The sequence below is a fragment of the Microbulbifer maximicatervae (SeqCode) genome (assembly GCF_052467825.1).
In genome coordinates this window covers 5,093,919-5,151,195 of record NZ_CP174327.1, presented here as the reverse complement: position 1 = coordinate 5,151,195, position 57,277 = coordinate 5,093,919, and the positions used below count along the sequence as shown (strand labels likewise).

The window sequence follows — 57,277 nt, the reverse complement described above, 5'->3', positions numbered from 1 at the left end:
GTGTTGCGGACCCCTACCTGGCCTTTGCTCGAGCAACAGCCCTGTTCGATACAACTCCTGAAGCACCTATTGGTATTCACCCCTCTGCTGTGGTTCACCCCACGGCAGAGATTGGTGCTGGTGTCAGTGTGGGGCCCGGCTCTGTGGTCGAGGCCTATGCAAAATTGGAGCCTGGAGCGATTGTTGGTGCTAACTGCTATGTTGGCGAGGGCAGTTTAGTCGGTGCAGGGACACGCCTGTATGCCGGCGTTGTTTTTCATCATAACTGCTCTATCGGTGCACACGGTATTATTCACAGCCAGACGGTTATTGGAGCCGATGGCTTCGGGTTTGCGCCTAATAAAGGCAGCTGGGTGAAAATTCACCAGCTTGGTGGAGTGCAAATTGGCGAAGATGTGGAAATTGGAGCCAATACCTGTATAGACCGTGGAGCTTTGGGCGATACGGTGATTGGGCGAGGAGTCAAGATCGACAATCTGGTCCAAATCGCGCACAATGTGAAGATTGGTGACTACACGGCCATAGCCGGGTGTGCCGTAATTGCCGGTAGTGCTGAGATAGGGAAGCATTGTCTTCTCGGTGGCTGTAGCCGTATTAACGGGCACATAACGATTGCAGATGGCAGTCAGGTGTCGGGTAACACGTTTGTTACTAAGTCGATAAAGGATACTGGTAGCTACTCTGGAGCGCTATCCTTTGCCGATAGTTCTACCTGGCGTCGTAATGCTGTGCGTTTTGGTCAGTTGGATCAAATGGCGCGCAGATTGAAAGATTTGGAAAAACAGGTTCAGGCACTGTCCCAAAAGAGTGGGACAGACCATTGAACTTTAGTTATTAATTAATTTGGCTTTGTTGTTTTCGGGGCGTTTTACGCCCCGAAGTGGTTTCTGGGGGCATTTGGAATGATGGATGTACGTGAAATTCGCGAGTATCTGCCGCACCGTTATCCTTTTTTGTTGGTGGATCGTGTAGTAGAACTCGAAGAAGGGAAGTATATAAAAGGCTATAAAAACATTTCTGGAAATGAAGAAGTTTTTAATGGCCACTTTCCGGAAATGCCTATTTTCCCGGGAGTGATGATTGTTGAAGCCCTGGCTCAGGTCTCGGGAATCCTCGGCTTTAAAACGTTTGGCAAAAAACCGGAAGATGGATATCTGTATCTGTTCGGTGGGGTTGATAAGGCGCGTTTTAAGCGTCAGGTGATCCCAGGTGATCGTCTTGAGCTCGAGTCTGAAGCGGTATCTGTTCGCAGAAATATCTGGAAATTCGCTTGTAAAGCCAGTGTTGATGGCGAGCTGGCAGCTTCTGTTGATATCCTATGTGCCGTCAAAAAGGTTCAGTAATTCTGTAAAGCTCTCTGGAGAGTTAGATTCAGGATTTTCCGGGTAGCCTTTGTTTTTAAGGGTACAGGTTACCCAGTACGATTAATGCCGAGGAGTAGATCCCAGAATGCAGACAAGTATCCACCCTACAGCTATTGTCGACTCTACGGCAGTAATTGGTTCCGGGGTGAGTATTGGTGCTTACACCATTGTTGGAGCCGGCGTAGAGATAGGTGATGGCTGTGATATTGCCTCTCATGTGGTGCTTAGTGGGCCGACCAAACTGGGGAAGAACAACCGAATCTACCAGTTTGCTTCCGTAGGGCAGGATACCCCGGACAAAAAGTATCGTGGTGAAGAGACGACACTCGTTATTGGCGACAATAACGTGATTCGCGAGGGGGTTACGATCCACCGTGGTACCGTTCAGGACCGAGGTGAGACCACTATTGGTGACGAAAACCTGATCATGGCCTATGCCCATATTGGCCACGATAGTGTTGTTGGCAATCACACTATTATGGTGAATAACTGTGGTTTGGCCGGTCATGTTGTTGTTAAGGACTGGGCGATTCTGAGTGGTTATAGTTTGGTTCACCAGAACTGTACTGTGGGAGAGCATGCTTTCCTGGGAATGGGCGCTGCTATCGGTAAAGACGTTCCTGCTTATGTTATGGTTGCCGGAAACCCTGCCGAAGCAAAGACCATTAACTCAGAAGGGCTGCGCAGACGGGGCTTTTCTAGAGAAGATATTGCCCTGATCAATAAAGCTTACAAGACCGTTTATCGTCGCGGTCTTACTATGCAAGAGGCGCTGCAGGCCTTGATGGAGTTGCGCGAACAATCTCCAGTTATTCAGCCGTGGATAGAGTCTTTGCAGTCTTCCACTCGCGGCATTGTTCGCTAATTCACTTCTCTTTGGAGCTGTTTCGTGCGGCTCCGATTGCACTTTATGCAACTCCCATTTAATTCCAACGTAAACAGCTCCCCAAGAGGAGGGATTTAGGCGTGTCAGAAAAAAATAAGCCGATACGAATTGGTATCGTTGTCGGTGAGGCGTCAGGAGATATCCTCGGTTCTGGTTTGATGGCCGCATTAAAAACTCGGATTCCCAATGTAGAATTTGAGGGGATTGCCGGACCGCGCATGCTGGAACTGGGTACTAAAAGTTTATTTCCTATGGAGCGGCTGTCGGTAATGGGGCTGGTAGAGCCTTTGAAGCGCCTTCCGGAACTGTTGAAAATCCGCAGATCTCTCCGTCGCCACTTTACTGATAACCCTCCCGATCTATTTATTGGTATAGATTCCCCGGACTTTACATTGACTCTTGAGGCTGCACTCAAGGCTGAGGGTATCCCCACCGTCCATTATGTCAGTCCTTCGGTTTGGGCCTGGCGGCAGGGTCGAATTAAAAAGATTGCGCGGGCTGTCGACCACATGTTGACCCTGCTTCCATTTGAAGCGAATTTCTACCGAGATAACCAAGTACCGGTGACCTTTGTTGGCCACCCTTTGGCTGATGAAATTCCCCTGCAAGTGGATATCGCCGGCGAACGCAAAGCATTGGGCTTTGAGAAAGGCGACCGGGTAATTGCCCTTTTGCCTGGCAGCCGTGGAGGTGAGGTTCGCATGCTGGGGCCGTTGTTTCTGCAGACGGCCCGATGGTGCCACCAGCGTCACTCGGATATTAAATTTGTTATTCCCGCTGCTAACAAGCAGCGTATGGATGAGATTCAAGAGCAGCTAAAAGATTATCCAGAACTCCCTATTACTTTACTTGAGGGGCAATCGAGACGAGCCGTTTCTGCGGCAGACTGTGTGCTCATTGCATCGGGTACAGCAACCCTAGAGACAATGTTGCTTAAAAAGCCCATGGTCGTTACTTACAAGCTGGGTAGATTGACATCTATGATCGTCTCGCGGATGTTGCATACCCCATGGGTTTCGCTGCCAAATTTACTAGCCCAAAAAGAACTGGTACCGGAAATTTTGCAGAATGATGCTATTCCAGAGAATCTTGGTGCGGCGGTGATGCAGTACTTTGAAGATCCGCTTCTTGGGGATCATTTAGAGCGCGAGTTTTTCGAAATGCATCAACAGTTGAGACGCAATGCTTCTGAGCGGGCTGCCGATGCCGTGGTGGGGCTACTGGAAGCTAAGCCTGAATCTGCCGAGTAGTTAGTTATGAGTAGTAAAACAGAATTGCCCCCCTATGTTTGCCCTTTCAAGGGTGATTTGATTGCAGGTGTCGATGAGGTTGGGCGCGGCCCCTTAGCTGGTGATGTAGTTGCCGCAGCTGTGATTCTTGACCCTAACAAGCCAATTGCCGGGCTTGCCGACTCCAAAACGCTGACTGAAAAAAAGCGCGAGCAGTTATTTGATGAGATTTGTGAGAGAGCACTCAGTTACTCCATAGCTCGTGCAACAGTAGAGGAAATTGACCAGCTAAATATTTTGCAGGCAAGTTTACTGGCGATGCATCGTGCAGTTGCACAGCTATCCGTGCAGCCTGAATTTGTGTTGGTGGATGGCAATAAAAAACCGAACTGGGATTACCCTTGCGATACCGTTGTAAAGGGCGATGGTCGTGTCGCTGCAATTGGGGCGGCATCTATTTTGGCTAAGGTGACCCGTGATAGGGAAATGGTAGTGCTGGACTCTGAATATCCCGGTTACGGCCTTGCAGATCATAAAGGGTATCCCACCAAGGCGCATATGGAAGCTTTACAGTTGCGGGGTCCCACTCCAATACACCGCACCAGCTTTGCACCGGTAAGGCGCTTGCTAGAAGAAGTTGAGTGATTAACGGCTGTAGCGTTACTTGTCGATTCGCTTGATTCTGGCCCGGGTAATCATCTTGTCTGAGACCTCCTCAATTTCCACCAGGTAATTGAGGATGTACAGGCTGATATTGCCGTCGGGGATACTCTCCAGGTGTTCCATTGCCAGGCCGTTAAAGGTTTTCGGCCCGTCGGTGGGCAGTTCCCAGCCAAGGGTGCGATTAATATCGCGAATAGAAGTGCCGCCCTCGATCATGTACCAGCCATCTTCTATAGCGACTATCTCCTCGTCATCGCTGGGTACTGGACTTGCGGTGAAGTCGCCGACAATTTCCTCCAGCAGATCTTCCAGGGTAACGATACCCATTACCTCTCCGTACTCATCAACTACCAGCCCCATGCGGCGCTTGGTTTTCTGGAAGTTCATCAGCAGTGTGGGGAGTGGTGTTGCCTCGGGTACGAAGTAAGGCTCATCGGTGAAGGAGTTGAGCCGCTCTGCCGTTAAATTTTCCGGTCCGTCGCGCAGTATTTGCGCCGCTTTTCGCAGGTGAAGTATGCCTACTACTCGATTGATGTCACCGCGATATACCGGGAGGCGAGTGTAGGAACTTTCCGCTAGCTGCTGCAGGATCTCTTCGGCGCTGTTTTCCAGGTCAACGCCCATGACTTCATTGCGCGGAATCATGATGTCTTCAACGGTTGCCTGGTCCAGGTCCAGCACGTTGAGCAACATGCCTTTGTGCTTGCTGGGAAGCAGGGCGCCTGATTCGAATACAACGGTTCGGAGTTCTTCGGGGGCCAGGTGTTCCGCTTCGCTATTCGCTTTTGTTTCGACTCCCAGCATACGCGCCAGGCCGTTGGATATGCCACCAATCAACAGCACCAGGGGAGTGAGCAGCCACTGCAGTGGGCGCAAAATAAATGAGGCGGGGAAAGCAATTTTTTCCGGGTGTAGAGCGGCAATAGTCTTTGGTGTGACCTCAGCAAAAATCAGCAGGGCAAGAGTTAAGACTATGGTGGTGAGTATTTCTCCGTATATCTGCGCGAATACCGAGCCGGCGATTACAGATACAAGAACGTTAACGAGATTGTTGCCGATTAGAATTGAGCCGATCAGCTTGTCCGGGCGTGCGAGCAGCTCTGTGGCGCGCTTTGCCCCGCGGTGCCCGCTTTTGGCTTGGTGCCGCAGGCGATAGCGGTTAAGCGCCATCATGCTGGTTTCGGAGCTGGAGAAGAAGGCGGATATCAGTATCAATAGGGCCAGCAAACCGAATAGCAGGCCCGTGGGCATCTCGTTCAAGGGAGAACTCTTTTTATTTCCAAGCGGAGATATTGGAACATATTGCCGACCTCCGCAAGCTTTGCAGTCGTATATTCGATTACCCGCGCTGGAGAATGACTTCCATAACCAGCTTACTACCAAAATAGGCAAGTAGTAGGGCGGCGAAAGCGCTTAAGGTCCAGCGCACAGCGGTATTGCCTCTCCAGCCCAACCTCCAGTGTCCCCATAGGAGTATGGTGTAAAGAACCCAGGCGACCATAGAGAGGATGGTTTTGTGTATTGGCCCCTCTTCAAACAAATTGCCAACAAAGACGAAACCGGTCAGCAGGGAGGCGGTGAGCAGTAGTTGCCCGAAAGTGATCAGACCGAACAGCAGTGATTCCATGCTCTGCAATGGTGGCAGAAGGCGGGTGGCGCCTACCGGCCTGTGGTTGTGCAGTTGCTGGTTAAGGTAATAGAGATAGATCGCCTGAAGGGTAGCCAGGGTCAGCAGCGAATAGGCAGAAATAGACAGTAGAGCGTGTACCGCAATGCCGGCAGAGATCTGTTGATGTGGCGTTACGGTGCCCCAAATATGGGATGCGGCAAATTCAGTGGCGGCTCCCACTGGTGCGAAAATAAGAATAAGTAGCGTAAGTGGCCGGCCAACGGCCAGGATCAATAATAGAAAGTTAACTACCCAGGCAATCAGCGAGAGCATTGCCAGCAGGTCAAAGCGATAGCCTTCGGGTGAAAAGAGAACGTGTCCCAGGGATATTCCGTGGGTGACAAGTGCACCCGCCAAAAGGCTGAGAAGCAGTTTGGAATTCGGCTGTTGTTTTCGGGCCAGAGCCGCACCTGCAACTATGGTTGTGGCCAGGTAGAGAGCGATAGCTGTCCAGTGGGCGAAAGCCGCCATGGGTAAATCCGTGTCTTCATTATTGCGTTAGGGCAGGAGTGTGTCATAGCCAGTTGAAACAAGGAAGACTTGCGATATTTCGGCTGTGGCGAGACCTGGGCTATACTGCCGCGCCTCAGAGAGGGAGTTGCAGTTTGCTCCCCCCTAATTTCGCGCCCCTCCGCACTGGGGTTGAGTCCGTAAACGGAGAGATCGAGACGAATTTATGTTCGATAACCTGAGTGACCGCTTATCGGCGGCCTTAAAGAAAGTTACCGGTAAAGCGCGCCTTACGGATGACAATATCCGCGATACTTTGCGCGAAGTGCGCAAGGCGCTGTTGGAGGCGGATGTCGCTCTGCCAGTGGTTAAGGCATTTGTTCAGCAAGTGCGCACCGCTGCGGTAGGACAGAAGGTTAGCAAGGCTCTCAACCCGGGCCAGCAGTTCGTCAAGATTGTTCAGGATGAGCTGGTTAAGGTGATGGGTGCGGCTGCAGAGCCTCTCAACCTCGCCGTGCAACCTCCGGCGGTAATCCTGATGGCGGGCCTCCAGGGTGCTGGTAAAACCACCAGTGTGGCCAAGCTGGCCAAATACCTGCAGGAGCGTGAAAAGAAAAAAGTCATGGTGGTGAGTGCGGACGTCTACCGCCCTGCCGCTATTAAACAGCTGGAGACCTTGGCCGGTGAAGTGGGGGCACAGTTTTACCCCTCTACAGCTGAGCAGAAACCGCTGGATATTGCCAAGGGTGCTGTGGACGCTGCCCGCAAACAATTTGCCGATGTGCTGATTGTGGATACTGCTGGTCGACTGCATGTGGACTCCGAGTTGATGGATGAAATCCGTGAGCTGCACAGCGAGTTGGACCCGGCGGAAACCCTGTTCGTGATCGACGCAATGATCGGTCAGGATGCGGTAAATACCGCAAGTGCCTTTAATGATGCGCTGCCGCTGACCGGTGTGATTCTCACCAAGGCCGATGGCGATGCCCGTGGTGGTGCCGCTCTCTCCGTGCGTCACGTCACCGGTAAGCCAATCAAGTTTATCGGTGTTGGTGAAAAGACCGACGCCCTGGAAACCTTCCACCCGGATCGTATCGCCTCCCGTATCCTGGGTATGGGTGACATTCTGTCTCTGATTGAAGAAGCAGAGCAGAAGATTGATAAAGAGAAAGCCGAAAAGCTGGTTAAGAAGGTCCAGAAGGGTAAAGGCTTTGACCTGGAAGACCTGCGCGATCAGTTGCAGCAAATGCAAAACATGGGTGGCTTTGGCTCCCTGTTGGAGAAAATGCCCGGCATGGGCGGTGTAGCGCAGGCTGCACAACAGGCCGATATGGGCAAAGAATTTAAGCGTATGGACGCATTGATTTCCTCCATGACGCCGGCGGAACGCCGCAATCCTGACCTTCTTAACGGTTCGCGCAAGCGCCGCATCGTTGCCGGTTCAGGCACCCAGCTGCAGGACTTGAATCGCCTGCTCAAGCAGCACAAGCAGATGGGCAAGATGATGAAGAAGCTCAAAGGCGGCGGCATGGGTAAAATGATGCGCGGCCTCGGCGGCCTGCCCGGTATGGGCGGTGGTATGCCTGGCGGTATGGGCGGTATGCCCGGAGGCCTGCCACCGGGCCTCAAAAAGAAGTAGAGAACCGCGGTTCTCCGGGCGGCTTGGCGACCCTATACAAATCTGGGGTGGTACATTAGAATACGCCGCCTTTCTGCCGGCCCTACTGCCGGTACAAAGTTGTTGTGGTGACTGCTTAGTGCGGTTGCCTAGTGTTGAACCTATAGGAAAGTTACATGGTAACCATTCGTTTGGCCCGTGGTGGTGCTAAAAAGCGCCCGTTTTATCATCTGACCGTTACCGACAGCCGCAAATCTCGCGACGGTCGTTTTATTGAGCGTGTTGGTTTCTTCAACCCGGTTGCCCGTGGTCAGGAAGAGCGTCTGCGTGTTGATCGCGAGCGTGTTGATTTCTGGCTGGGTCGTGGCGCGCAGGTTTCTGACCGCGTCGGCAAGCTTCTGAAAGAATCTGCTTAATTTGCGCGTAAGTGGTGCTCCTGTGACAGATAACGGAAAACCTTCCGAAGAGTTGGTCACGGTTGGGCGCGTTACTACCGTTTATGGTGTGCGCGGCTGGGTCAAGGTTCACTCCTATACCGAGCCGATGGACAACATCCTGCAGTTCCCTAATTGGCGCTTGCAGGGGCCGAAAGGTTGGGAAGCTCTCGAAATTGACGCTGGTAAACGTCACGGCAAGGGCTTGATTGTACATGTGAAAGGCATTGATGACCGCGATTTGGCGGCTCGACTTTGCCAGCGCGATATTGCTGTAGCTCGTGAACTGATGCCTGAGCTTGAGCACGGTGAGTATTACTGGCACCAGCTCGAGGGGTTAAAGGTTGTCAGCCATTTCGATGGCGAAGATCACGACTTTGGTACCGTCGCTCGCATGATGGAAACTGGCGCCAACGATGTAATGGTGGTGCGCGGTGGAGCGGATAAGCGCGAGCGCTTGATTCCCTATCTACCTGATCAGTTTATTACCAATATTGACCTGGAAGTCGGTGTAATAACCGTCGACTGGGACCCGGCTTTTTAAGGCGTAGGAGCGATGACAAAACGAATCGCTCTGGTAAGCATTTTTCCGGAGATGTTTGCCGCATTGACCGAGTATGGCGTCAGTGGACGGGCTGTGAAAGATGGCCTTTTAGAAGTTCGCTGTTGGAATCCTCGGGACTTTACCAGTGACAGGCACCGGACTGTGGACGATCGCCCATACGGCGGCGGACCGGGAATGGTGATGTTAGCTGAGCCCCTTTACCAGGCTCTCGAGGCTGCTCGAGCTTGGGCTGGTGAAGATGGTGAATCTGTACGCAGTATCTACATGTCTCCCCAGGGTCGACAGCTCGATCAGGGTGGAGTGGAGCAGCTGTCTGCAGCTGGCAACCTGGTGTTGTTGGCGGGGCGCTACGAAGGTGTGGATGAGCGTATCGTCGAATCTATGATCGACGAGGAGTGGTCCATTGGTGACTATGTCCTCAGCGGTGGCGAACTGGCTGCTATGGTGATGGTGGATGCTATTACCCGCTTGATTCCCGGCGCACTTGGACACAACCAATCGGCGGTTGAGGACTCTTTCTCCTCTGGCCTGCTGGACTGCCCACACTACACCCGACCGGAGCAATATCGGGGAGTAGCGGTACCGGAAGTTTTGCTTTCCGGCAACCATGAAAGAATACGCCGCTGGCGCCTGAAGCAGGCATTGGCGCGCACGCAACAGCGACGCCCGGACTTATTGCAAGGGTTGGAGTTGAGCGATGAGCAGAAGTTGTTGCTGGATGAGATCCAGCGGGAACAGAAGCTCGAAGAAAATTGAGGCCGAATTCGCCGGGAGGCGCGAGTAGTTCGGTGAACTAGCTGAGAAGCTACACAATCTGTATTTGGGAGCGATCCAAATGACTAACAAAATTATCCAGCAGCTGGAGCAGGAACAGCTGAAGAGCGAAGTACCTCCCTTCGCACCGGGCGACACTGTAATCGTTCAGGTAAAAGTAAAAGAGGGCAACCGTGAGCGTCTGCAGGCGTTCGAAGGCGTGGTTATCGGTAAGCGCAACCGTGGTCTGAATTCCTCCTTCACCGTGCGTAAAATTTCCCACGGTGTTGGCGTTGAGCGTACTTTCCAGACTCACAGCCCGATGGTTGACAGCCTCAAGGTTAAGCGTCGCGGTGACGTGCGTCAGGCCAAGCTGTACTACCTCCGCAGCCTGACTGGTAAAGCTGCACGTATCAAAGAGAAGCTCAACTAAGCCCTCCTTGATCGCAGAAAAAGGCCGAAGCGTACGCTTCGGCCTTTTTTGTATGTGGGTTACGAGCAGCTTATTTGGTGTCCCAGATGGGGTCTGCTTGCCTTAACTGACATAAATGGACACGGGCTTTCCCTGGCGTGGGGATACAGTCAATTTCGCTAAAGCGCTCACGTCTTGCGGTGTTTTGCGTAGTCCAAGGTGACTGGATATGTTAAAACGCGCCAATTAGGTTCGCAGCGGCAAAGAGCTGCCATACTGGCTGGAACTGAAGGCCGATGATTAAGTCGAAGCCCAATGAGAATTTAAGGAGCAATTGGTAATGACGCTTATCAAGAAGCCGCTGGCAATCGCTGGCGCGCTACTCAGTCTGGTGGGCTCTGCAGCGTTGGCAGAAGTCGATACCAACGTTGTAAAAACCATCAAGACACGCCTTGAGGCGAGTAATCCCAAAGCAACCTATGGAGAGGTACGGGAGAGTCCAATTGAAGGGCTTTACGAAGTGGATGTCGATGACGGCAACACGACCCTGTTCGTCTCTGCTGATGGCAATCACTTTGTTTATGGCGATCTCTACCAGGTGAAGGCTGGCGGTGTTGCCAACCTTTCCGAGCAGCGTAGAGCGACGCGCCGTGCTGCGGTCATGGGCGCCCTTGATACAGAAGATATGATTGTCTTCTCTCCGAAAGGTGAAACCAAGGCAAGCGTTTATGTATTTACCGATGTGGACTGCGGTTACTGCCGCAAGCTGCACCAGGATGTGCCTGAGTTGAACAAGCGCGGTATCGAAGTGCGCTACCTGGCGTTCCCGCGCGGTGGTCTTAACTCCCTGGGATATCGCAAACTGGCAACTGCATGGTGTGCGGAAGACAGCAACAAGACGCTGACTGCACTTAAGAACCGTGAAAACGTGCCTTTGGATGTCTGTAAGACAAACCCGGTGGCAGCTCAATACAAGTTGGGCAACGAGGCTATCGATGTGCGCGGTACGCCGACTATCGTGATGGAAGATGGTCGGGTTGTTCCCGGTTACTTACCACCGGATCGCCTGCTTAAAGAGCTGGGAATCTAAGCCCGGCTGATAGCTAAAAAAACCGGCAGCCGAGAGGCCGCCGGTTTTTGTTTTTAAGCAGGATTTTTAATTTCTACTTTTCTCGGCTGAGTCATATTCTCCGGCGCGAGGATATCGTTCAGTTCCTCCTCACTCAGTAATCCCTCATCAAGAATTAACTGCTTCACACTGGTTCCGGTAATTAGTGCCTGCTTGGCGATGCGGGTGGCATTTTCATAGCCAATAAACGGGTTGACCGCAGTAATCAGGCCGATGCTGTTCTCAACCAGTTGCAGGCAGTGCTCTTCGTTGGCAGTGATGCCGCTCACACAGCGATCCGCAAGCGTGGTCATGGCTTGGGTCATCAGGCGCATGGACTGTAGCAGATTAAAGGCGATCACTGGCTCCATTACATTGAGCTGCAACTGACCGGATTCAGCAGCCAGGGTAATCGTGAGGTCGTTGCCGATCACCTGGTAGGCGACCTGGTTAACTACTTCAGGAATAACCGGGTTGACCTTGCCGGGCATAATGGATGAGCCGGGTTGCATCGGCGGCAGGTTAATTTCATTGAGGCCAGCGCGAGGGCCGCTGGAAATCAGGCGTAAATCGCTGCAAATTTTCGAGATCTTAACGGCGATGCGTTTCATGACGCCGGAGAACATCACGAAGGCGCCCATGTCGGAAGTGGCTTCCACCAGGTTTTCTGCGCAGATAAAATCGATGCCGGAAATTTTTGACAGCGCGTTAACAACCAGCTGGCGATATTCCGGGTCGGTATTAATGCCGGTGCCGATCGCGGTACCACCCATATTGATCTCTTTGAATAGGGCGACCAGCTCCTTAACTCTGTCGACATCTTCGCGCACAGTGGCGGCGAAGGCGGCAAACTCCTGGCCCAGGGTCATAGGTACCGCATCTTGCAGCTGGGTGCGACCCATTTTAATTACTGAGGCAAACTCTTTGGCCTTCTTGTCGAACTCAACGCACAAGCTCTCCATGGACTGAACCAGGTCGCTGTAGCTGAGCAGAATGGCCAGGTTTATCGAGGTTGGATAAACATCATTGGTAGATTGCGACAGGTTTACATGATTGTTGGGGTGGACTTTTTTGTACTCGGCTTTGTTGTGACCGAGTAATTCCAGTGCACGGTTGGCAATCACCTCATTGGCATTCATATTGGTAGAAGTGCCGGCGCCGCCCTGAATCATATCTACCAAAAATTGATCGTGCAGTTTGCCATCGATAATCTCGTCACAGGCCGTGGCAATGGCACCTTGCAGTTTGGGCTCCAGGTAGCCGAGCTGTCCATTGGCGCTGGCTGCAGCTTTTTTTACCATCGCCAGCGCTTTTACCAGGTTGGGGAAGTGATTCAGGGTAATTCCGGTAATCTGGAAATTTTCCAAAGCGCGCAAAGTTTGAATGCCAAAATAGACATCGGCCGGTACTTCGCGCTCACCCAATAAATCTTTCTCCAAGCGGGTTTCTGCACCTGCACTAAAAACCGGCATTGGTTTGAGTGTGTGGAAATCGTTGGTCATCAGTTTCTCTTCTCTTCATCGTATGGGCCTGTGTGGGATGGGGTAATATCCCCACCTCCCGCAAGCCTCGTGTTGGGGTAATTTAGTAATTAATTGGGAAGTATTTTTAGAGTGGTGTCGCAAAGAAGCTCTGCGGCCCCTCTGTAGAGGTTGCGCGAATATTCTCGCGGATGTTTTTGTTGATCTCTTCGGACTCAGGACCAAAAACGCCACATAATTTCAGTGCGTTTTTAATGCTGATGTTGCGACCGAGAGATTCGAGAACTACTTTTGTGCAGACTGGCTCACGCCTGTCACTGGCGGATGCTCCCAGTTTTAATCCAGATAAATAGCTGACTCGGCTTTTATAGGTAGGGTATAAAATAGTTTGTGCGATTTCATTGTGAGTCAACGACTCATAGCCGACCAAAAAAATACGATCGGCAAGAAAGAGCAGCATGCCTTTATAGCGGGATTTATACCACTCATCCCTGTCTGGGTAGCGCATTCGTTCGAAGCGCTGAAAATAATATCCATCACCATCCGACTCAATATGCAGCAGGCTGCGAATAATATGGTCGGAGAAGGTCATGGAGTAGTGGTACTCGAAATAGAAGCCTAAATATTTATCGGCCCGCCCCTGGGACTCCCGCATCAGAATATCAATATCGCGATTGTAGGGCCTGGCGGGGAGGCTGTCGGAGACGGGTGCGTTGCGCACGCGAACAATTTGGCTGAATTGCTCGTGGGGCATCACGATTTCATGGGGCTCTACGCCAAAAAAATGACATATCTTTCCCAGGGTATACTGGGAGGGTTGAGTGTTACCGTTGAGATATTTATTGAACTGGGCACGGTTCACCCCAATTCGCCGGCACACCTCGGCTATGGATGGGTAGAAGCTGCACAGAAGGCGGAGGTTTTGCGAAAAATCGTTGCTCATCGGTATTTTGCTTCTGGATAGAGGTTATCCCTTCAATCCCTGTTAATCACTCGGTCCTTTTTTAAAGGCGAAGCCATATGGCTTCGCCAATAGTTTCAGTTTTTATCAGTTGGGGTGATTGCACTCACCGCACAACGGGCGCTGTAATAGGGTTTTAATTTCCATATCGGAATAGCCCATTGCCAACAGGTGGTTGAGTTTTACAAAACAGGCTTCGCTGGTCATATCCAGACCACCTATAACACCGGCATCAAGCAGTGCGGAGCCCGCAGCGTATTTACCCAGATCCACCTGGTGCTCCAAACACTGGGACACTGCTACACAAATAGTGCCGAGCTTTGAGGCCTTCTCAAGCTGCTCGGTAAATGCGCTGTCGTCAGTCGGTGCATTGCCGGTGCCGTATGTTTCAATAATCAGACCCTTGGGGCGGCTCTCTAAAATTTTTTCAATCAGTGAGGGAGATATACCGGGAAATAGTTTCAGTAAAATCACTCCGCCATTGGCATCGGCGGGAATCTGAAACTGCGGTTCACCGGTGGGCACCAGCAGGGCGTTGTGGTCGATATTGACCTGGATACCCACTTCCCCGAGGCAGGGGTAATTGGGGCTGCTAAAAGCATCCAGTGAGCCAGAGCTGACCTTTACTGCACGGTTGCCGCGTAGAAGTTTGCCGTTGAAGTAGAGGCAGACCTCCCTGATATCGTCGGACCCGCTTAATAATAGCGCCGCAATTAAGTTGTTATAGGCGTCGCTACGCATCTCCCGCAAGGGAATTTGGGAACCGGTGACGACCACGGGCTTTTCTATGCCTTGCAGGGCAAAGGACAGTGCTGAGGCGGTGTAGGCCATGGTGTCGGTGCCGTGCAACACCAAAAAGCCTGAGTACTGGCTATAGTTGTCGCGTATCAGGCTGGCAATGTGATACCAGTCCTTTGGTCGCATATTGGCGCTATCCAGCAGTGGGTCGAGTGCCTGGAAATCGTATTGTGGAAGCTGGCCGATAACATCTTGTAAGAGGCGGCCCAGAGCGCCTTCCAGGTCGGCGTCAGGCACATAGCCCGATTCGCTTCGGCGCATTCCCAGGGTTCCGCCTGTATAAAGGATTAGGGTTTTCTTCATTACTCGACCACTATCTGAGTCCGGATTCAGTACGCCCCTATTTTGTGCAAAGGCGCGGTGGATGCAATTTCGCAGGTTGCTGTTACCTGATGCTAGTAGATGCTTCTATAGCATCTACTGAGGACGCTGTTGGTTTCAAGAGGTGATTTTGGGTGACAGAAGTTTCGACTCTACTCTAGCTGGAAGCGGTGCCTTTGTGGCGCAATTATATTGACTTTTTTACGTTCCGCTCGGTAAGGTTGATGATCTTTTGTCAATTTTATTTGCATTTATTGCGCGGCTTCCTGTGGTGGCACTTTCTATGTAATCGGGGTAGATCCCGATCTGGTTCGCTGCCCTTATAGTTGCGCGGAGGAACATTGTGAGCGCAACAGTGGAAGAGACTGCGGAGGCGGAGGCTCAGGTGGTTGTAAAAAAGGCACCCCGTGCCGTGCGGATCGGTATCTGTGGCTTGGGTACTGTCGGCAGTGGAACGGTGAATGTATTGGCGCGCAATGGGCGGGAAATTGCAGCCCGTTGTGGTCGCGCCCTGGTCATTGAGCAAATAGGTGCGCGCCGCGATAACGCACACTGTGATACCGGCCAGATAAACGTTACCCGGGAAATTTTCGATGTCGCCAATAATCCCAACGTGGATATTTTGGTGGAGCTTATCGGTGGTACTACGGTAGCCAAGGAGCTGGTGCGCACAGCGATTGAAAATGGCAAGCATATTGTCACCGCCAACAAGGCGTTGATTGCCGAACACGGCAACGAGCTGTTTGAGCTGGCCACAAAGCACAACGTCACCATTGCCTATGAGGCGGCAGTAGCCGGCGGTATTCCTATTATTAAGTCCCTGCGCGAAGGATTGGTGGGCAACCAGGTGCAGTGGCTCGCCGGAATCATTAATGGCACCGGCAATTACATCCTCACTGAGATGCGGGAGAAAGGGCGCAGTTTCGATGAAGCTCTGGCCCAAGCCCAAGCTTTAGGATATGCGGAAGCGGACCCCACTTTTGATGTGGAAGGTATCGATGCTGCTCACAAGCTGGTGATTATGGCTTCCCTGGCATTTGCTATGCCGCTCGCTTTTGACAAGGTGTACACCGAAGGCATCAGCCGGATCTGTAGTGAAGATATTCGCTACGCCGATGAGCTGGGATACCGTATCAAGCATCTGGGGATTGCGCGTCGCACTGACAAGGGCGTGGAGTTGCGGGTGCACCCGACTTTAATCCCCCAGCGCCGCCTGATCGCCAACGTAAACGGCGTTATGAATGCGGTGCTGGTCAGCGGCGATGCTGTGGGACCAACCCTGTATTACGGCGCTGGTGCGGGCGATGAAGCCACGGCATCGGCAGTGATCGCCGATCTTGTTGATGTGGCCCGCACTCTTGAGGCCAAGCCGGAGCACAGAGTGCCGGCAGCGGGTGTCGCCCTTGCGAACCAAGGGGGAACCCAGGTTCTGCCGGAAGAAGATGTTATTACCAGTTATTACCTGCGTATCGCCGCCCACGACAAGCCCGGTGTTATGTCTCAGGTGGCCACCATTTGCAGTGATCAGGGCATCAGCATAGAGGCTCTGATCCAGCACGAACCGGTTGAAGGTGAGGCACTTGTCCCGGTGGTGATTTTGACCAGCCGAGCCGATGAAGCCAGCCTCCGCCAAGCGGTTGCACAAATAGAGGCGTTGGAAACGGTCGAAGGTGAAGTCGTCAGGATTCGTGTTGAGAGCCTCGGATAAACCCCGCGGGCGCCGAGTGACATAATCCGGGCTCGGTGCCCCAATCAATAAACTCCCCAGCCAGCGATAAGAGCCAAGAAATACTGTGAAATTTGTCAGCACACGCGGCAGCGCGCCGTCTCTCTCCTTCGCCGATACCGTACTAACAGGTCTTGCCAGCGATGGAGGCCTCTATGTTCCCGAGACTTTGCCGAAGTTTTCTCGCGAGGAAATTGCCTCTATGGCGGGGCTCGATTACGAGCAGCTGGCCTTTCGCATTATCCAGCCGTTTGTGGGGGATGATCTCAGTGATGAAGAGCTGAGCGGTATTATCGGACGTTCCTACAAGCACTTCCGCCACAAGGCTATTGCCCCGCTGGTGCAGACAGACACCAATGAGTGGGTGCTCGAGTTGTTTCATGGGCCCACCCTGGCATTTAAAGATTTTGCCTTGCAGTTCCTCGGTCAACTCTTTGATCACCTGCTGAAAAAGCGCGGTGAAAGAGTGGTGGTAATGGGAGCAACTTCTGGTGATACCGGTTCGGCTGCGATCGAAGGTTGCCGTCATTGCGACAATATCGATATTTTTATTCTGCACCCCCATAACCGTGTATCTGAAGTCCAGCGACGCCAGATGACCACAGTGCAGTCGGACAACGTATTTAATATCGCTCTCGAAGGTAATTTTGACGATTGCCAGAATATGGTGAAAGCGAGTTTTGCCGATCAATCATTCCTGCCCGATGGGCGCCGTTTGGTGGCGGTGAACTCCATTAACTGGGCGCGGATTATGGCGCAGATCGTCTATTACTTTTATGCCGCCCTGCGCCTGGGGGCGCCGGATAAAACCGTTAATTTCTCGGTGCCCACCGGTAATTTTGGCGATATTTTTGCCGGTTACCTGGCGAGGCAGATGGGATTGCCCATCGACCAATTGGTAATTGCGACCAATGCCAACGATATTCTGCATCGTTGCATCAGCGGCAATGACCACACACCCAAACCACTGGTTCACAGCTTATCTCCCAGCATGGATATTATGGTGTCGAGCAACTTTGAGCGATTGCTGTTTGATCTCTACGGTCGCGATGGTGCGACGGTTGCTGAATTGCTCGCGGATCGCAGTCAGCCCATGCATTTGAGTGAATTGGCCCTGGGCAAAGCGAGAGAAGTTTTCTCCTCCAGTCGGGTGGATGACAAGCGCACGGTTGAAGTGATTGGTGAGACCTTCAGCTCCTGCGAATATCTACTTGATCCGCATACAGCTATCGGGGTTGAAGCCGCACGACAGGTACGTCACTCTACCGAACAGCCCATGGTTTGCTTATCTACCGCACACCCGGCAAAATTCCCCGATGCCGTGGCCCAGGCCCTGCCAGAAAAAGAGATTCCCCTGCCGAGTCATATGCAGGATCTCTGGCAGCGGGAGGAGCGCTTCAAGGTATTGCCCAATAACTTGTCCCAAGTACACGACTATATGGCGACGATGCTGTCAGAAGGCAGTTAATCGGCACACTGTCGTGCAATAAGCGGCAACCGATTAGCTATTAGTTTGCTGAGAAATACATTGAGTACAAAAATTCAGCGACGGCCAGTGGATTTGTCTACTGGCCGTTTTGCTTCTGAAACACCAAAAATATTGCAGCGTGTCCTGTTGGGGCGGGGGATTGTCAGCGAAGAAGCGTTGGATCACAGCCTCTCTCAATTACAGAGCCCGCAGAGTATGCGAGGGCTGGAGGCTGCCGTTTCCTTGCTGGTGGATGCTATCCACGGGCAAAAGAAAATCCTTATCGTGGGGGATTTCGATGCGGATGGAGCCACCAGTAGCACCTTGGGGGTGTTGGCCCTGGGTGCAATGGGCGCGCCGGGAGTGGAGTACCTGGTGCCGAATCGCTTTGACTTCGGCTACGGGCTGACTCCAGAAATTGTCGAGGTAGCCAAAGATTATCAGCCCGATCTGCTGATCACCGTAGATAACGGTATTAGCAGTATCGAGGGCGTGGCAGCGGCAAAAGCTGCTGGTATGAAAGTGATTGTGACAGATCACCACCTGCCCGGCAGTGAGCTGCCGCAGGCGGATGCCATCGTAAACCCGAACCAGCCGGACTGTGACTTTCCCAGCAAGAACCTCGCTGGGGTGGGGGTGATCTTTTATCTGCTCAGCCGTTTGCGCACGGCCCTACAGCAGAGTGGGTGGTTTGAGCAGAGCGGTATCGCCCCGCCCAATATGGCCGAATACCTGGATTTGGTCGCCTTGGGTACTGTGGCCGACCTGGTCCCGCTGGATCACAACAACCGGATTCTGGTTCATCAGGGCATCGCCCGTATCCGTGCCGGCCGCTGCCGGCCCGGTATTGCCGCCCTGATGGAGGTTGCCGGGCGCGACCAGCGCAGGCTCTCTACCACAGATATTGGTTTTATTTTGGGGCCGCGAATTAATGCGGCTGGTCGTCTCGACGATATCGGCACCGGTATCCGCTGCCTGCTCACCCGCGATCCCAGTGAAGCGCGGGAGCTGGCCGGCGAGCTGGACGCCCTGAACCGGGATCGCAAAGCGATCGAGCAGGGGATGCAGCGGGAGGCAATGGCGGCCCTGGATGAGTTGCGCCTGGAGGGCGAAATTCCCTGGAGTTTGTGTCTGTACGATGCCAACTGGCATCAAGGTGTGGTGGGTATTTTGGCCAGCCGCATCAAAGAGAAATTCCACCGCCCGGTGATCGCATTTGCTGAGGGTGATAACGGCCTGGTGAAGGGCTCTGCGCGTTCGATTCCCGGGCTGCATATTCGCGATGCCCTGAGTGACGTAGCCGCCTCTCACCCGGACCTGATCAGCAAGTTCGGTGGCCACGCCATGGCGGCGGGGCTGAGCTTACCCCAGGAAAACCTGAAGGCTTTCCGCAAGGCTTTTGAGCAGGTGGTGCGCAACCGCCTGAATGAAAACCAGCTGCACGCGGTTATCGACTCTGACGGTGAGTTGGAATCTGGGGATTACACTTTGCACACGGCAGCCATGTTGCGCGCTTGCGCGCCCTGGGGACAGGCGTTTCCAGAGCCGGTATTTGACGGTGAATTCCTGTTGCTGCAACAGCGCATTGTCGGCGAGCGCCATTTAAAAATGGTGGTGGCGCCGCCCCAGGCGCCGCAATTAGCGCTGGATGCTATTGCTTTTAATGTGGACACCGAGCAGTGGCCGCAGCCCACGGAAAGAGTGCGCTTGGCTTTTAAGCTTGATGTTAATGAATTTCGCGGGCGGGAATCCCTGCAATTAATGGTGAGCCTGTTAGAAGCGGTATAGGGCGCACTTTGTATCTGGCTGTTGGGAAAAACACGGAGTTTTTTGCAACAGCTCCCAAGTTGTTTGGAAGTAAAAAGTAGTGAAACGTAAACAAGTCCAGGCCGAAGTCCTACTGTTATTAGCCGCTCTCTTCTGGGGCGTTGCCTTTGTGCCGCAAAAGATTGCCATGGCGGATATTGAGCCGCTGGCATTTAACGCATGGCGTTTTATTCTCGGTGGTTTAATCCTGATTCCCATCGTTTACTGGTTGTCCTCCCGTCGCGATGCCCAGCCCGGTGAAGCCGAGGGGCAATTGGTGAATCACACCTGGCGCGCCTGCCTGCCCGGTGGCGCACTGTTGGGTTTTTGGCTGTTTCTCGGCGCGGCACTTCAACAGGTGAGCTTGCTGTATACCACTGCCGGCCGCGCTGGGTTTATTACCGGTTTTTATTTATTGCTGGTGCCGGTGATCGGTTTGTCCCTGGGGCATAAAACCAATCGCTGGACCTGGATGGGAATTGGTCTCGCTTTGTTCGGCCTCTATTGGTTGGCGGACTTCAGTGAAGAGTCCCAGTTGGTGGGCGACTTAATGGTATTTGCCAGTGCCTTTGTTTTTGCCATCCAGGTATTGACGGCAGATCGACTGGTAAAACGCTATGACGCTTTGCGACTCGCCTGTATCCAGTTCCTGGTGTGTGGCCTTTTGTCCGCCGTAGCTTCGCTATTTACCGAGGAGGCGACACTGCAATCGGCGATCGATGCGGCTTGGCCTATCGCCTACATGATGATTTTCTCCACGGCACTGGCATTTACTTTCCAGCTCCTGGCCCAACGCTACGCCGCGCCTTCCCACGCCACTGTAATTATGAGCCTGGAGGCAGTTTTCGCCCTGGCGGCGGGCTGGCTATTCCTCAATGAAATGCTCAATACCACGGAGTTAATTGGCTGTGGTTTGATGCTGGCGGGGATGCTGGTCAGTCATTACGGCAACCACAGCGGTACTCACCACTAGGAATATCAATGGAATTATCGACACTGGTACTCTTTGTTCCCGCAAGCTTCTTTGCCTCGGTCACACCGGGGCTCTGCATGATGCTATCGCTCAGTCTGGGAATTACCCTGGGCGTGCGTCAGACTCTGTGGATGATGGTGGGTGAGTTGATCGGTGTTGCGTCGGTGGCGATTACCTCTGCACTCGGTGCTGCGGTATTGATGGTTCAGTATCCGACTTTATTTCAGCTGTTCAAATACTGCGGGGCCGCCTATTTGGCCTGGATAGGCGTGCAGATGTGGCGCTCCCGGGGGCAGCTGGCCCTTATGGATCAGAGTGATACGGTCGACGCTAGCCGACCATCGCGAAGAGCGCTGGCACTACAGGGTTTTGTCACAGCTGTGGCCAATCCCAAGGGCTGGGCGTTTTTTATTGCGTTATTACCGCCATTTATTAACGATACCAAACCCCTGGTACCGCAGCTCTCAGTCTTGCTGGCGATATTGCTGCTTTTGGAGGCGTTGTGCCTGCTGATCTATGCCAGTGGCGGCCAGGCCCTGAGTCGATTGTTGGAGCGGTCTGAAAATGTGCGTTTGGTTAATCGGATTTCTGGTACTTTGATGCTATCGGTGGGAGCCTGGTTGGCGTTATTCTGACACGGCTATTTATCGCTTTATGGAGGATGTTCTGTGTTGAAAAAACGGTTGTCATTCTTATGGGTATGGGCCCTGATTATCTCAGTGGCGGCTTGCGGGCAGTCGAGGGAGGAGAAAGCGATGGAGAACGAGGTTGAGAACACACCCGGCGCGGCGGAGCCCGAAGTCGCACCCACGCCTCCTGCAGCGACTATGAGGCCAGGAGAAATGGTGTGGATTTACCGCGGCAGTGGCAGCAAGCAGTGTGAAGGGGGTGGTATGACTCTTCAGCAGAGCCAGGCCAAGTTGAGTGACAATGGGGTGAAGGTGCAGGAGTCCCGCTGTGGAGTCCGCACCGACAGGATGTTCCCCGCCGTATGTGGCGCACCCACAGGAGATATCCTGATGCACTTGGTCGGTATGGATGCCCTGGATGCCTCAATTGAGCTGGGATATAGCCCCGCGGAGAAAGTGCAGTATCAGTTTGCTGCTTGTCGGGACAACAGTGCCTGAGTTGAAACCTTAAGTGGGGTAATCGTGAATATTTCCCAGGCCGCAGACAATTCGGGGCTCAGTGCAAAAGCCCTGCGCCACTACGAAAATATTGGCCTGGTGGTGCCCGGCCGCTCTGCTAATGGCTATCGGGATTACTCCACTGCCGATGTTGAAACCCTCTGCTTCGTGCGCCGCGCGCGGGCCTGTGGCTTTACCACTGAGGAGGTCCGAGCGCTGCTGGGGTTGCGGGATAACCCGGAGCGCCATAGCCGCGAGACCAAAGACCTGGTCAATCACAAGCTCGGGCAGCTCGAAGAGCAGTTGCAGACCCTGCTGGGGATGCGCGCAACCTTGCGGGCCTTTGCCGATAGCTGCGCCGGCAATGAGTCCCCAGACTGCGCAATTCTGGAAAAGCTCTCGGGACAGACCGCCTAGTAGAGGATTTGCCGCCATATCAGCCCCTATCTGACTGGAAGGACCCCCGCGCGCTGCGGTAGAATGCGCGCCGCTTTTTATTTTGTCCGGACACCGAAAGTTCATGGAAATCAATCCCCTCATCAATCAATTAAAAGACCTCGAAGAGCGCACCGACGTTCTTAGGGGGTATCTTTGACTACGCCAGCAAGAAAGAACGCCTTACCGAAGTAGAGCTGGAGCTGGCTGAGCCGAGTGTTTGGGACGACCCCAACCGCGCACAGGAACTGGGGCGCGAGCGCTCTTCCCTGGAAACGGTGGTTAATACCATCGAAAACCTCGACTCCGGCATTGCCGATTGCCGCGAACTGTTGGAAATGGCAGTCGAGGAAAATGATGAGGACTCTGTAGGGGAGGTCTCCACTGAGATCGAAGGCCTCCAGCAGCAGCTGGGGATTCTGGAATTTCGCCGTATGTTCTCTGGCGAGAATGACGAGAACAACGCCTATCTGGATATCCAGGCCGGCTCCGGTGGTACCGAGGCCCAAGACTGGGCGGAAATGATCCTGCGTATGTACCTGCGCTGGGGTGAAGCCCACGGCTTCAAGACCACCCTGGAAGAGGTCTCCGCGGGGGAAGTGGCCGGTATCAAGAGTGCCACCGTGCATTTCGCCGGCGACCACGCGTTCGGCTGGTTGCGCACGGAAACCGGCGTACACCGCCTGGTGCGCAAATCGCCGTTTGATTCTGGCAACCGTCGTCACACTTCTTTCAGCTCGGTATTTGTGTCACCGGAAATCGATGACAATATCGAGATTGAAATCGACAAATCCCAGGTGCGTGAAGACACCTACCGCGCGTCCGGCGCCGGTGGTCAGCACGTGAACAAAACCGATTCTGCGGTGCGTTTGACCCACACAGAATCCGGTATCGTCGTGCAGTGCCAGAGCGAGCGCTCCCAGCACCAGAACCGCGATAAAGCCTGGAAAATGCTGCGCGCAAAAATGTACGAGCAGGAAATGCTCAAGCGCAACGCAGAGAAGCAGGCCATGGAAGACAGCAAGGCCGACATCGGTTGGGGCAGCCAGATCCGCTCTTACGTGTTGGACGACCAGCGTATCAAGGACCTGCGCACCAATGTCCAGACCAGCAACTGCCAGGCAGTATTGGACGGAGACCTGGACCAATTTATCGAAGCCAGCCTAAAAGCCGGCCTCTGATTTAAAGTCTCCACTCTCACCGCGCCCCTCGTCGATGAGGGGCAATATCAATCACAAAACTGATAGATCACCATGACTGATATCCAGCAAGACGAAAACAAACTGATCGCCGAGCGCCGCACCAAGCTTTCCGCTCTGCGCGAGAAGGGCAATGCTTTCCCCAACAGTTTTCGCCGCGAGAACCTCGCTGCCGACCTGCAAGCTGAGTTCGGCGATAAACAGAAAGAGGAGCTGGAAGAACTGGGTAAACGGGCGTGCGTAGCAGGGCGAATCCTGGCTAAACGCGGACCCTTTATGGTGATCCAGGATGTGTCTGACCGCATCCAGCTCTACGCCGATAAAACGGCACAGAAAGATATTAAAGAGCGCTTCGGTGCCTGGGATATCGGCGATATCGTCGGCGTAAAAGGCACTCTGCACAAATCCGGCAAGGGCGACCTCTACGTCAACTGTGAAGAGTACAGCCTGCTGACCAAAGCGCTGCGCCCGCTGCCGGAAAAATTCCACGGCATCGCCGATCAGGAAATGCGTTATCGCCAGCGCTACGTGGACTTGATCGCCACGCCGGAAGCCCGTGAAGTGTTCCGCGTGCGCTCCAAAGTGATCGAGTACATCCGCGACTTCCTCAACGGCCAGCAGTTTATGGAAGTGGAAACGCCCATGCTGCAAGTTATTCCCGGCGGTGCCAGCGCGCGTCCGTTCGTTACCCACCACAATGCGCTGGATATCGATATGTACCTGCGTATTGCCCCGGAGCTGTACCTGAAGCGTCTGGTCGTGGGTGGTTTTGAGCGGGTTTACGAGATCAACCGCAATTTCCGCAACGAAGGTCTGTCCACGCGCCACAACCCCGAATTCACCATGCTTGAGTTCTACCAGGCGTACGCGGACTACAACGACCTGATGGATCTCACCGAGAAGATGCTGCGCGGTATCTGTGAAGATGTACTGGGCTCCACCACTGTGGAATACCAGGACAGCAGCTACGACTTCTCCAAGCCGTTCGCGCGTTTGTCTGTGTTCGACTCCATCCTGCACTACAACCCGGAACTCACTGCGGCCGATATCGACAATATCGAATCCGCCCGCGCGGTAGCCGAGAAGCTGGAAATCCCGCTGAAAGATAGCTGGGGTCTGGGTAAGGTACAGATCGAGATCTTCGAGAAGACTGTAGAGCACCGTCTCGACCAGCCGACCTTTATCACTGAGTACCCAACCGAAGTGTCTCCGTTGGCTCGCCGTAACGATGACAATCCGTTTGTCACCGACCGCTTTGAGTTCTTCGTTGGCGGCCGCGAGATTGCCAATGGTTTCTCCGAGTTGAACGACGCGGAAGATCAGGCTGAACGCTTCAAAGCCCAGGTTGCGGAAAAAGATGCCGGTGACGACGAAGCCATGCACTACGACGCCGACTATATCCGCGCGCTGGAATACGGCCTGCCGCCCACCGCTGGTGAGGGCATCGGTATCGACCGTCTGGTAATGCTGTTTACCAACTCCCCGTCGATTCGCGACGTACTGCTGTTCCCGCATATGCGCCCTGAAGCGAACGACTAATCGCTTCTCACTGCCGGGTAGTTTTACCTGCCCGGCAGTATTTCCTCCCCCTATGCCGCAGATTTCCTCACTCTGAAACTTCCCTCAGCTCTATCTATCCTTATTCATTGGTGCTCTATGGAGCCTCGAATGATTTGGAGCGGTTGCTGCTATGAAACAGGGACAGGCGAAAGAGAAAAGCGCAAGGCAAATAATGGCGCTGACGCTCTGTAGCTTTATCTCCTGTACCGCAGCTGCGCAAAGTTCGGAGCCTGCACCGGCTACCAGCCTAACTTCCAAAGAGCCCGATGACTGGCGCTTCCTTGCCACTCCCTATCTTTTCCTCCCGCTTCGCACTAAAGGGACTTCTACTGTCGCGGACACCAGTGTCGATATTGATCTGGATTTAAGTAAAACCCTGGAGCTCCTCAACGCTGCATTTTCTGTGCGCTTGGAAGCCTGGAAAGGGCGCTTTGGGGTAGTGGCGGATCTCTACTATGTGCATCTCAGATTGGATAAGGGAGCAACCATAACCCCGCCACGAAACCCACAGCTGGATATCGATGTAGATATTGATGTTGAGGTGGATGCTCGCCAGGGCTGGATAAATGCCCTAGCCGGTTACCGGATTTTAGAAGGGAATCTGGCTAATAGTGGGCGAAAGTACTTTGTAGATGTGGGAGCGGGTTTGCGCTGGAACCGATTAAAGCAGGAAGTGAAAGCACGAGCGGGAATTAATATAGGCCCCAGACCCGAATTCAGGAATCGCCTTGGAGGCAAACAGAGTTGGTGGGAACCTACGCTATCTGCGCGAGGTGCAATCGGAATTACTGAATGCCTAACCATTGCTGTACGCACGGAACTGGGAGGCTTTGGCGCTGGGGGTGATGACTTACAGTGGAATCTACTAGCCGGATTCGACTGGCGCGCCTGGAAAACCACCTCACTGCGTTTTGGGTATCAGTATTACAGTATTGATTATTCCGATCGACTCTCTGATGGGCGTTTTGCTTATGATATTACTCAACATGGGCCATATATAGCGGCGACTTGGCGGTGGTAGTTGAGCGAGTTCAGTTTATGAAGAAACTAAGTTCATTAGAGTCATAAGTTTAAAATCAAAGAGTTAGATATTTATTTGGTGCTTGTGATAGTGGCCATATAGAACGCATTTTTTATTTAGCTCTATGGTCCCATTTGTGTTTACCTTATCGGCTTCATAATTAAAAGTAAATGTGAGGAGCGAATTTACATTTGAAACCGTAGTAAAGATAATAGTGGTTTGGATAGCTATTATATAAATGTTAGATTTGAGGGGTATATATGGAGCTTCCATCGGTCCTAGATATTAAGGATTACTCGGAATTAAATTATTTTGATAAAAAGCAGCTCAAAGAGCTAATTGATGAATGTGAATTTATTATTGATGATCAGTATGATCAGCTTTCACCAGAGGCCTATTCATGTGTAGAGGGGCTTCTGGAGTACCTTCAGTATAAAGTCGGTGGAGAGGCTGCATTAAAAGCGATAAAGAAAAAGGTTGTCGAGGATGTTCGGCAGTGGATGTATATTCATCCAAAAAATCTAACTCCAGAAGATGATAAAAGAGCTGTCGAAAGTGGGTTAATTGCAATTCGATTGGGGTGTGGATGGGTAGTTGATGCGTATGAGGCTACTACAAATATACCGGGTCACGAAATTGAATGGGCAGCAATATCATCTATGCCAAACGTGATTTGTGAAGACTCAAAGGCGTTTTCTCAGCTTAAATTAAATTTAGGTAGAGAGCTGACAGAGGAGGAGATTATGAGAGTTGTAAGCCTTTCTGAAGGCTTGGTCAATAGTTATATGGCAAATGATGGAAAAATGAGGGAGTGGTGATCTAACAGGGTGGGCCATGCTCAGCTGCTTTACAGTTTTGATCTCCACTCCGGTTCGCAAGCGCATCTGCGGTATGGCGCATGCGCTAACTAGTAAAAATATTCTCATGACATTAAATGATTTAACAGTAAATTTTTCTCATATTAACAAGGGAGACTTTCTATCCGATTGGGAATGGCTTATTGGTAAGGGTAAGTTACCTATAGTTATTACCGCTCTTGGCGATGCGTTTATTCAAAACGTAAAAACCAATGAAGTGGAGTTTTTGAGTACTACACTTTGCCAAGTCGAGTTCATCGCAAAAGATGGAGAAGAGTTTCTCTCAAAATTACAAGACTCTGAATTTGTTAGCGGTTTTATGGGGGCAAAATTTGTACGTAGCTTGATTGAATCAGGTAAGTCACTTTCTAAATATATGATTTACAGCATTAAGATACCTCTATTTCTTGGTGGTGAAATTGACGTAGAAAATTTTGAGATAACTGATATCGAAGTCCACTTCTCAATATCAGGACAATTTCATAAAAAAGTTCAGGGTTTGCCAGAGGGCACTCCAATTGAAAGTGTTACCTTGGCCAAGCCAAAAAGGAAGTCTTGGTGGAAGTTTTAGGGCTAACAAGGTAGTACAATCGACTGCAAAGGTATCATCTAATTGAAATGGTATACGTAGATACAACGATGGATATATCTCAGTATTACGATGAAGCTAAGAAAATAGGAAAGCTAGTAGAGCCCCAGGCACCTTATGTTTTGGCTGTATTAGATTATCCTCCTGAGGAGGATAATCCATCCTCGTGGGTACCCAAAGTTCAAAACGCTTTACTGAATTTCTATAAAGAATTTCCATCTTCAGATGAAGCAGAGAAAGCGCTTAACTTGTACATTCAGGGCGCCATAATGGAAGATAGAGCAGAGCATAACTTACTGGTTAAAATAGGAGCTTCCTGCTTGGTTTTAGGAGTGGCTATCGGATGGGTTATTTGGAGTTAACTTCCTATAACTGGCGCATGCTGTTTCTGATGTTGTGGCTAGACAGCGTGCTCTATGCTCAAGTTTAAATGTCTAGGTAGAGAGTGGAAATAATTAAGTATCCTTTGACTAAATCTGTACTATTTACAATTTTATATACGATACTGAACATAGTGTCTATCAATGTTCAGTTTATTCCTGGAATAATTACATGGATTTTTTGGGGAGTTGTTGGCCCATTGATAGCCATAGGGGCTGTATGGTTTTATCACTGCAAATCGATGGGTGGAGAAAAGTATTGGGTACAACTGTCCATCGGCACTACCCTGTATTATTTGGCGCTAGGTATAATATCGTTTAATTATATAGGCGGTTTATGGGCGTCGGTGTAGCTTAATAGTTAATTAAGTAATGCAGCCATTAACATAGCATTATACATATTTTGTGAGGTTGCTGCGCTTATTGTTGTTAGTATTTACACAGTCCAGGCTGTGTCTGACTGCGATGTTAGTAGTGAACAAATTATCTAAGGTCTTCGAGAATATGGAAATTGATAAAAATGGTGCCCGAAAAAGAGCTGATGAAATTAAGCCCTATCGCTGTAAAAATCTGATAGCTGTTCTCGAGTGCCCAATGGATATGAAGAACATTGGAACAGTCATAAGAAACGTCAATGCGTTAGGCGTTGAAAAAACGTATATTGTTGATCCACGCAACCTATTGCCCAATGAATGGCAGGAAATGAGAGAAAGAAAGTCACTCTCAAAACCATCTGTCTCTGCGATCAAATGGAGCTTCGTAAAGCGTTTTGATAGTACCGAGGAATGCCTGGATCATTTGGCAAAAAATAGATTTATCTCGATTGTCACCTCTCCCCATGTAAAAGGAAAAGACAACTTTATATTGCATGAGGCTGATTACACTCAGCCAAAACTGGCTGTTTGGTTTGGTAACGAATCTAGAGGTATAAGTGATCTTGCAGTCGAAAATAGCGCTTTCTGCGTATCCATTCCAATGTTTGGAATGATTGAAAGTCTGAACCTCGGAACAACTTCTGGAATTGTATTATATGAAGTTACTAAGCAGCGCCGCGAGTACCAGGAAAAGTACAAGAGAGCAAACCGTAGCGACTAATAAAGTGATGAAGTTGACGTCCTATTTGTGTGTTTTTTTGCACTGCGGCTGTATTCTTTTTCTTAAATAAATAAAGAAACTTTCCCCATTGAATAGGCGCCTACCTTTCGGTCGCAATTACTCTTGGGTAACTTACAAAGCAGGCAAAAACTATTTCGTCTTTAAAGCCACCCCAAAACGAGAAGGTCAAAATTACTTTAATATGAGCAGAATCGAGTTTAAGGAGCTAACCCAAGTGAAGCGAAATAAGCTGTTAGCTGTACTCAATGAGGATTCACTTAGGGAGCACTTAATTAAACATGAATACTTTGATGTCCAGAGTATTAATGAGTGGATCAAGTTTAAGTTAGAAGTAGACTCCCTGCCTGGGTGCCGTGTTCGACTAATTTACATCGGTGGAGTATTAGCTGGGTGGTGTGGTATTCAACCTGATGATAGCGGCTTTGAGATGGCTGTTGTCATATCTCAACAGTTTTGGGGTTTTGGACTCTCAGTATTCAAAACAATGATCGGTTGGGCTAAGGAGTTAGGGCATAAGGAAATAGTGTGTCATTTGCTTGACAGTAGGCCAGAATACAGAGCTTTGAAAAGAATATCCAAAACAGTACATAAAACCGAGCTGTTGGGTCGATGTTTTACGACATACTGTATCGAGCTCGATAAATATGCATAGATTAAACTATAACTGGTCGGTGTATCGTTTCTTTCTTGTTATATGAAAAAAATAAACTATGGCTTGGATTTTGGTTTCAGATATTTTTGGTCGTACAAAAGCGTTAGAGCGATTTGCAGCTGATCTTCCTGGTAGTGTAGAGATAGTTGGTCCGTATAATTCAGAATTGATGAATTTCGATTGTGAAGTTGAGGCGTATTCACACTTTACATCAAAGGTTGGGCTGGATAAATACGCTGAAAAATTATCAGAGAGAATCAGCGCATCATTTGGTCATGTGAGTTTAGTAGGTTTTAGTATTAGTGCATCGGCCATATGGAGGTTATCTGATCATCAAGCTTTGAGTAATGTTTCAGGGGCAATTTTATTTTATAGTTCACAAGTTCGCCATTACGTCAAAATTGATCCTATACTTCCTACGCGCTTGATATTCCCGGCGATGGAGCCTCACTTTTCTGTATTAGAGGTCATGCAGACGTTGAAGCAGAAAGAGCAAGTGGAGGTTCATCATTCCACTTACCTTCATGGCTTTATGAATCCCCAATCCAGAAATTATAATGCAGAAGCTTATGCTAAATACAAGCAGATAGTATGTAATACGCCCTTCAACGACCCCATCTGTAAAGGTTTCAGTTGAATGCAGTTCGTATTGGAGTTTGACAAATATCACATAGAGACAGTTGTTGTTGGTTAGTTTGTGCAAGTATTTAGCTAACCGAGGCCTTTCCAAAGATCATAAACTAATTGGAAAGCCGCTGGGAAGACCGAACACTTGCTTCTCAACGGCTTCGGCAGTTCACCATCTATTCCTTTTGGATGCGCCTATATATTTCTTCTCGATGAACGGGTACGGACTTGGGGGCATGTATCCCCATCTTCACTTGATTGCCTTTAACCTCTAATACCTTAACCGAAACTTTGGTGCCGATTCGTAGGTTTTCACCTATTCGGCGTTTCAATATCAACATATTCATTTCCTACTGATACAAGCTACAAGAAAGGGCGTTCTCTTGGGTGAGTATTGAAAGAAGCGGCTAGAAGAGGGGGAGCACGAGAGCGATAAGCATAGAAGAAGAAAAGGCGAGCGCAACGCTCCCAGAGCTTGGGGACACGCCTCAAGCTGCTGAATGTACACCACTTTATTGAAGACGAGCGGGTATCTAGCGTATGATGCATATAGCCATTTTGATAATTATGGTATCAATTTGGTTAGCTGGCCCCGGGTGTTGGTAGCACCTTGGGTCAGCGCCTTTTACTTATTCTTATATCTCGCTACCGTTCTCCTTTTGAAGAAATAGATCGTTTAGGAAGTTCTGGTACTTCTATTTAGGTGAGAGCCGAATCAAGCCCAACCAAAAATAACAAACTACTAATAGAGATCTATCGATTTTACGCATCTTTGATATGGAAACAAACTTAATTGTTTCTAACAGGATAATTTAAGCGCCTTTTATTTACCTATGCGCTAGTGTGATGAAGCTCAACCAAAGAGTTTCTGTCGTAAAATACAAGCACCTGTTAGGTCAGCTTCAAATTCTTAGAATCTATATATTAAACATAAGGAATCTGAAAAATTTTGGTAGAAATATCGTAAGTGTTTTCTAATGAAAGCCTTGAAGGTTTAGGAATAATTGCCAAAGGTAACTTGCTACGGGGCCCATTGGATCAGATGCTTGTCTAGCCACCCGCACTTCCAGTTCTTGCGGTTTTGGTATCCCTTCCACTGCTATGGGCGATAATAAGCCCTGTTCAAGCTCCGCTTCTATCATATGTTCTGGTAGCGTACCCCAACCCATACCTTGAAGAATAATTTCTTTTTTAGTCGGAAAATCGTTGACTCTCCATTGATCGCCCCCTTCAAGCACCCCGTAGGTTTTAGTGGATGACTTCCTACCACTGATGATCACCTGGGGATGGTGTAGCATAATCTGCCTTGGGATTTCCTCGTATTGGGTAAGTAGGGGAGAGTCGCCAGCGATCACAGAAATGAATTTCATATTCATTAGATGAATGGATTCAAGCTGGTCGTAAGTTTCAGTCCACGGAATAATAGCTATGGAAACCTGGCCTCCCTTCAATAAGTCCAGTGGCCCAAGGCCATTTTCGGAATAGACCTCCAAGCGTGTTTTTGGGTACTCAATTTTGCACTGACGGATTGCGTTGAGTATTGGGCCGACTGGTATGGCGGAAGTAAACGCAATACCTACTTCCAGTTCTTCTCCTGCGACTAGCTGTTTAGCTAAGCTCTCAAACGAGTGGGCTTCAGCTAGTACATGTTTGGATTGTTCATACAGGGCTTTGCCGTCAGCTGTGAGTGTGCTCCTGTATTGGTCCCGATCAAATAGTTGTAGATTGAGGTCCGCCTCTAATTTCTTGATGGCGGCGCTTATAGTGGGCTGTGTTCGGTGAAGTGTTTGGGCAGCAGATTTTAGCGAGCCCCCTTCAACTATCGCCTTAAAATATCGTAATTGTTCCAAAGTCATAGTGGCGTGAGCTTAGAGAAAATATAGGTAAGTTTCTGATGCAGCATATTTGAGGATCTTAAACTGAAAATAGCCATTAACTGGCTTTCTTTTATGAAGCATCTTTTCTGTTGTGCTGACAACATGAGTAATCTGCACTTGATACCATTTGCCAGTGCTTGCAAACTGGACAACATCAACACCGGTGATCATTTTGAATGAGCAGCTTTTACGTAAACCAGCTATTTGTTTTTCTTCTACCAGCAGAAGCTGGGAGTCTGCGTGCACCTTTTTACTTCATGCCTGCGCGGTATCATCACCCGATATCAGCTAAACCAACTTGTTAGGTAAAAGCTAACAAGAACTTAGATTATAGTTACTATCATTAGCTTAAGTCTAACTTTATCCTTATCTCCTTATCAAGAAGTGACCTGTTCGTGAGGCATTGCGAGCGGTCGCGCTCTATCCAAACAGTTGAACGATATTGAGGCTAGTTATGATCAAACGGACAGACGTGTTAATCGTTGGTGGAGGCTTTGCTGGTGTTTCTGTGGCCCAAAAGTTAGCTAAGCAGGGTATGCAGGTGGTATTGGTTGACCGAAAGGACCATTTTGAAGTGACCTTTGCCACATTACGTAATGCGATAGCGCCTAACTTACTGACTGCTAATCCACGTAAATATTATCGTGACTTTATTCAGGGCGATTTTGTTCAAGCAGATGTGGTTTCCATGGATGACCGGATAGCAAAGTCATCGAATGGATTAGAGATCCACTTTAAGCAGGCAGTTATCGCGACAGGCAGTCGCTACCCAACCTTGCCGATAGCTAAATCTACATCAGCTTATACGATTTCCGAGCGTGAGCAAGAAATGCGGAATGAGCAAAAAATACTGGCGAAATCTCAGTCAGTTTTGATTGTAGGAGGCGGTACCGTTGGCGTGGAGCTGGCCGGGGAAATTAGCAGCGCTTTTCCCAATAAAACCGTGACGTTAGTCCATTCTAAAGATGTACTACTTGGCCATCTTAAGCCTAAAGCTCAGAACAAGGCGCTAGAACAGCTTACGGCTAAGGGTGTTAGCGTACATCTCAATACCCGGTTAGTTAAAGAAGGTGCAATTTACCGTTCTATGAATACTCAAGAAACTTTCAAGGCAGACTTGATTTATGAATGTGTAGGTATGTCGCCAAATACCGAGTTTCTAAAAACAGAATTACCCGGTGTGTTAGATAAGATGGGATTAATTAAAGTGGACGAATATATGCGGGTTAGGGGTTATTCTAACCTTTATGCGATAGGTGATTGCTCTACTCTGGATGAAAATAAGCACGGCTATATAGCAAATGTTCAAGGAGGCATCTTAGCGAGCGTTATCATTAATCAAGCCAAAGGTAAAAAGGCTAAGCCTTATAAAACACCTAGTTATGCCATTGTTACGCCGACCGGTACAGAGACAGGTGTAGCTCAAATGCCCTTTGGTGTTTTTACTTCAAAGCTATTTGTTAACCTGAAACAAAAAGACATGGGGATAGGCCACATGCTTAAAGCGAGCGGTACAACTCCAGACTTACTTAGCTAGAGCTTTTTGGTATACAGTAGAGTACCTCTAATTAAAATCTACCAGTCTCTAAGGTTTCTCTGAATAGACATTCTCACTGACCATTGAAAATCAAGTAAGAGGTAGTCCAGATACTAGCCATACTTGCCAGATGCGTATGAGGCGGCATAGAGGTGTTACTGCCATTAGTAGTAGTTTATTTACGTAGTTAGGTTCCCCGTCTGAATTTATTATAGGAAATTAGAGGGCCTTTTCTTCTTAATTTGCGGTATTGCGTATTTACGTTCTTCAACGTAATGTTTGTGCCGAAAGCATGAGAATGTAAGAAGTGAGTCCCGGCTCTTATGGGTTTCTACTAGGTACCCGTAAGAGCTGCGAAGGTCCCAAACTCATGGAAGGCTCCTTTCATGTGATGAATATTTTTCATAGGCTGTAATCTCAATGGGAAATTGAGCATAGGTAGGAGGTCTGTATGTTTATAGGAGAGGTGTCAAGAAGGACGAATCTCACTGTAAAAGCGATAAGATTTTATGAGGAAAAAGGCCTCATTGCCGTTCCTAAAAGGCAGGGCAGATATAGAGTCTATACGGCAGAAGATGTTGAAATTCTTACTTTGATCTCAGAAGCCAAAGTACTTGGGGTGACTTTGGCTGAGTTGAAGGATGTTATTCGGTACCATAATGGAGAGGTTGATTGGGCTCGAATCAGCGTTTTTCTGAAGAAAGTAAAAAGGAAAATTGAGGCTGAATTGGAATCACTTTCTAGTAAAGCTGAAAAGGTTGATCAGTGTATTGCTTCTATAGATTCCTGCCATAAAAGTCTTGACTCTCCCCTTAAGGGGAGACGGTAGACTTTTCATCATGTCTTTAAGCAATAGTATGACGCGATGAAAAATATCCTACTTTTAAATGGCAATCCAAAGAAGAACAGTTTTGTTAAGCAGTTGAGCGATGTCTATGAGTCTGAGGCAAAGAAGCAGGCAAATGTTCGGCGATATAACCTGTCGGAAATGGACTTCAATTCGAATTTAGAGTTTGGGTACGATGACTATCAAGTATTGGAGGATTGTCTATATGAATTTCAAGAGGCTCTTAAATGGGCACAGCATATTGTTGTGATGTCGCCTATTTGGTGGGGCGGATTGCCAGGAAAGCTCAAAGGCTTGATTGATCGATCTTTTCTTCCCGGAATTACCTTTAAATTTGAGAGTGGTAGTGCAGAGCCCATAAAGCTTCTTAAAGGCAAAACATCAAGAATAATTTTGACAATGGATGCGCCTACGGAATATTTAGAAGAACAAGCAAAGCCAGTATTAGAGCAGCTTGATCGATTTACTCTTCAATACTGTGGTTTTTCAAAAGCAGAGGTTAATTTATTTGGTTCAATGATTTTGTCTGATAAGAATCAACAGGGTTCCTGGTTGAAAACTGTTAAAGCACTTGGTGCTAGATGTATCTAGCCTAGAACAAATCAATCTATGTTAGTTATGACTTCCTAATGGCAACCAATACACTTGACGATACCTTAACTTCAATAGTTATGATTATTGGCAACAAATCCTGTATAAAAGCCATTTACCCTATGGAACTTTCGGGGAAAATTTGACAGTCTCTGGGCTTATCGAAGATGAAGTCTTTATCGGCGACCAATTTAGCATAGGCGATTGTCTCCTCGAGGTAAGTCAGCCAAGAATTCCATGTTTTAAACTCAATATGGCTTTAGATAATGATAATACCGTTAAATTATTTAAAGATTACTTCAACACTGGTGTGTATTTTAGGGTGCTTGGGGAAGGTTATATAGGACAAGAAAAAAACTAAGTAAAGTTGCTGAGGCTCCTGGTTCTGTCAGTGTAAATGCCATGTTTAGAGCCTTATTTGATAAGGAGTATGCTTTTAGCAAACAAGTACTTGAGGCCGTCCATCAATTGCGGCCCCTCTCCCAAGAGTGGCGAGAAAAAGTGGAAAGACGCCTGAAGAGGATTGATTAGATAAGCAGTTTTGTGATGGCTCGTAAGACCTTCCTGTTTGTATCTTTGGTCAATGGCGCTAAAGTATTATGCCTGCACTTCAGATTGATTCGCACTGCCAAGATGAACGGCCTTGCCCCCTAAATGTATTACGTCAAGTTGCTTGAGCAGATTCCTCACTGTCAATCCGTTGAGGGTTATGAGCCACTGCTACCTTGGGGCATCCAACTTGAGAGAGTGGAGTGGCCATTAATAGTTAACGCCTTTAAGTTCTGATAATTATTTCAAATCTGCTTTGAGCGCATTGATACCGTGCTTGCCAAGAACACATTTCACAAATACGCTTTACTAAGTACAGCCCTTGCCCCAAGCCGGAACTATGTTTGTTTTTTGCACTTTCAGTAAAAGGATCTTTTATCAACTTCTGCTGAATCTCATCAATTTTATTCGAAAAATGTAAATTTCCTTGTGAAAATTTAATGCTCAATTTATGGTCGCTGGCGTAATGATCTGCATTTTCTATGAGGTTAGTAAAAAGGTGCAGTAACAAATTTTCATTAGCTCGCACCTTTTCTTCAGCAGAAACCTGAAGTTCAAAAGTTAAAAGGCTATCAGGGCTTGCTTGTACATGATTTAATATCGATTTTTCAAGTACAAACAATAAGCTTACCTCCTGGCGTTCCAGTGACTCCTGCCTTGCCAGAGCCAGCAGAGTTGATATAGTTCTTTGCATCTCTGATGAAGATTTTTGTAGCCTCTCAATCTCCATTAAAGATATTCTGCCAGTACCAGCTACCTTGCTGATAATATTACGTAATACACTCAATGGAGTTCTGAGTTCATGACTAATGTCCCGAGTAAAGTCGGACTCACGCTTTAAGATGACTTGTTTATACAATAAGGTATCTTCAAAAGTCTTTGCCAAATAACCTATTTCATCTTTAGGGTAAGCTCTGGCGAAGCCCGGCGAAATGGGCTGCTGCTTACTTCTTGAGATTGCATAAGCAAGAGATTGTAGAGGCTTTAAAGTATAACTTGATACCCAGAAGGCCAGCAATAAACCTAAAACTACGAGTAACACAAGCATCAATGATAGCCATATCGTTACTTCTGGTAGAAAATCAGTACTAACTTCGTAAGCGGAAATGTCTGCAACTAATACCATTTCCAGCTCCCCCAGAATTACTGGTTTGATATGGAGAGTTGGACCTCGATCTAATACAAATTCAACTCTTTCTGGATCTTGCTCTAGCAAAACAGGAATATTACCTGGCAAAGCACTTCTACTTCCATACAACTGAATAAACTGCAATCTTGGAGTTGTAATTTCTCCAGATGATTTATAGACTTCCTTGAGATATACGGCCTCATTATTGACTAATCTATTAAAAATATTATCTTCTACTACCCAAGCATAAGCCACTATTACAAGACTATAAAGCAAACCCAAAAAAATTGAGTAAATTGCAATTAAATACAAGGTGCGCTGCTGTATGCCTTTCTTTGGCCACTGAGCTGGGTTATTCATATGGCACATCTAATTTATATCCAACCCCATGAATATTTTTTAGCATGTTATATGAAAAAGGCTTATCCAATATACTTCTCAATATATAGATATGTGATCGTAATACATCACTATCAGGAAAATTGTCTCCCCAAATTTTACTTAATAGTTCAGAGCGGGTCATAGCTTGAGGGAACGCCTTGGCGAGTAACAATAGTAGTTTGAAGTCTGTACGACTGAGCTTTAGAGTCTGCCCTCGGCGGGTAGCTTTATGCTGGCGTATATCAATACACAATTCTCCAATATTAAGGATTTGAGATCGATAAAGGTTATGTCGACGATATAAGGCCTTACACCGCATAGCCACCTCTTCCAATGAAAATGGCTTGGTTAGATAATCATCAGCACCAGCTTCAAAACCAATCCCTTTATCATAAATACTATCTCTAGCGGTGAGCATCAACACCGGGGTATTCACTTCATAATTAGTTTTGATCTGTCGGCATAACTTAATACCATCAATATCAGGCAACATTAAGTCCAGCAATACTACATCATATTGATGTTGTTGGAACAGGCTATACCCCATCTTGCCACTACTGGCATAGTCTACCTGGAACAGTTGTTGCTCTAAAAAGTCGCACACCTGGCAAGCGATGTCTGTATTGTCTTCAATTAATAAAGCTGTCAGGCTCATGATTACCTCTTAGTCAGCACTATTTCGTAAAGATAACACTTTGTTGATGGCCAAGTCATATCCAGCAGCGATAGCTTCTGCATTCGGAGTTACTGGGATATCTGGTATTACACCGCTAACTTTATTGTCCCCATTGGGCCTTACCAGCTTGCGTGTAGTGATATAAGCCCTCAATTGTGAATGTGGCAAATTAAACAAGTTACCTTGCGCAGTTTGGTTAGAGTAGCCTTCCGTTTTCTGACCAATCAATGTAGCAAATTGATGATCTTGAGCCGCACTAGAAAATACGATAGCAGCAGAATAAGTAACCGGGCTAATCAGTATATAAACTTCTCCTTCAAATAAGTTATTATTATCTATGGGGCGGTGCCATTCATCCCAGTCGTATAGAATCAATTCTCCAGCTTTTCCCTTATAGTTAAAAAGCCCTCGATTTTGTTGATTCAATTTTTCTGTCATATAAGAAATCATACGAAACTCTTTGTGGGCAATATAGCTTAATAAATAGGTGGCACTATCAGTATTACCCCCTAAGTTTTCGCGCAAATCGATAATCAAGCATGTAATTTTTCTATTTTTGATATCAGTAAAAGCTTGATCGATAAACTCGCTAAACCAGTCCAATCCTACATCAAAGCTGCCTATATGAAGATAAGCAGTGTCATCTGATATGACTTTAAAATAGAAGTCCTGCCTGCCATTGATAATTTCATCTTGAAGGTGCCAGTTTTGTTTGGAAAGTAACTGGGTAGTATGATTGGATCGGCTCACAGGTTCCTGCCATTTCAATTCAAAATCGTCAATAAACCCAAAGACAGCCCATAACATTACACCAAACCGTTTAGTAATAATTTGCTCTCTTAGAAAGCGAGACTCCCCACCTGCAAACTTTTGCATATGATCCATCAAGGTTTGAATACTTTGACCATTAATTCCTGTAATTCTTGCCCCTGCCGGCACTGATTGCCTACCATTTATATACGTATTCTTTGTTACGATACTACCATCAGGAGTTAAAGTAACAGCCAATGGAAAGGGCTTTTTGCCACTGGCTATAAGTTTTTCATACTCCTGATAAGGCCATATCAGAAAAGAATGACCATCATTAAACTTGTGCGCCAGTTGCCCTACAATTCGATAGAAATGGAGTCGATTCATAGAATCAGAGATTTGTAGCTGTAAGTCTCTCACCGCTTCTTCCAGCTCCTGCAAATCGGTATAATGATCTAGTGCCGGATGTCTTTCTAAAGCCCCCAAGTAGAATGCCTCCACATCTTCTCGCATTTCAGCAACAGTTAATTTTTTTTCCAACAAAGAGCTGTCTGTTAACTCAGGAAAAATCTCTAGATGTGATGATCTACAAGCAATAACCAATACTGAACTTACCAGAAAAAAACAAATTTGATATAACCTTTTCATTTCGAAAACTCAAGTTTGAAATGAGCAGCTTAACAATGGGGTTGTGAAGATTCTGTCAAGCTACGTGATAGCAAAGCTAGAAGCTATTCCATTAACTCAACAGGCCTAGTTAAACACCCAGTTCAACTTGCGTCAGCTAAAGGCAGGTAGTTTGTTTGGCATTGCATCTCTGTTATTTGGGTAAGTTACAACCCCAGGAGCAGTTCTGGAAACCCAGCAAATAGAGTATTGACACCGGAGCTGATAAAATGTTGTAAATTCAATAGCTTGTCTAGTTCTAGGAACCTAACGCCCAGGGCTCTTTCTCCCAATCCAACCTCTAGACATCACTTACCAAGCCTCCCACCAAGGAAAGCGCTCTCACTTCAATAGGTAGAGATCTAAGAAAGTGTGTTTCATGCAATGTATCTAATTGAGTGTATTTTCTACCAGGTTTATGTCTATCTGGTAGAAAGTGCAGTAACTATTGGGGCTATAGTATCGCTCAATCTTAATCCCGCAGAATAAAAATTGATCATTCGATTGATATTAGAAAATAGTGCTCGTTACTCCATAGTTTCCATCATCATCTATTCTTTTGGACAGACTTGTGGATTTACTTACAGCGAATAGGTGGATATCTGAGGGTGTATCTATAAATTTAAGATCGTCGTGTTCCGATAACTCTCTCTGTAACTGAGTGCTCAGTGTGGATTGGCAATACTAAATGAGCCGCAAGGTCAGTATATATGGAGGGCAAAAGGGAGGTCCGAACCTTCGCTATAGAGTCGCTTTTGTGTATATTTCATACAAATAGTCGGCGGATCACACCTCTTCTCACAAGAATCAGACAAAATTCATATGGACGTCAGGTGTTATAAAGCCTGAATAGATACATTGGTTGCTTATTACTTCATGTTTAAGCAAGGATATGTCATGAGGCACCTTTGTATTTCAATTGCTCTACTCTCACTCCTAACTTTGAGTGTTAACAGTTATAGTCAGGATACACCGACAGCTCTTGAAGGGCCCTATCTTGGACAGAAACCTCCTGGGTTGACTCCAAAGTTATTCGCTCCTAATCCCTCGAAAGAGTATCGGGATTGGGGTGGCTACTTTACGCCTGATATGCAGGAGTACTACGTTACAAGGAGATATCACCAAAGTGGTGAGTCTTCGAAAGTTGTATACAAGCTTGAGGGTAATCGTTGGTATGAATCGGAAGTGGCCTGGGGTGGCTCTATCTCACCTGATGGTCAAACAATGTATTCTAGAAATCGATATAGAGAGCGCACTGACAATGGTTGGTCAGAACCTAAAAGCCTGGGGCCACTATTTGAAGACTTTCGTATCATGCGCCTTACGGCTTCTGCAAAAGGAACCTTTGTATTTGATGAAGTAGGTTCAAATGGAGATGGTATTCTTCGCTATTCGCGTCTGTTAGATGGTAAGCGTGAAGCGCCAAAACCTTTTGGAGAGCAGATAAATACAGGCAAGTGGACTGCTCATCCGTTTATTGGCCCTGATGAGTCCTACATTATCTGGGATAGTGAAAGAGAGGGTGGATATGGTGATAGCGATATGTACATCAGTTTTCGTCAACAAGATGGCTCATGGGGTGCGGCTATTAACTTCGGTGATAAGATCAATACAGAGGGGGAAGATGGTGGTGGATATGTAACGCCCGATGGGAAATACCTTTTCTACTGTCGGCGTTGTACTCCACCGAATTTTGAAATAATGTGGGTAGATGCGAAGTTTATTGAGGCCCTTAGGCCTAAATAAAATTTACACTAAGCTACGCCTAGTTCTCTGTATCTATCATCATGTTGCTAAATTTAAATTCTTTAATGATATTTCCGGTCTTCACGATACATGAAGCCCCGGTTGGTCCCGCAGCAACCCGTTAAGTTGTATAGAATCCTTTCACCAAGTGAGAAAGTGAGCACCACACTAAGTGTGAGGGTGCTCACTTATATATATATTGCTCAACTCAGCCTCTATTAGCCACTTGCTACCGAAAACTTGAATCAATGTTGAGAGAAATCAGGTTAGATTAAGGTTTGTGCAAATAGAAAACGCAAAAAGATATGCGCGCCATAAAAACCTGTTCTTTCTGATAGTATTTTCTATTTGGCGCCGATGTTCAGCCTGAGACATTTATTGTAGAGCATGTAGCTAATGCCGGAGTTAAAATTGGATCGGGAGATCGTTCAGTGCGAGTAGATGCTCTTTTAGGGCTCTATGGTGGATTGAAATTTATACAAGGTGATATAAGTGTCTCAGATATGTGGGCTTTACATCTTTCTATTACTAAAAAAGGAGTGTCCTTTTGACTAAAGGTGAATGCAATTGTGGAGAGATAACTTATGAGATACAAGAATCCCTCACAGATTTATATATGTGCCACTGTTCAATCTGCCGTCGTTCCACAGGGAGTGGCGCTATTACTGTAGCTATTGTGCCTACTGAGAAGTTTAGTTGGGTTAAAGGTAAGGAGAACCTTAAGTATTGGTCTAAGCCCGGGCATGATTGGCATACAAATTTTTGCGCTACTTGCGGTTCTACTCTGCCCGGAGAGAATGATTCTTTAAATACTTACATCCCTGCAGGAAGCTTGGTGGATGGTAACGAGAATCTAAAAGTGGTTCATCATTTATGGGTTGACTCAAAGGCCTCTTGGGAAGTAATAGGTGACGCCGGGAAGCAGCATCCCAAGGGGTTTGGATCTTAAATTATTTAACGTCCTGGTTTATTGCGCTTTATATTTTTACTCATTATTACGCGTGTAGTGACAGGGAGATTAATTTTGGAGTGAGTTTTGTCTCTTGATCTTGAGAATACAAAGTAGTTTTAGGTGTATTACTACTGGGGTGTAAGGAAAGAATACACCGCACTCGAGACACGCTGTGAATACATCCCTGTAAGCTCCTAATCGGCATCCATGCCTCATAGGGTCTCGAGAGCAGTGTATTATTTCCTTCTCCCTTTTTAGTATCTCGGGTGTAATAGCCAGAGAGGAAACTCATTCTTCTGTTCAGGAAATTGCCGAAACAAGCCCATATCCTCTATCTAATGTCCAAATAAAAGCAATTGCGCTGCAGAGTCCAGCAACAGAATAACGTATCCGGATTTCCCATTCCTTTTTCCACAGCCTGGCTAAATAGGCAAGGGGCCATATGGCAAGAATTATGAGTACTTGCCCGGCTTCTATTCCCAGGTTGAAGGCCAAGAGGCTTTGCCAGATATTCGGGGAGTCAACTTGGAGTATTTCATGTAATACAAATGAAAAACCCAGGCCATGGAGTAGGCCGAGCATACAGGTGCCGATAAAAATTGTACTTTCGCTGCCTGTGATCTTAGTGTCTTCCCTGTGTAGTGATATCCAGGCCATATAGATTATGGATAGGGCGATACCGGTTTCTACCATTGATACGAACCAGCTGACTGTGGGAACAAAGCCAAAGAATCCGGCTGAGAGGGTGATACTGTGACCGATGGTAAAGCCGGTAGCGCGCCACAAGAGTAGGGGTAGGCTGAGTGCACCGAGGCTTAGGCAGAGTACAAACAACACGTGGTCCAGCCCCTTCAGGATATGGGCGATGCCCTCCGCCAGAAAAGTCTTCACAGCGTCTATTGAGGAGTGGGTAATCAATAGTGCCTCTTGCATAAGACCGCGTGAGCGAAAGACCTGGGTCTTACCTGGGTTGTAATCCAGTACCAGGTTGGCGGTGTCTTCCTGGTTGGGGAGGCCGGGGTTAAGAGAGCTGGATAGTTGGTATTCTCCAAGGGGAGCTTCCAGAGGGTAGAAGATCTGAATATCAACCAAGGTGTCACCCACATACAACCTTTGATTGGTGTCTTCAGGTAGGTATTGGTGCAAAAATGCCTGCTGTGCCTCCTCCAGAGTTGCAAAACCTGGTTCATTTCCTATCCGATACAGGCGCACGGCTTTTACATCGCCTTTTATCTGCTTGTCAGTATTGCGGAGAAGAGTGGCTCTCTCTGCAATATTACCGAGTCCTAGAGGCGCTAGCTCCAGCTGCTGAAAATCCACATAATGGACCAAGCCGCCTTGATCCAATGAGTTTTTGGTATAGGGCGCGGGTTGTGGGAGTTTGCCAGTATAGGGGTCGCGACCCTTTTTTGTTTTATCTGCCAGTAAATAGGGCATAGGCACTCTCATATATAGGTTGGCACCACTGGCTGTGTGCTCTATATGGAAAATCCGTACATTGAGGTTGAGAAGGAAGTGCGCTTGTGCTTGCCCGCTGAGGCTGGATATGAGGAGGTATAGAGCGATCATCGCGGGCAACTTGGGTGTGCTGTTTTTCATGGCTCAAACTATTTCTCTATTTTTGTTCTTACCGTACGGATAGGGGGTTAAATCCTGCGATTTTCCAGTGGTTATCAGACTGGATAATTGCGATATTGGCCCGGGTCTCTTGCGGTCTTTGTTCAAAGTGTCCCCAGCTTCGGTCCTCTACTACCGCTTGCCAACTTGTAATTAACCGGAATCCTTTGTTGCCATTCAGGTTAATTTGACTGGAGTACTCGACTTTAAGATTTGTAATAGCACTGATTGATCCCAAGCCACCACTCGTTGTTTGGGGGCGATAAATTTGTGCCAGATTTGAATAGGTACTTTCGAACCCTTCCTTGGTAATCAGGTTTTTCAGCTTTAATTCCAGATTGATCGGTAGAGGCTCTTTAAATGCGGCTGCAACTTTTAACAGTAGCTGTTCTGTTACTTGGCCCAAGTCTCGTTTTTTAGCGGTTCCAGGGAGGTTTACCCGGTATTCTTCTGGAAGATTGAGGTACAAAGCGACAGCTGAGATTATTATGGCGGTATAGATAATAGTTGAACCCTTGCGGCCTAAAATTGAGTGTTTGGTGGATAGCGTCAATACAATTATCGTAATAATAAGAAATGAAAATAGGATAGCCATAGGGACCGCTAGGCTAGGGGTTTCTATTACGAGTGGATCGCTATTTGGAGGGCGGTAATCGTATAGGTAGTTGTGCCACTGAATATCAGGAAATGAAGGAATTACATGGGTGGGGAATGGACCTGTAGGGTCCTGAATAAGGGTGGGAACGGAGTTGATCGTATCGGTGAATAGATTCCAGTCTACGGTAACACTCTGGGGCAGTGCATCGATGGAAAATTTTTCCCGGTAGCCAATCATCACTGAGCCCATTTCAATAGTGTCATTCTCTGAAACCTGTGAGTACCCGCTATTATTTGCGCGAAGAAAAACAGTCTCAATGCTATTCGGCTGTGAGGGCGACTGATCAATAGAAGTTGGATTTTTATTATTTAGATAGCTGCGTACTGTGTGGTGCAGGAAGGCCTTACTTTCTGGTGTTAATAGTTGCCAGGCATCGAAAGGGTGATTAGTCCACTCCAGTAAGTCCTTGGTGCGCACGAGTATCTCATGACGTATCTGGCGGGGCTCTACGTAGAGGAAAGACATTAGAGGGTAGCGATTATGCCGACTAATATTGGTGTTCTTAAAATGTGTATTCCATGGGTCTTTCCAGTCGATAATGAGTGGTTCAGCTTGGGATAGGTAGTGAAAGCCGCTGATAGGTGTTTGCCCGTGGCGACTGGTAAAGCCAATTGTCACGGATGCCAGCTTATCACTACCGATGGGTGGTTTTAGTTGCAGGACTGAAAGTCCACCGATTGGATATTTCAGCTGAGTTAAAAGAATCTTTTTATCTGCCGGGAAATCCGGCATTTTTATGCCGGTGCGGGGATCGGTTTGCCCAGCAAAAGGGGAAATTCTAGGTTTCCTCTGGGCTACTCGAATTGAGATGACTTTGGGCTTAATGCTCTTATTTCCAGAGAGCACTTGAAAATCGAAAGATTGCTGGATTTTTGCCGATTGGGCCAGTCGATAAATGTCTGGTGTATCTCCAATTCCTGGCCAAAATAGTTTGGCATCGCTTGCTGATATCTCGAATCTAATGTTTAGGATATTTTTTTGTATATCAATCTCCGCAACATTGTTGGCGGTCTCAGCGCCACTTAAACTGATGAAATCAGCCTTGCTGGTTGTTGATAATGCACAGATGAATAATATCAAGGCCAGGCTGATAAGTATTTTGTTGAATGATAAATAAAATTTCGTTTTGGGAGTCATGTGTTGTTTGGGCAGAGTTTATCAGTTGCACCTTATTCATTTTTGAAGGGGGATTAATTTAGTCTGGTGCTTCAAGATTAGTACCGAAGGCTGCATTGACTTCCCCGTAGATTTTCTCAATCAGCTTTTTATAAATTACTTTTCCGCCATAAATGGTAGGTATGAATACAACCTCAGTAGGGGCAGCTGGTAACTTTTCGGACTCCGCCTTTGTACTGCTGGGGTCCCAGGTCGGAAATTTCACTTGCCGGTTACTGATGGCCCATTCCATTCTGAGGGCGTCGAGATCGCCAGTGTGGTTGCTGAGCAAATGCTCGACATGAAAAGTTAATTTGTCGCTGTTACTCAATGCTGGCAGGAAGTAGGTGGTGGCTTGCTTTTGGCGAGGGGAGGCTATACGAGTGCCGGGCAAGTAAGCGTCCCCGATTGCCGAAGTCGTATTTTTCTTTTGTAGTTCTTGAGACCAGAGAGCGGCACTGAATCCAGATACCAGTAACAGAAGAGTAATACTGAAAAGCTGCAATAGGGTTTTAGTCGGAATCATCTTCTTGTACAGAGTTTACTTATGGGTTTTATGCCTTTAGGCAGCTTAGTTGATGATTCAAGTCACAATATGAGGGTAGGTTGGTATGGCGTGGAGTTTCGTTTTGAAACTTGAATAAGTTGGTGTTGCCAGTTTTGGGGGATACGGGGATTTAATTGATGACGACTAGATGATTCGGCAGTTCATCTTTAATGGTGCTGGTGGGTATCGCTTCGTGAAGTAGATCTCCGCATTGCTCAATACATGCCAGTAATGCCTCTCCAGCTTTTCCCCGCTTGATTTGTTGCACAAAATTTTCAACTACTCTCTGCCAGTTGTCATTGGTGATGTGTTGGGCAATGCCTCTGTCGGCCAGTATTTCTACATAGTGTTCGGCTTCTGAAACAAATATCAGTAGCCCGAGTCGGTCCTTGGTTGCGTGTAAATCCTGCTCCAGAAATTGCCTGCGGGCTAAATTTGAAGCTCGCCAGAATTTTATTTTCTTTGGTACCAGGCGCATGGTGATGGGGCGCCAGCGGAATATTACTGCCAGGACAATAAATAAAATCCACTGAAGCGTCACCGCCTGTTGGAGGTTGATCCAGAACGGCAGGAATTCGATCAGAGGGGAGACTAACAGTGTTAGGAATGCGGCCCATAGGGTAGAGATATAAAGGTAGTTGTCCGCTTCCTTGGCGACCACAGCCATGACTTCAGCGTCGGTGCGGGACTCTACTTCCTTGATTGCCTCTGCTACCTGGCGTTGATAAGTATTGGTGAGCATTACCATCCTCCCGATGCGCCCCCTCCGCCAAAACCTCCGCCGCCCCCGCTAAACCCGCCCCCAGAGCTGCCGCCGGATAGACCTCCGCCAAATCCACCTCCACCATAGTAGCCGCCGTAGCGCCCCCGCTTAAAAATGCGGCTCTGTGCAGGTGAACCCAGTACGGCACTGCCGAAGAGGTGTAGCATGACCAGCAGAAGGAACAGGCCTACCAGTACAGCAATTCGACGCCCCTCTTTGGTTTCTACGGGTTCAGCGACATATTCATTTATCGTCGCGGCGATAATTGATCGAACCCCTGCATTGATTCCGCCGCTAAAATCGCCATTGCGAAACTCTGGCAGTACTTTGGTTTGGATAATATTTGCCGCCAGTGCATCGGTTAGGGCTCCTTCCAGGCCGTAGCCTACTTCGATACGGACCTTTCTATCATTGGGCGCAATCAGGAAAAGCACTCCATTGTCTTTGTCTTTTTTTCCTAGCTTCCACTTGCGTGCCAGTTGGTTGGCATACTCCTCTATAGTGATGCCCTGAAGCTCGGGGATGGTGGCTACAACCAGCTGATTGTCGCTGTCGCGCTCATACTGCTGTATCAACTCAGTAAGTTGGTATCTCTCATCGGCCTTTAACAACTCTCCCTGATCTACTACCCGGCCGGAAAGCGCTGGAAATTGTACATCGGCCCAGGCTGCTAAGGCACAGACCAGAGCAATCAGGATGGTTATGGCAAGACTGGGGCGGTTCATTTTGGGGTCGATGGCGCCTGTCTATTGGAAGTTGACCTCAGGTGCCTTATCGGCATCTTCACTGGTGGCTTCGAAAGTTTCTCGAAGCGGCATATCCCTGTAGAGCACGGCATGCCAGATTCTTCCTGGAAAAGTGCGAATCTCGCGGTTGTAGCGCTCTACAGCCTGGATATAATCCCGGCGCGCGACACTGATGCGGTTTTCGGTGCCCTCTAACTGAGATTGCAGTGTGAGGAAGTTCTGGTTGGCTTTGAGGTCGGGGTATCGCTCTACCACCAACATAAGGCGGGATAGCGCGCTGGTTAACTGGCCTTGTGCTGCTTCGAACTGTTGCAGCTTGGCTGGGTCATTGAGAAGGTTGCCGTCAACCTGGAGAGAGCTGACTTTGGCCCTAGCCTCAGTGACGGCTTGTAGGGTTTCCCGTTCGTGGGATGCGTAAGCTTTTACGGTTTGCACCAGATTGGGAACCAGATCGGCACGGCGCTGGTATTGGTTTTGAACCTGGGCCCAGGTGGCTTTAACCTGCTCGTCATAGGTTGGGATATTGTTGACACCACAGCCGCTGAGGGTGGTTGCCAGCAGCAGTAGCAGTGAGCTCTGCCAAAAGGGCCAGCCGCTGGGGAGCGCAGAGGTCATGCGGAATATCCTTATTCTCACGTGAACCCATCAAGAATAGTCCGCCTGACTCCCGGCGCTGGAGAAGGCATCACCATGGAGCCAAAATGGCGTTAAAAGCAACAATATTTAAGGCCAAAGTCCAGATATCCGATATGGACAGGGATTATTACGCCGAACATCCGCTCACTTTGGCGCGACATCCTTCGGAAACAGATGAGCGTATGATGGTGCGCCTACTGGCTTTTGCGCACAATGCGGCGGAAACGCTGGAGTTTACCCGGGGATTGTCCTCCGATGAGGAAGCGGATCTCTGGCAAAAAAACCTGAGCGGGGAAATCGATCTCTGGATCGAAGTGGGGTTGCCCACTGAGGAACGAATTCGCAAAGCCTGCAACCGCTCGAAGCGCGTTATCGTATACAGTTACGGGCGCCGTGCAGCACCAATCTGGTGGCAGAAACAGGCCAGCCAATTGGAGCGCTTTGATAACCTTACCGTCTACCATTTAGCCGCTGATGCCACTGAGCAATTGGCGGCTATGGCTGAGCGCAATATGGACCTGAGTGCCACCATTCAGGATGGCCATATCTGGCTGGCTGATAGTGACAACAACGCGGAGATTACTCCGGAAACCTGGAAATAGGAGCAGACAACTTAATGCCTTCTTTTGACATTGTATCTGAAGTGGATAAGCACCAACTCACCAACGCTGTGGATCAGGTGAATCGCACTATTACCAACCGCTTCGACTTTAAAGGTGTGGATGCGGAAGTGGAGATGAGTGAGTTCTCCCTGGTAGTTCGCGCTGAAGTGGACATGCAGGTAGACCAGATGGTGGATATGCTGCGCGGCGCACTGATCAAATGCGATATCGATCCACTGGCGATGGATGTAGGTGATAAAGAGCAATCCGGCAAGCAGGTCAAATTGGACGTGACCCTGAAAAATGGCCTTGACAAAGAACTGTCAAAAAAGATTGTTAAGCTGATCAAAGATGAAAAGCTCAAGGTGCAGGCTGCCATTCAGGGTGAGCAGGTGCGTGTTACTGGCAAGAAGCGCGATGACTTGCAGCAGGTGATCGCCTTGTTACGTGGTAAAGAGCTGGAACAGCCATTGCAGTTTAATAACTTCCGCGATTAATTGGTTTTGCAGTGATCAAGCGTACTCTCTTCAGTGTTCTATCCGTGCTGTTGTCGCCACTGGCGATAGCCGCAGAAATTACCCCGGCTAGGTTGCTGGCCAGCTATTGGGTTGATAGTAGTGCAGGCCTGGATATTTCCGGCTTAAGTTTCTGTTCTGGAGATCTGCTGGCAGTCTCCGATAAGAATTCTGAAGAGATCTACACGCTTGAATTTCGCGATGGCAGTGCCGACCTGGTATCACATCTTCGCTTAAGCGGCCTTGGGATACCGGAGCAGGATGAGCCTGTCAGCGCTTGGGAAGGCTTCAAGGAGTTGTTCCGCCCGGCAGAAGATCTGGACTTTGAAGGTGTTACCTGTAGTGATGGCCAGGTCTATCTGGTCAGTGAGCATTACAACCGTATTGCCATCGTAGATATTGAGGGAAATGCACGCTGGCAAGAGCATAGCTGGTCGGCATTAGCCAGGTCCCAGGGTTTTCTACAGAAGACCAATGCTTCCAGCGAGGGGTTGGTGAAAGCCGACGATACTTTCTGGGTAGCCATGGAGCGCGAACCCCGTGGTTTGTTGAGGCTTAATGCAGATGGCGAGGCCAGCACACTGACTCTGCCTCAAGTAGATGGCCTGGACTTTGCTGGCCGTTCAGAGGACTTGGCGGGATTGGATTACCACGACGGCGCACTCTTTACCTTGGAGCGCAATGCCCACGCCGTGTGCCGCAGGGCACTTCCTAGCCTGGAAGCCGAGTGGTGCCTGGATTATCGCGCCCTTGAAGAATCTCCCGAGCGGGTTTATGAAGAAACCCGCTATGGAAAGGGCGAGGGGCTGGCAGTCGGAGAGCAGGGTATTTTCGTTATCCTCGACAACAATAATATCGGCCGTGCCCAGGCGCCTGACGACAAGCGCGCGCTGCTGTTGCATCTGGCAATGCCAGATGAGGCCAGTAGGCTGCAATAATTGACTCTGTCTGGCGCCGTACTTTCCGGGAGTCGGCGCTAATCCCATCCCTTTAGTTCTTTCCCGTTCAACAAGTCCCTCTATTTTTAAAATATCTTCTAGTCACTAGCGCTAAAATTGTTTAGAGCAATTGGGGTAACTATGCTGTGTACCAATAGCTATTGGGACCTTACAGCTTGGTAGTGTCTGTTGGCCGCAGGGAATCTCCCGGTTCTTAAATCACTTTGGCGATAAATTGGAAGGATCGTGATTAAGCGTATTTTTTTAACTATCGTATGTGCGCTCTTGTCATCCTTGGGGCTGGCAGCTGAAATTATTCCCGCCAAAAAAATAGCTCATTATTGGGTGGATGATAGTGCCGGGTTAAGCATATCTGGACTGAGTTTTTGCGATGGAAAAATGGTTACGGTGTCGGATAAGCAATCCAGGGAGATCTACCAGATAGTATTGGGAGATAGGAGTGCAACCTTGGAGCCTTATATCAAGCTGGCTGGGCTCCGGGTTCCGAAAAAAGATAGGCCTACTAATTTATGGTATTTTCTACTGGAACTTACTCGCCCAGCTGCAGCGATGGATTTTGAAGCCATCACCTGTGCCGATGATAAATTCTATTTGTTGAGTGAACGTTACAACCGCATAGCCGAAATAAATATGGAGGGAAAGGGGCATTGGTTAGAAAATATGTGGTCGGCCACGGCTAAAGCCCAAGGCTATATGCACGGGTACAATCTCTCCGGTGTAGGGCTGCAGAAGGTGGGCGATGACTTTTGGATGGCTATAGAGCGGGATCCCCGTGCCCTGGTAAAACTCGGCCCCAGGGGAAGTGTACAGATTTTTACACCGCCGCCAGTAAAAGGGCTGGATTTTCGTGATGAGTCGGAAAATATGGCAGGCCTCTATTACTATGATGGGGCTTTGTGGACCCTGGAACCTAATGCCTATGCAGTTTGTCGCAGGGAATTACCCAGCTTGAAAGCTGAGTGGTGCCTGGATTACTGGGAACATGAAAACTCCTCTGAACTCGGCTACGAGGTATCGCGGACCGGCGGCAAGGGAGATGGTTTGGCTATTGGAGAGCGGGGCGTTTTTATTGTGTTTGACAATGATAATATCAGCCGTATTCACGACCCTCAGGATCGCAGAGCACTCTTATTACATCTGGCTCTGCCAGATCAATCTGACTAAATACCAATAGAGACTTTCTGTTATTGGGGTTCGAATAGTTGGGTTGTGTTTAATGGGGAATGTAATGATCAAGACAGTTTTCCTCGCAATTAATTTCATATTTTTAGCATCCGTGGGAATGGCTGCTGAGATTTTTTTTGCTAAAGATATTGCTGATTACTGGATAGATAATAGCTCGGGTGTAGGTCTATCTGGTTTGAGTTTTTGTGGTCAATTAATAACGATCTCTCCTAAAGAATCGGAAAAAATATATAGAATCAATTTACACGGTCAGAGTGCGACATTAGAAAAATACCTGAAAGTTAGCGGCCTGCCTCCGCCCAAAAGGGGAGTAGCCGATAATGTTTCTCACTTTGTTATGGATTTATTGCGGCCTAAATCCGCAATGCGTTTTGGTGGAATATGTTGTAGAGACGACGGTACATTTTTATTGAGTGAACGCCACAATCGAATAGCAGAAGTGGACACAGATGGGAGTTCACGCTGGATTAATAACAAGTGGTCATCAGCAATAGAACACCTGGGTTATTCGCTGAGATACAATAATGGCGGGGAGGGGATAGTTGAGGTTGGCGATGACTTGTGGGTAGCTTTAGAGCGGGAACCCAGGGGATTGTTAAAGGTGGGAAATAAAGGAGAGTTTCAAGTTTTCTCCTTGCCTTCTGTAGTGGGGCTGGATTTTGGAGACCACCCGGAGAATCTGAGAGGACTTGATTATCATGACGGCGCTCTTTTTACTCTTGAAAGCAACGCATATGCGGTATGTAGAAGAGCTCTGCCGAGCTTGCAAGCTGAATGGTGCTTGGTTTACCGTGAGATTGAAGAATCTCCGGAGCACGCCTATGAAGTGTCGCGGTTGGGGGGGATGGGGTCTGGAGTTGCTGTAAATAACCAGGGGGTATTTGTGGTTTTCAATAACAATAATATCAGTCGTGCCCGTGATCCCCAGGATCGCCGCGCGCGGTTGTTACATTTAGCTTTCCCCGAGGGTAAACAATAGGGACATATAGTAGGTGGTAGTTGAGAAGTTACCGGCACTGCTGGAGGAAATACGGGCTTGTCGCCTCTGTGAAGAACAGCTTCCTCTAGGGCCGAATCCAGTCTTGAGGGCTGCAGCGTCTGCACGCCTATTGATCGTCGGCCAAGCCCCGGGCACCAAGGTCCACGCGACCAGTATTCCCTGGAATGATCCCTCAGGAGATCGCCTGCGAGATTGGCTGGCGATTGATAGGAATACCTTTTACGACGAGTCCCAGATTGCCATTATTCCCATGGGCTTCTGTTACCCTGGGCGCGGCAAGGGCGGTGACCTGCCGCCGCGACCCGAGTGTGCCGCCACCTGGCATCAGCGCCTAATGGCACAATTACCCAACTTGCAACTGTCGCTGTTGGTGGGACAATACGCCCAGCGCCATTACCTCCCGCACTGGTATGGCAGTATTACCGAGAATGTTCGCCATTACCGCGATGCTCTGCCAGCGGGATACTTTCCATTGCCGCATCCAAGCCCGCGCAATACCCTGTGGTTGCGTCGCAGGCCCTGGTTTGAGGAGGAAGTTGTGCCTGAGTTACAACATCATGTTAAAAAGATATTGAAGGTTTAAGAATGCCGGTTCCGGACAAAATAAAGATCCACCCCTCTTGGTACGATGTTTTGGGCGGGGAGTTTGACCAACCCTATATGGCCCAATTGCGTCAGTTTTTAAAGGGGGAGAAAGCTGCCGGCAAGAAGATCTACCCAGCCGGTGGCCAGATCTTTAATGCCTTTAACTCCACACCTTTTGATCAGGTAAAAGTCGTTATCCTGGGTCAGGACCCATACCATGGCGTTGGCCAAGCCCATGGCCTGTGCTTTTCTGTGATGCCCGGAGTACGCATTCCCCCATCGCTGCAAAATATTTATAAAGAGTTGCACTCCGATATGGGTATTCCCCCTGCACACCACGGTTGCCTGCAACCATGGGCAGAGCAGGGCGTGCTTTTGCTAAATGCCACCCTTACTGTTGAGGACAGCAAGGCCGGCGCCCACCAAGGGCAGGGTTGGGAGCAATTTACGGATGCGGCGATTCACAAGCTAGCGGAACAGCGTGAAGGGTTAGTCTTTGTTCTTTGGGGGAGCTATGCGCAAAAGAAGGGAGGCTTTATCGACCGCAATAAGCATTTAGTGTTGCGTGCTCCACACCCCTCCCCTCTATCTGCGCATCGGGGTTTCTTTGGAACCCATCCTTTTTCCCAGGCAAATCACTGGTTGCAACAGCGTGGAGAAAAGCCTATTGAGTGGGCTTTGCCAGACGCGGATCAATTGAAGCGGATTGCTGTGGAGATTTAGTGGCTTGCCCCGGATAGGTATTATCTATCCGGGTTTGTATTTATCCAGAGAGCCAAAAATTCTATTCCTGTTATCCTTCTCTTGGCTTTCAGATAAAGAATCTTTCTATTTTTTAGTGGTTATATGCGTCAATTCTCTGCTTTGGCAGTGTTTTGCAATGGAAATCTATCGAGGCTTGAAAGCCAATCAGAGCTATTATCTATTTTTGGCTCTTTTGAAGTTATTTATCTGTCCGATAAAGTATCAGTTGTGAAATCTAAGGTGGAATTGCTATGAAAATGATGACCTGCAAGGAGTTGGGAGGCGCCTGCGATGTGGAATTTCGTGGGAATAACTTTGAAGAGGTGGCGGAGCTTAGCAAGATGCACGGAATCGAGATGTATCGAAAAAATGATGCACAGCACTTGCAAGCTATGAAAAAAATGCAGGATTTGATGAAAGATCCTGATTCAATGCAGAAGTGGTATGAGTCAAAGAGGGCAGAATTTTCAGCTCTCCCGGATTGTAAATAGAAAAATTAGTATTTTATGGGTGGAGATTGATTTGGCCTAATAAGCTTGGTGGCTAAAGTTTGATTAATAATATATGGGTTGAGTAATTCGAAAAGGGTTTCCACTTGGGTGGTATATATTGCTTGGCTAATAATCCTATCTATTTAAGATTGGCGACCCTTCACAGGGTGCCTCTTTTTGGTTTCAACGGCCTTCCAAAGAGGTCGCATTAATAGCCGGGCAAACGCGAAGCCGACAAAAAATAAGTTACAGATATAGGCTAAAAAATAAGGGCCAAACTCTCTTTCGAAAAATATGCCAGTAGCGTTGAGTGTGCTGACGATAACTACCGATGAAGCGATACTGAAAAGCCCATAGTAGGTAACTTTCATTACAATAGACACAAATTTGAAGTGTCTTTTTTTCCACAGATAGACAATAAAGCCTGTGGTGGCTATTCCCATCAAGGAGCTGCTTGTAGACCAAACATAGCCAGCATCGATACGGAAGTTCAAAAGTGCCAAAGAAAAGGCGGCGAGCAGTGCGCTGAATAGGCTGATATAGACAATCATGGCCAGGGACACCACATGACCCCTAGAGATACTCTCTATTCTCCTTGACTGAAAAGTGGCAACCATTGCCGCAAACCCTGCCAGCACTATGGATATTTCAATAATGACAAGTAATTGATCGATTTGTACCGACAGTTTTTCCATCTTCCGCTATTGTCCCAAGCAGAAAGGTTAAATAGGAAAGTTGATAACAGTATATGAGTGAAATGGAGAGCTGGTAAGTTGTTTCCCGTCTCACAATTAGCTTTATTTTAACCCGCTTGCTATATGGTTAATAATTGTTGTTAGGTGTAGGTGTAGGTGTCCAATGGTTGACGCCACACTTTTAGCTGAAAATCAGCCGGACGCCGCCGTTTTCTCCTTGTCGGTTCGGCCTAGTTCATTTTCTTTAACAGCTACCCATAATGGGCGCATAAGCAGTCTTGAAAATGCATAACCGACGACAAATAGGTTGCAAACAAAGGATAAAAAATACGGTCCATACTCCCTGTTGAAAACGATCCCTAGCGTATTCATGATATTGATAATAACTACTGAGCCGGCAATGCCGAAAAGAAGGAAATAGGTAACCTTGGCAACAATTGAAACAGATTTGAGTCGTTTCTTTATCCATAGGTAGCCGATAGAAAACGACGTAGCCACACTCATGGCAAAACTGCTTACTGACCACAGGGTGCGATCAGCGAGATCAAAATTGGATAGAGTCAGGGTGAAGGCAGCCAGTAATGCGTTGATCAAACTGATATAAATAATCATCGCGAGGGATACAATTCTTCCTTTGCCAAGATTTCTGCCTTTTCTGGGTTGGAGTGTGCCAACTATTGCAGCAAAGCCTGCCAGAATAATGCAGCATTCAAGAACGACAATTAGTTGGTCTAACTCTTTCAATATTGCCTCCCTCTACTGCTTTATTTAGCTGAAATTTTGAAGCCCAGGGAAATATCCATAAATATAGTAGCGGTAGTAAGCTGCGTTTTGATTGGTGCAAACCTTTTTACTTTCCAGAGGTTTTTTCTGGTTGTTAAATCATAAACAAAAAAGGCGACTAAAAAGCCGCCTTTTTGATTAAAAGTACTTTTCCGGTTTAGGCTAGCGGATCGGCGTCTGCATCGTAGGGAAGTTCTCCGATATCCAAAGTGCGGCCATCTTTCAGGTGTAAGGTTTCACCTGCGGCCACTTTGGATATGGTGAGTACGGCGAGTAGCTGAATGCCTTCTTTGCTATGGCAGGCTTCCACCAGATTACCAATACTTTGCTTTCCATCTCCAAATATCTCCATGCCCGATTCAGGGAGATCCCCCGAAGCGCAGCTGGCCCGGTAAAGGCGACGTTTGGCAGCGCCGCGGAATTGCATCCGGGCAATTACTTCCTGGCCGGTATAGCAGCCTTTTTTAAAGCTCACGCCACCGAGCAGGTGCAGGTTGGTCATCTGCGGGATAAACATCTCTGTCGTGGCGGCGTCCACCTGAGGGATACCGGCTTCAATTTGGCGCATTTGCCAGCAGTCATAGCCGGTAGCTTCACACTCTGGTGATAGCTTTTGCCACAGTTGCTGGACCTTGCTGGTGGGTACCAGGATGGCTAGCTGCAGGTCGGTAATACATTGGGCAATGCAGCGCTCTCCTTCGAAGTCAAATAGCTTCACCTCGCCGACTGAGGGTTGCTCGAAGCCCAGCAGTTTGGAGGTGCGCTCTGCCACATCGCGCCCCTGCAGGCCTAACCAGTGGGTTTCATCACTGATGTCGTGCAGCTCTGTCTTGAAAAAGACGGCGTACTTGGCCAGCGCTTGCTGGGCGATGGGGGCCAAATCCTTGGGCAACCGGAAGATGAACTCACTTTGTGAAAGTTTCAGTGCACTAAAAGCACTGATCATACGCCCCTTAGGATTGCAGTGAGCTCCCAGGGTACTGTGTTCATCGGGAAGGTTGATCAAGTCACAGGTGAGCTGCCCCTGTAAGAACTTCTGGCTGTCGGGTCCGGTAATGGAAATAGCTCCGATTGGGCCCAGGTCCAGCAGGTGCAAACTCTGAGGGTCTTCGCGACTAGTGAGAGGGAAGTGAGCTTTGCTGCCCTCCCAAATGGCGCCCTCGTTGCTGAGAAAATCCTGCCACTGTTGCTGATCCATAATCCTGCCACCTGCATTTGTATTCGGGGCATAATTTGGGGGTCCTTCGCGCCCTTTTCAAGTTTGGTGGGGCAGGGGGTATACTGCGCTTTTTATCTGGTTGGAAAGAAGTATGGATCGCAACCGCCTGTTTTGGGCCAGTCGCCGTGGCATGTTGGAATTGGATCTGGTTTTGCTGCCGTTTCTGGATAATGTTTACGAGACCCTGGAGCCAGAGGATCAGCAGCGCTATATCCGCCTGCTTGATGAGCAGGATCAGGATCTGTTCGCCTGGTTCTTGCGTCGAGAAGACCCGGCTGACCCGGACTTGAAGCGTATAGTGCAAATCATCCGTGACAACACCGGACTCCAGGAATAGCTCGACACCCCCGCTTTATGAGCGCAGCGCCCGCTTAAGTTGCGTCGTTGCGCCTTCCTTTCTTTTGCATTTGCTCCTTTTGCTGATCACC

The 57,277-nt window shown here is 48.4% G+C and carries 63 protein-coding genes (2 of these 63 only partly in view); 43 read left to right on the top strand and 20 right to left on the bottom strand.

Translation table 11 applies throughout. The features are described 5' to 3' along the window. From lpxD to rnhB, 5 genes are all read left to right on the top strand, one after another. On the top strand, window positions 1-824 hold the 3' portion of the coding sequence (lpxD, locus tag ACJJII_RS22615; RefSeq protein WP_444917811.1) for a UDP-3-O-(3-hydroxymyristoyl)glucosamine N-acyltransferase. 238 nt of this gene lie to the left of the window's left edge; only the last 824 of its 1,062 coding nucleotides appear in the window; its start codon lies beyond the left edge, outside the window; the stop codon is at window positions 822-824. 78 nt (window positions 825-902) lie between these two features. Then, complete coding sequence (gene fabZ / locus ACJJII_RS22610) at window positions 903-1,343, top strand: 3-hydroxyacyl-ACP dehydratase FabZ (protein ID WP_108734005.1); 441 nt, start codon at window positions 903-905, stop codon at window positions 1,341-1,343. Between the two features lie 106 nt (window positions 1,344-1,449). Continuing rightward, a complete protein-coding gene (gene lpxA, locus ACJJII_RS22605; RefSeq protein ID WP_444896539.1) occupies window positions 1,450-2,229 on the top strand; it encodes an acyl-ACP--UDP-N-acetylglucosamine O-acyltransferase in 780 nt (259 codons plus the stop codon). 101 nt (window positions 2,230-2,330) lie between these two features. Next, a complete protein-coding gene (gene lpxB / locus ACJJII_RS22600; RefSeq protein ID WP_444917810.1) occupies window positions 2,331-3,500 on the top strand; it encodes a lipid-A-disaccharide synthase in 1,170 nt (389 codons plus the stop codon). 6 nt (window positions 3,501-3,506) lie between these two features. After that, window positions 3,507-4,124, top strand: a complete 618-nt coding sequence (rnhB, locus tag ACJJII_RS22595) for a ribonuclease HII (RefSeq protein ID WP_444917809.1) — start codon at window positions 3,507-3,509, stop codon at window positions 4,122-4,124. A 15-nt stretch (window positions 4,125-4,139) separates the two neighbouring features. On the opposite strand, the gene ACJJII_RS22590 is transcribed toward rnhB, so the two are convergent. Further along, complete coding sequence (locus tag ACJJII_RS22590; RefSeq protein ID WP_413662809.1) at window positions 4,140-5,402, bottom strand: HlyC/CorC family transporter; 1,263 nt, start codon at window positions 5,400-5,402, stop codon at window positions 4,140-4,142. Between the two features lie 79 nt (window positions 5,403-5,481). Further along, a complete protein-coding gene (locus tag ACJJII_RS22585; protein ID WP_444896543.1) occupies window positions 5,482-6,282 on the bottom strand; it encodes a cytochrome C assembly family protein in 801 nt (266 codons plus the stop codon). A 205-nt stretch (window positions 6,283-6,487) separates the two neighbouring features. Here ACJJII_RS22585 and ffh point away from each other — a divergent pair, with 205 nt between their 5' ends. From ffh to ACJJII_RS22555, 6 genes are all read left to right on the top strand, one after another. Continuing rightward, window positions 6,488-7,900 (top strand): signal recognition particle protein, encoded by a 1,413-nt coding sequence (gene ffh / locus ACJJII_RS22580; protein ID WP_444893186.1) that lies wholly within the window; start codon window positions 6,488-6,490, stop codon window positions 7,898-7,900. A 155-nt stretch (window positions 7,901-8,055) separates the two neighbouring features. Beyond that, entirely contained in the window at window positions 8,056-8,295 is a 240-nt protein-coding gene (gene rpsP, locus ACJJII_RS22575) for a 30S ribosomal protein S16 (protein WP_108733998.1), read from the top strand. A gap of 22 nt (window positions 8,296-8,317) precedes the next feature. Continuing rightward, entirely contained in the window at window positions 8,318-8,857 is a 540-nt protein-coding gene (gene rimM / locus ACJJII_RS22570; RefSeq protein ID WP_108735295.1) for a ribosome maturation factor RimM, read from the top strand. Between the two features lie 12 nt (window positions 8,858-8,869). Then, the gene (gene trmD, locus ACJJII_RS22565) at window positions 8,870-9,634 is read left to right on the top strand and encodes a tRNA (guanosine(37)-N1)-methyltransferase TrmD (RefSeq protein WP_413662806.1); all 765 of its coding nucleotides are present in this window, start codon (window positions 8,870-8,872) and stop codon (window positions 9,632-9,634) included. 73 nt (window positions 9,635-9,707) lie between these two features. Next, window positions 9,708-10,064 carry a 50S ribosomal protein L19 gene (rplS, locus tag ACJJII_RS22560; protein WP_282934563.1) on the top strand — a complete coding sequence of 119 codons (357 nt, stop codon included), beginning with the start codon at window positions 9,708-9,710 and terminating at the stop codon, window positions 10,062-10,064. 319 nt (window positions 10,065-10,383) lie between these two features. Continuing rightward, complete coding sequence (locus ACJJII_RS22555) at window positions 10,384-11,133, top strand: DsbC family protein (RefSeq protein ID WP_282933659.1); 750 nt, start codon at window positions 10,384-10,386, stop codon at window positions 11,131-11,133. Window positions 11,134-11,186: 53 nt separating this feature from the next. Here the strand turns inward: ACJJII_RS22555 and aspA are convergent, their stop codons facing one another. The 3 genes from aspA to ACJJII_RS22540 all read right to left on the bottom strand — a co-directional run bounded on the left by aspA (window position 11,187) and on the right by ACJJII_RS22540 (window position 14,694). Next, window positions 11,187-12,653: an aspartate ammonia-lyase gene (gene aspA, locus ACJJII_RS22550; protein ID WP_444917808.1), complete on the bottom strand. Its 1,467-nt coding sequence runs from the start codon at window positions 12,651-12,653 to the stop codon at window positions 11,187-11,189. Between the two features lie 106 nt (window positions 12,654-12,759). Beyond that, a complete protein-coding gene (locus ACJJII_RS22545) occupies window positions 12,760-13,575 on the bottom strand; it encodes a helix-turn-helix domain-containing protein (protein ID WP_444917807.1) in 816 nt (271 codons plus the stop codon). A 105-nt stretch (window positions 13,576-13,680) separates the two neighbouring features. Next, complete coding sequence (locus ACJJII_RS22540; RefSeq protein ID WP_444896547.1) at window positions 13,681-14,694, bottom strand: asparaginase; 1,014 nt, start codon at window positions 14,692-14,694, stop codon at window positions 13,681-13,683. A gap of 403 nt (window positions 14,695-15,097) precedes the next feature. On the opposite strand from ACJJII_RS22540, the gene ACJJII_RS22535 reads away from it, so the two are divergent. The 16 genes from ACJJII_RS22535 to ACJJII_RS22460 all read left to right on the top strand — a co-directional run bounded on the left by ACJJII_RS22535 (window position 15,098) and on the right by ACJJII_RS22460 (window position 30,258). Next, complete coding sequence (locus ACJJII_RS22535) at window positions 15,098-16,420, top strand: homoserine dehydrogenase (RefSeq protein ID WP_444919295.1); 1,323 nt, start codon at window positions 15,098-15,100, stop codon at window positions 16,418-16,420. Window positions 16,421-16,505: 85 nt separating this feature from the next. Beyond that, complete coding sequence (gene thrC, locus ACJJII_RS22530; RefSeq protein WP_444914358.1) at window positions 16,506-17,906, top strand: threonine synthase; 1,401 nt, start codon at window positions 16,506-16,508, stop codon at window positions 17,904-17,906. 60 nt (window positions 17,907-17,966) lie between these two features. Then, window positions 17,967-19,694 (top strand): single-stranded-DNA-specific exonuclease RecJ, encoded by a 1,728-nt coding sequence (gene recJ, locus ACJJII_RS22525; protein ID WP_444914357.1) that lies wholly within the window; start codon window positions 17,967-17,969, stop codon window positions 19,692-19,694. Window positions 19,695-19,773: 79 nt separating this feature from the next. Continuing rightward, window positions 19,774-20,685, top strand: a complete 912-nt coding sequence (locus ACJJII_RS22520) for a DMT family transporter (RefSeq protein WP_282933653.1) — start codon at window positions 19,774-19,776, stop codon at window positions 20,683-20,685. 8 nt (window positions 20,686-20,693) lie between these two features. Further along, window positions 20,694-21,320: a LysE family translocator gene (locus tag ACJJII_RS22515; protein WP_444917806.1), complete on the top strand. Its 627-nt coding sequence runs from the start codon at window positions 20,694-20,696 to the stop codon at window positions 21,318-21,320. A 33-nt stretch (window positions 21,321-21,353) separates the two neighbouring features. Beyond that, entirely contained in the window at window positions 21,354-21,812 is a 459-nt protein-coding gene (locus tag ACJJII_RS22510; protein ID WP_444917805.1) for a hypothetical protein, read from the top strand. 24 nt (window positions 21,813-21,836) lie between these two features. After that, entirely contained in the window at window positions 21,837-22,229 is a 393-nt protein-coding gene (locus ACJJII_RS22505) for a MerR family transcriptional regulator (protein WP_444917804.1), read from the top strand. A 103-nt stretch (window positions 22,230-22,332) separates the two neighbouring features. Then, a protein-coding gene (prfB, locus tag ACJJII_RS22500) for a peptide chain release factor 2 (RefSeq protein ID WP_444893198.1) occupies window positions 22,333-23,428 on the top strand; the annotation gives its coding sequence in 2 pieces (ribosomal slippage) (window positions 22,333-22,404 and window positions 22,406-23,428; 1,095 coding nt in all). Between the two features lie 72 nt (window positions 23,429-23,500). Beyond that, window positions 23,501-24,985 (top strand): lysine--tRNA ligase, encoded by a 1,485-nt coding sequence (lysS, locus tag ACJJII_RS22495; RefSeq protein ID WP_444917803.1) that lies wholly within the window; start codon window positions 23,501-23,503, stop codon window positions 24,983-24,985. A gap of 151 nt (window positions 24,986-25,136) precedes the next feature. Further along, window positions 25,137-26,027 (top strand): hypothetical protein, encoded by an 891-nt coding sequence (locus ACJJII_RS22490; RefSeq protein ID WP_444917802.1) that lies wholly within the window; start codon window positions 25,137-25,139, stop codon window positions 26,025-26,027. 260 nt (window positions 26,028-26,287) lie between these two features. Then, window positions 26,288-26,845, top strand: coding sequence for a hypothetical protein (locus tag ACJJII_RS22485; RefSeq protein WP_444917801.1), 558 nt, complete (start codon window positions 26,288-26,290; stop codon window positions 26,843-26,845). A 16-nt stretch (window positions 26,846-26,861) separates the two neighbouring features. Further along, a complete protein-coding gene (locus ACJJII_RS22480) occupies window positions 26,862-27,455 on the top strand; it encodes a T6SS immunity protein Tdi1 domain-containing protein (protein WP_444917800.1) in 594 nt (197 codons plus the stop codon). Between the two features lie 68 nt (window positions 27,456-27,523). After that, complete coding sequence (locus ACJJII_RS22475) at window positions 27,524-27,835, top strand: hypothetical protein (RefSeq protein WP_444907664.1); 312 nt, start codon at window positions 27,524-27,526, stop codon at window positions 27,833-27,835. Between the two features lie 522 nt (window positions 27,836-28,357). Continuing rightward, complete coding sequence (locus ACJJII_RS22470) at window positions 28,358-28,948, top strand: TrmH family RNA methyltransferase (RefSeq protein WP_444896558.1); 591 nt, start codon at window positions 28,358-28,360, stop codon at window positions 28,946-28,948. A gap of 235 nt (window positions 28,949-29,183) precedes the next feature. Next, complete coding sequence (locus ACJJII_RS22465; protein ID WP_444917799.1) at window positions 29,184-29,621, top strand: N-acetyltransferase; 438 nt, start codon at window positions 29,184-29,186, stop codon at window positions 29,619-29,621. A gap of 58 nt (window positions 29,622-29,679) precedes the next feature. After that, on the top strand, window positions 29,680-30,258 hold the full coding sequence (locus ACJJII_RS22460; protein ID WP_444917798.1) for a dienelactone hydrolase family protein: 579 nt from the start codon (window positions 29,680-29,682) through the stop codon (window positions 30,256-30,258). Window positions 30,259-30,424: 166 nt separating this feature from the next. On the opposite strand, the gene csrA is transcribed toward ACJJII_RS22460, so the two are convergent. From csrA to ACJJII_RS22445, 3 genes are all read right to left on the bottom strand, one after another. Beyond that, complete coding sequence (gene csrA, locus ACJJII_RS22455) at window positions 30,425-30,589, bottom strand: carbon storage regulator CsrA (protein ID WP_282933640.1); 165 nt, start codon at window positions 30,587-30,589, stop codon at window positions 30,425-30,427. A 633-nt stretch (window positions 30,590-31,222) separates the two neighbouring features. After that, window positions 31,223-32,104 carry a LysR family transcriptional regulator gene (locus tag ACJJII_RS22450; RefSeq protein WP_444917797.1) on the bottom strand — a complete coding sequence of 294 codons (882 nt, stop codon included), beginning with the start codon at window positions 32,102-32,104 and terminating at the stop codon, window positions 31,223-31,225. Window positions 32,105-32,116: 12 nt separating this feature from the next. Continuing rightward, window positions 32,117-32,371, bottom strand: a complete 255-nt coding sequence (locus tag ACJJII_RS22445; protein ID WP_444917796.1) for a hypothetical protein — start codon at window positions 32,369-32,371, stop codon at window positions 32,117-32,119. 208 nt (window positions 32,372-32,579) lie between these two features. Between ACJJII_RS22445 and ACJJII_RS22440 the strand changes: the two genes are divergently transcribed. From ACJJII_RS22440 to ACJJII_RS22425, 4 genes are all read left to right on the top strand, one after another. After that, window positions 32,580-33,662 carry an NAD(P)/FAD-dependent oxidoreductase gene (locus tag ACJJII_RS22440; RefSeq protein ID WP_444917795.1) on the top strand — a complete coding sequence of 361 codons (1,083 nt, stop codon included), beginning with the start codon at window positions 32,580-32,582 and terminating at the stop codon, window positions 33,660-33,662. A 451-nt stretch (window positions 33,663-34,113) separates the two neighbouring features. After that, complete coding sequence (locus ACJJII_RS22435; RefSeq protein WP_444898031.1) at window positions 34,114-34,491, top strand: MerR family transcriptional regulator; 378 nt, start codon at window positions 34,114-34,116, stop codon at window positions 34,489-34,491. Window positions 34,492-34,527: 36 nt separating this feature from the next. Next, a complete protein-coding gene (locus ACJJII_RS22430) occupies window positions 34,528-35,100 on the top strand; it encodes an NAD(P)H-dependent oxidoreductase (protein WP_444917794.1) in 573 nt (190 codons plus the stop codon). A gap of 97 nt (window positions 35,101-35,197) precedes the next feature. Next, window positions 35,198-35,461, top strand: coding sequence for an MOSC domain-containing protein (locus ACJJII_RS22425; RefSeq protein ID WP_444919294.1), 264 nt, complete (start codon window positions 35,198-35,200; stop codon window positions 35,459-35,461). Window positions 35,462-35,875: 414 nt separating this feature from the next. Here the strand turns inward: ACJJII_RS22425 and ACJJII_RS22420 are convergent, their stop codons facing one another. The 3 genes from ACJJII_RS22420 to ACJJII_RS22410 are packed head-to-tail and all read right to left on the bottom strand — an operon-like array spanning window position 35,876 to window position 39,233. After that, window positions 35,876-37,138 (bottom strand): sensor histidine kinase, encoded by a 1,263-nt coding sequence (locus tag ACJJII_RS22420; protein ID WP_444917793.1) that lies wholly within the window; start codon window positions 37,136-37,138, stop codon window positions 35,876-35,878. Next, entirely contained in the window at window positions 37,131-37,814 is a 684-nt protein-coding gene (locus ACJJII_RS22415; protein ID WP_444911233.1) for a response regulator transcription factor, read from the bottom strand. The genes ACJJII_RS22420 and ACJJII_RS22415 overlap by 8 nt, the downstream gene beginning before the upstream one ends. A 9-nt stretch (window positions 37,815-37,823) precedes the next feature. Further along, the gene (locus ACJJII_RS22410) at window positions 37,824-39,233 is read right to left on the bottom strand and encodes a S41 family peptidase (RefSeq protein ID WP_444917792.1); all 1,410 of its coding nucleotides are present in this window, start codon (window positions 39,231-39,233) and stop codon (window positions 37,824-37,826) included. Window positions 39,234-40,148: 915 nt separating this feature from the next. On the opposite strand from ACJJII_RS22410, the gene ACJJII_RS22405 reads away from it, so the two are divergent. Both ACJJII_RS22405 and ACJJII_RS22400 read left to right on the top strand, forming a co-directional pair. Beyond that, a complete protein-coding gene (locus ACJJII_RS22405; RefSeq protein WP_444917791.1) occupies window positions 40,149-40,997 on the top strand; it encodes a TolB-like translocation protein in 849 nt (282 codons plus the stop codon). A 547-nt stretch (window positions 40,998-41,544) separates the two neighbouring features. Continuing rightward, window positions 41,545-41,946: a GFA family protein gene (locus tag ACJJII_RS22400; RefSeq protein ID WP_444917790.1), complete on the top strand. Its 402-nt coding sequence runs from the start codon at window positions 41,545-41,547 to the stop codon at window positions 41,944-41,946. A 303-nt stretch (window positions 41,947-42,249) separates the two neighbouring features. Here ACJJII_RS22400 and ACJJII_RS22395 read toward each other — a convergent pair whose 3' ends face one another. From ACJJII_RS22395 to ACJJII_RS22370, 6 genes are all read right to left on the bottom strand, one after another. After that, complete coding sequence (locus ACJJII_RS22395) at window positions 42,250-43,548, bottom strand: HupE/UreJ family protein (RefSeq protein ID WP_444917789.1); 1,299 nt, start codon at window positions 43,546-43,548, stop codon at window positions 42,250-42,252. A 28-nt stretch (window positions 43,549-43,576) separates the two neighbouring features. Continuing rightward, complete coding sequence (locus ACJJII_RS22390) at window positions 43,577-45,304, bottom strand: hypothetical protein (RefSeq protein ID WP_444917788.1); 1,728 nt, start codon at window positions 45,302-45,304, stop codon at window positions 43,577-43,579. 115 nt (window positions 45,305-45,419) lie between these two features. Then, a complete protein-coding gene (locus ACJJII_RS22385; protein ID WP_444917787.1) occupies window positions 45,420-45,905 on the bottom strand; it encodes a hypothetical protein in 486 nt (161 codons plus the stop codon). Between the two features lie 151 nt (window positions 45,906-46,056). Continuing rightward, window positions 46,057-46,668, bottom strand: a complete 612-nt coding sequence (locus ACJJII_RS22380) for a TPM domain-containing protein (RefSeq protein WP_444911226.1) — start codon at window positions 46,666-46,668, stop codon at window positions 46,057-46,059. Further along, complete coding sequence (locus ACJJII_RS22375) at window positions 46,668-47,414, bottom strand: TPM domain-containing protein (protein ID WP_444917786.1); 747 nt, start codon at window positions 47,412-47,414, stop codon at window positions 46,668-46,670. Before ACJJII_RS22375 ends, ACJJII_RS22380 begins: the two co-directional genes overlap by 1 nt. 21 nt (window positions 47,415-47,435) lie before the next feature. Beyond that, a complete protein-coding gene (locus ACJJII_RS22370) occupies window positions 47,436-48,050 on the bottom strand; it encodes a LemA family protein (RefSeq protein WP_413662768.1) in 615 nt (204 codons plus the stop codon). Window positions 48,051-48,136: 86 nt separating this feature from the next. On the opposite strand from ACJJII_RS22370, the gene ACJJII_RS22365 reads away from it, so the two are divergent. The 8 genes from ACJJII_RS22365 (at window position 48,137) to ACJJII_RS22330 (ending at window position 54,152) form a co-directional block, all read left to right on the top strand. Next, a complete protein-coding gene (locus ACJJII_RS22365; protein ID WP_282931942.1) occupies window positions 48,137-48,673 on the top strand; it encodes a YaeQ family protein in 537 nt (178 codons plus the stop codon). A gap of 14 nt (window positions 48,674-48,687) precedes the next feature. Further along, window positions 48,688-49,170, top strand: a complete 483-nt coding sequence (locus ACJJII_RS22360) for a YajQ family cyclic di-GMP-binding protein (RefSeq protein WP_108733959.1) — start codon at window positions 48,688-48,690, stop codon at window positions 49,168-49,170. A gap of 11 nt (window positions 49,171-49,181) precedes the next feature. Then, a complete protein-coding gene (locus ACJJII_RS22355) occupies window positions 49,182-50,126 on the top strand; it encodes an esterase-like activity of phytase family protein (protein WP_444917785.1) in 945 nt (314 codons plus the stop codon). Between the two features lie 246 nt (window positions 50,127-50,372). Further along, complete coding sequence (locus ACJJII_RS22350; RefSeq protein ID WP_444917784.1) at window positions 50,373-51,311, top strand: hypothetical protein; 939 nt, start codon at window positions 50,373-50,375, stop codon at window positions 51,309-51,311. A gap of 64 nt (window positions 51,312-51,375) precedes the next feature. Further along, window positions 51,376-52,311, top strand: a complete 936-nt coding sequence (locus ACJJII_RS22345) for an SdiA-regulated/phytase-like domain-containing protein (RefSeq protein WP_444917783.1) — start codon at window positions 51,376-51,378, stop codon at window positions 52,309-52,311. A 13-nt stretch (window positions 52,312-52,324) separates the two neighbouring features. Continuing rightward, entirely contained in the window at window positions 52,325-52,915 is a 591-nt protein-coding gene (locus ACJJII_RS22340) for a uracil-DNA glycosylase family protein (RefSeq protein WP_444917782.1), read from the top strand. Between the two features lie 2 nt (window positions 52,916-52,917). Further along, on the top strand, window positions 52,918-53,640 hold the full coding sequence (gene ung, locus ACJJII_RS22335; RefSeq protein WP_444917781.1) for a uracil-DNA glycosylase: 723 nt from the start codon (window positions 52,918-52,920) through the stop codon (window positions 53,638-53,640). A 272-nt stretch (window positions 53,641-53,912) separates the two neighbouring features. Continuing rightward, on the top strand, window positions 53,913-54,152 hold the full coding sequence (locus ACJJII_RS22330) for a DUF1059 domain-containing protein (protein ID WP_444917780.1): 240 nt from the start codon (window positions 53,913-53,915) through the stop codon (window positions 54,150-54,152). 143 nt (window positions 54,153-54,295) lie between these two features. On the opposite strand, the gene ACJJII_RS22325 is transcribed toward ACJJII_RS22330, so the two are convergent. The 3 genes from ACJJII_RS22325 to ygfZ all read right to left on the bottom strand — a co-directional run bounded on the left by ACJJII_RS22325 (window position 54,296) and on the right by ygfZ (window position 56,828). Beyond that, a complete protein-coding gene (locus ACJJII_RS22325; RefSeq protein ID WP_413662757.1) occupies window positions 54,296-54,847 on the bottom strand; it encodes a hypothetical protein in 552 nt (183 codons plus the stop codon). A 192-nt stretch (window positions 54,848-55,039) separates the two neighbouring features. Further along, complete coding sequence (locus ACJJII_RS22320; RefSeq protein WP_444914327.1) at window positions 55,040-55,591, bottom strand: hypothetical protein; 552 nt, start codon at window positions 55,589-55,591, stop codon at window positions 55,040-55,042. Between the two features lie 196 nt (window positions 55,592-55,787). Further along, a complete protein-coding gene (ygfZ, locus tag ACJJII_RS22315; protein WP_444914326.1) occupies window positions 55,788-56,828 on the bottom strand; it encodes a CAF17-like 4Fe-4S cluster assembly/insertion protein YgfZ in 1,041 nt (346 codons plus the stop codon). 112 nt (window positions 56,829-56,940) lie between these two features. Between ygfZ and ACJJII_RS22310 the strand changes: the two genes are divergently transcribed. Both ACJJII_RS22310 and ACJJII_RS22305 read left to right on the top strand, forming a co-directional pair. Continuing rightward, entirely contained in the window at window positions 56,941-57,186 is a 246-nt protein-coding gene (locus ACJJII_RS22310) for an FAD assembly factor SdhE (RefSeq protein WP_282931952.1), read from the top strand. Next, window positions 57,161-57,277: the 5' portion of a protein YgfX gene (locus ACJJII_RS22305; RefSeq protein WP_444917779.1), read on the top strand. The gene runs 336 nt beyond the window's last position; the window shows 117 of its 453 coding nt (coding positions 1-117); its start codon is at window positions 57,161-57,163; its stop codon lies beyond the right edge, outside the window. The genes ACJJII_RS22310 and ACJJII_RS22305 overlap by 26 nt, the downstream gene beginning before the upstream one ends.

Coding starts and splice junctions, on each gene's coding strand:
- aspA (WP_444917808.1), bottom strand. CDS start 12,653: ATGACCAACGATTTCCACACACTCAAACCAATGCCGGTTTTTAGTGCA.
- ACJJII_RS22430 (WP_444917794.1), top strand. CDS start 34,528: ATGAAAAATATCCTACTTTTAAATGGCAATCCAAAGAAGAACAGTTTT.
- ACJJII_RS22485 (WP_444917801.1), top strand. CDS start 26,288: ATGGAGCTTCCATCGGTCCTAGATATTAAGGATTACTCGGAATTAAAT.
- ACJJII_RS22365 (WP_282931942.1), top strand. CDS start 48,137: ATGGCGTTAAAAGCAACAATATTTAAGGCCAAAGTCCAGATATCCGAT.
- ACJJII_RS22330 (WP_444917780.1), top strand. CDS start 53,913: ATGAAAATGATGACCTGCAAGGAGTTGGGAGGCGCCTGCGATGTGGAA.
- ACJJII_RS22370 (WP_413662768.1), bottom strand. CDS start 48,050: ATGACCTCTGCGCTCCCCAGCGGCTGGCCCTTTTGGCAGAGCTCACTG.
- ACJJII_RS22545 (WP_444917807.1), bottom strand. CDS start 13,575: ATGAGCAACGATTTTTCGCAAAACCTCCGCCTTCTGTGCAGCTTCTAC.
- ACJJII_RS22585 (WP_444896543.1), bottom strand. CDS start 6,282: ATGGCGGCTTTCGCCCACTGGACAGCTATCGCTCTCTACCTGGCCACA.
- lpxA (WP_444896539.1), top strand. CDS start 1,450: ATGCAGACAAGTATCCACCCTACAGCTATTGTCGACTCTACGGCAGTA.
- ACJJII_RS22405 (WP_444917791.1), top strand. CDS start 40,149: ATGAGGCACCTTTGTATTTCAATTGCTCTACTCTCACTCCTAACTTTG.
- ACJJII_RS22310 (WP_282931952.1), top strand. CDS start 56,941: ATGGATCGCAACCGCCTGTTTTGGGCCAGTCGCCGTGGCATGTTGGAA.
- ung (WP_444917781.1), top strand. CDS start 52,918: ATGCCGGTTCCGGACAAAATAAAGATCCACCCCTCTTGGTACGATGTT.
- lysS (WP_444917803.1), top strand. CDS start 23,501: ATGACTGATATCCAGCAAGACGAAAACAAACTGATCGCCGAGCGCCGC.
- ACJJII_RS22345 (WP_444917783.1), top strand. CDS start 51,376: ATGATCAAGACAGTTTTCCTCGCAATTAATTTCATATTTTTAGCATCC.
- ffh (WP_444893186.1), top strand. CDS start 6,488: ATGTTCGATAACCTGAGTGACCGCTTATCGGCGGCCTTAAAGAAAGTT.
- ACJJII_RS22420 (WP_444917793.1), bottom strand. CDS start 37,138: ATGAATAACCCAGCTCAGTGGCCAAAGAAAGGCATACAGCAGCGCACC.
- ACJJII_RS22380 (WP_444911226.1), bottom strand. CDS start 46,668: ATGCTCACCAATACTTATCAACGCCAGGTAGCAGAGGCAATCAAGGAA.
- ACJJII_RS22375 (WP_444917786.1), bottom strand. CDS start 47,414: ATGAACCGCCCCAGTCTTGCCATAACCATCCTGATTGCTCTGGTCTGT.
- ACJJII_RS22515 (WP_444917806.1), top strand. CDS start 20,694: ATGGAATTATCGACACTGGTACTCTTTGTTCCCGCAAGCTTCTTTGCC.
- ACJJII_RS22440 (WP_444917795.1), top strand. CDS start 32,580: ATGATCAAACGGACAGACGTGTTAATCGTTGGTGGAGGCTTTGCTGGT.
- ACJJII_RS22415 (WP_444911233.1), bottom strand. CDS start 37,814: ATGAGCCTGACAGCTTTATTAATTGAAGACAATACAGACATCGCTTGC.
- ACJJII_RS22540 (WP_444896547.1), bottom strand. CDS start 14,694: ATGAAGAAAACCCTAATCCTTTATACAGGCGGAACCCTGGGAATGCGC.
- ACJJII_RS22555 (WP_282933659.1), top strand. CDS start 10,384: ATGACGCTTATCAAGAAGCCGCTGGCAATCGCTGGCGCGCTACTCAGT.
- ACJJII_RS22325 (WP_413662757.1), bottom strand. CDS start 54,847: ATGGAAAAACTGTCGGTACAAATCGATCAATTACTTGTCATTATTGAA.
- ACJJII_RS22395 (WP_444917789.1), bottom strand. CDS start 43,548: ATGAAAAACAGCACACCCAAGTTGCCCGCGATGATCGCTCTATACCTC.
- ACJJII_RS22470 (WP_444896558.1), top strand. CDS start 28,358: ATGGAAATTGATAAAAATGGTGCCCGAAAAAGAGCTGATGAAATTAAG.
- trmD (WP_413662806.1), top strand. CDS start 8,870: ATGACAAAACGAATCGCTCTGGTAAGCATTTTTCCGGAGATGTTTGCC.
- ACJJII_RS22410 (WP_444917792.1), bottom strand. CDS start 39,233: ATGAAAAGGTTATATCAAATTTGTTTTTTTCTGGTAAGTTCAGTATTG.
- ACJJII_RS22435 (WP_444898031.1), top strand. CDS start 34,114: ATGTTTATAGGAGAGGTGTCAAGAAGGACGAATCTCACTGTAAAAGCG.
- fabZ (WP_108734005.1), top strand. CDS start 903: ATGATGGATGTACGTGAAATTCGCGAGTATCTGCCGCACCGTTATCCT.
- ACJJII_RS22450 (WP_444917797.1), bottom strand. CDS start 32,104: ATGACTTTGGAACAATTACGATATTTTAAGGCGATAGTTGAAGGGGGC.
- ACJJII_RS22460 (WP_444917798.1), top strand. CDS start 29,680: ATGGCTTGGATTTTGGTTTCAGATATTTTTGGTCGTACAAAAGCGTTA.
- ygfZ (WP_444914326.1), bottom strand. CDS start 56,828: ATGGATCAGCAACAGTGGCAGGATTTTCTCAGCAACGAGGGCGCCATT.
- ACJJII_RS22475 (WP_444907664.1), top strand. CDS start 27,524: ATGGATATATCTCAGTATTACGATGAAGCTAAGAAAATAGGAAAGCTA.
- rnhB (WP_444917809.1), top strand. CDS start 3,507: ATGAGTAGTAAAACAGAATTGCCCCCCTATGTTTGCCCTTTCAAGGGT.
- ACJJII_RS22385 (WP_444917787.1), bottom strand. CDS start 45,905: ATGATTCCGACTAAAACCCTATTGCAGCTTTTCAGTATTACTCTTCTG.
- ACJJII_RS22360 (WP_108733959.1), top strand. CDS start 48,688: ATGCCTTCTTTTGACATTGTATCTGAAGTGGATAAGCACCAACTCACC.
- rpsP (WP_108733998.1), top strand. CDS start 8,056: ATGGTAACCATTCGTTTGGCCCGTGGTGGTGCTAAAAAGCGCCCGTTT.
- ACJJII_RS22490 (WP_444917802.1), top strand. CDS start 25,137: ATGAAACAGGGACAGGCGAAAGAGAAAAGCGCAAGGCAAATAATGGCG.
- csrA (WP_282933640.1), bottom strand. CDS start 30,589: ATGTTGATATTGAAACGCCGAATAGGTGAAAACCTACGAATCGGCACC.
- ACJJII_RS22480 (WP_444917800.1), top strand. CDS start 26,862: ATGCTCAGCTGCTTTACAGTTTTGATCTCCACTCCGGTTCGCAAGCGC.